This window comes from Halomonas sp. 707B3, from assembly GCF_024158645.1.
GTDB classification, from domain to species: Bacteria; Pseudomonadota; Gammaproteobacteria; order Pseudomonadales; family Halomonadaceae; genus Vreelandella; species Vreelandella lionensis.
This window is the reverse complement of record NZ_JAMZBE010000014.1, coordinates 1-41277: the sequence shown is the minus strand read 5'-3', so window position 1 is coordinate 41277 and position 41277 is coordinate 1. Positions and strand designations below refer to the sequence as shown.

At 56.7% G+C, this 41277-nt stretch carries 47 protein-coding genes; 15 read left to right on the top strand and 32 right to left on the bottom strand.

The window, feature by feature from the left end:
- Positions 1 to 71: 71 nt before the first annotated feature.
- Positions 72 to 851, top strand: coding sequence for a SapC family protein (locus BIS10_RS03680; protein WP_253502609.1), 780 nt, complete (start codon positions 72 to 74; stop codon positions 849 to 851).
- A 210-nt stretch (positions 852 to 1061) separates the two neighbouring features.
- Here the strand turns inward: BIS10_RS03680 and BIS10_RS03675 are convergent, their stop codons facing one another.
- The 27 genes from BIS10_RS03675 to BIS10_RS03545 form a co-directional block, all read right to left on the bottom strand.
- Complete coding sequence (locus BIS10_RS03675; protein WP_253502606.1) at positions 1062 to 1721, bottom strand: LexA family transcriptional regulator; 660 nt, start codon at positions 1719 to 1721, stop codon at positions 1062 to 1064.
- Positions 1722 to 1731: 10 nt separating this feature from the next.
- Complete coding sequence (locus tag BIS10_RS03670; RefSeq protein ID WP_253502603.1) at positions 1732 to 2133, bottom strand: hypothetical protein; 402 nt, start codon at positions 2131 to 2133, stop codon at positions 1732 to 1734.
- Between the two features lie 122 nt (positions 2134 to 2255).
- On the bottom strand, positions 2256 to 2981 hold the full coding sequence (locus tag BIS10_RS03665) for a hypothetical protein (RefSeq protein ID WP_253502600.1): 726 nt from the start codon (positions 2979 to 2981) through the stop codon (positions 2256 to 2258).
- Between the two features lie 81 nt (positions 2982 to 3062).
- A complete protein-coding gene (locus tag BIS10_RS03660; RefSeq protein WP_253502597.1) occupies positions 3063 to 3428 on the bottom strand; it encodes a hypothetical protein in 366 nt (121 codons plus the stop codon).
- A complete protein-coding gene (locus BIS10_RS03655; RefSeq protein WP_253502595.1) occupies positions 3428 to 3784 on the bottom strand; it encodes a DUF1922 domain-containing protein in 357 nt (118 codons plus the stop codon). Before BIS10_RS03655 ends, BIS10_RS03660 begins: the two co-directional genes overlap by 1 nt.
- A 10-nt stretch (positions 3785 to 3794) precedes the next feature.
- Positions 3795 to 5204 (bottom strand): DEAD/DEAH box helicase, encoded by a 1410-nt coding sequence (locus BIS10_RS03650; RefSeq protein ID WP_253502592.1) that lies wholly within the window; start codon positions 5202 to 5204, stop codon positions 3795 to 3797.
- Positions 5176 to 5739 carry a 3'-5' exonuclease gene (locus BIS10_RS03645; protein WP_253502589.1) on the bottom strand — a complete coding sequence of 188 codons (564 nt, stop codon included), beginning with the start codon at positions 5737 to 5739 and terminating at the stop codon, positions 5176 to 5178. The genes BIS10_RS03650 and BIS10_RS03645 overlap by 29 nt, the downstream gene beginning before the upstream one ends.
- Positions 5736 to 6068 carry a hypothetical protein gene (locus tag BIS10_RS03640; RefSeq protein WP_253502586.1) on the bottom strand — a complete coding sequence of 111 codons (333 nt, stop codon included), beginning with the start codon at positions 6066 to 6068 and terminating at the stop codon, positions 5736 to 5738. The genes BIS10_RS03645 and BIS10_RS03640 overlap by 4 nt, the downstream gene beginning before the upstream one ends.
- Before the next feature lie 3 nt (positions 6069 to 6071).
- Positions 6072 to 6989 (bottom strand): PD-(D/E)XK nuclease family protein, encoded by a 918-nt coding sequence (locus tag BIS10_RS03635; protein WP_253502583.1) that lies wholly within the window; start codon positions 6987 to 6989, stop codon positions 6072 to 6074.
- Between the two features lie 55 nt (positions 6990 to 7044).
- A complete protein-coding gene (locus BIS10_RS03630; protein ID WP_253502580.1) occupies positions 7045 to 9558 on the bottom strand; it encodes a primase-helicase family protein in 2514 nt (837 codons plus the stop codon).
- A 119-nt stretch (positions 9559 to 9677) separates the two neighbouring features.
- On the bottom strand, positions 9678 to 11546 hold the full coding sequence (locus BIS10_RS03625; RefSeq protein WP_253502577.1) for a DNA polymerase: 1869 nt from the start codon (positions 11544 to 11546) through the stop codon (positions 9678 to 9680).
- Positions 11547 to 11553: 7 nt separating this feature from the next.
- Positions 11554 to 11829, bottom strand: coding sequence for a hypothetical protein (locus BIS10_RS03620; protein WP_253502574.1), 276 nt, complete (start codon positions 11827 to 11829; stop codon positions 11554 to 11556).
- Positions 11826 to 12068: a hypothetical protein gene (locus BIS10_RS03615; RefSeq protein WP_253502571.1), complete on the bottom strand. Its 243-nt coding sequence runs from the start codon at positions 12066 to 12068 to the stop codon at positions 11826 to 11828. The genes BIS10_RS03620 and BIS10_RS03615 overlap by 4 nt, the downstream gene beginning before the upstream one ends.
- Positions 12069 to 12092: 24 nt before the next feature.
- Complete coding sequence (locus BIS10_RS03610; RefSeq protein WP_253502568.1) at positions 12093 to 12374, bottom strand: DUF6378 domain-containing protein; 282 nt, start codon at positions 12372 to 12374, stop codon at positions 12093 to 12095.
- Between the two features lie 5 nt (positions 12375 to 12379).
- On the bottom strand, positions 12380 to 13186 hold the full coding sequence (gene thyX, locus BIS10_RS03605; protein WP_253502566.1) for an FAD-dependent thymidylate synthase: 807 nt from the start codon (positions 13184 to 13186) through the stop codon (positions 12380 to 12382).
- On the bottom strand, positions 13164 to 13571 hold the full coding sequence (locus BIS10_RS03600) for a hypothetical protein (RefSeq protein WP_253502563.1): 408 nt from the start codon (positions 13569 to 13571) through the stop codon (positions 13164 to 13166). The genes thyX and BIS10_RS03600 overlap by 23 nt, the downstream gene beginning before the upstream one ends.
- On the bottom strand, positions 13552 to 13803 hold the full coding sequence (locus BIS10_RS03595; protein WP_253502560.1) for a helix-turn-helix transcriptional regulator: 252 nt from the start codon (positions 13801 to 13803) through the stop codon (positions 13552 to 13554). Before BIS10_RS03595 ends, BIS10_RS03600 begins: the two co-directional genes overlap by 20 nt.
- 4 nt (positions 13804 to 13807) lie before the next feature.
- Positions 13808 to 14239, bottom strand: a complete 432-nt coding sequence (gene dut, locus BIS10_RS03590; RefSeq protein ID WP_253502557.1) for a dUTP diphosphatase — start codon at positions 14237 to 14239, stop codon at positions 13808 to 13810.
- Positions 14214 to 14423, bottom strand: coding sequence for a carbon storage regulator (locus BIS10_RS03585; RefSeq protein ID WP_253502554.1), 210 nt, complete (start codon positions 14421 to 14423; stop codon positions 14214 to 14216). Before BIS10_RS03585 ends, dut begins: the two co-directional genes overlap by 26 nt.
- Positions 14420 to 15547 (bottom strand): hypothetical protein, encoded by a 1128-nt coding sequence (locus BIS10_RS03580; protein ID WP_253502550.1) that lies wholly within the window; start codon positions 15545 to 15547, stop codon positions 14420 to 14422. The genes BIS10_RS03585 and BIS10_RS03580 overlap by 4 nt, the downstream gene beginning before the upstream one ends.
- A 61-nt stretch (positions 15548 to 15608) precedes the next feature.
- Positions 15609 to 17552: a hypothetical protein gene (locus tag BIS10_RS03575; RefSeq protein ID WP_253502547.1), complete on the bottom strand. Its 1944-nt coding sequence runs from the start codon at positions 17550 to 17552 to the stop codon at positions 15609 to 15611.
- Between the two features lie 79 nt (positions 17553 to 17631).
- The gene (locus tag BIS10_RS03570) at positions 17632 to 17811 is read right to left on the bottom strand and encodes a hypothetical protein (RefSeq protein ID WP_253502544.1); all 180 of its coding nucleotides are present in this window, start codon (positions 17809 to 17811) and stop codon (positions 17632 to 17634) included.
- A gap of 17 nt (positions 17812 to 17828) precedes the next feature.
- Positions 17829 to 18182 carry a DUF3846 domain-containing protein gene (locus tag BIS10_RS03565; protein ID WP_253502541.1) on the bottom strand — a complete coding sequence of 118 codons (354 nt, stop codon included), beginning with the start codon at positions 18180 to 18182 and terminating at the stop codon, positions 17829 to 17831.
- Positions 18179 to 18781 carry a hypothetical protein gene (locus BIS10_RS03560; RefSeq protein ID WP_253502538.1) on the bottom strand — a complete coding sequence of 201 codons (603 nt, stop codon included), beginning with the start codon at positions 18779 to 18781 and terminating at the stop codon, positions 18179 to 18181. The genes BIS10_RS03565 and BIS10_RS03560 overlap by 4 nt, the downstream gene beginning before the upstream one ends.
- Positions 18778 to 19101, bottom strand: a complete 324-nt coding sequence (locus BIS10_RS03555) for a hypothetical protein (RefSeq protein ID WP_253502535.1) — start codon at positions 19099 to 19101, stop codon at positions 18778 to 18780. Before BIS10_RS03555 ends, BIS10_RS03560 begins: the two co-directional genes overlap by 4 nt.
- The gene (locus tag BIS10_RS03550; protein WP_253502532.1) at positions 19101 to 19508 is read right to left on the bottom strand and encodes a hypothetical protein; all 408 of its coding nucleotides are present in this window, start codon (positions 19506 to 19508) and stop codon (positions 19101 to 19103) included. Before BIS10_RS03550 ends, BIS10_RS03555 begins: the two co-directional genes overlap by 1 nt.
- Positions 19509 to 19522: 14 nt before the next feature.
- Entirely contained in the window at positions 19523 to 20257 is a 735-nt protein-coding gene (locus BIS10_RS03545) for a hypothetical protein (protein ID WP_253502529.1), read from the bottom strand.
- A gap of 1085 nt (positions 20258 to 21342) precedes the next feature.
- Here BIS10_RS03545 and BIS10_RS03540 point away from each other — a divergent pair.
- Positions 21343 to 22077 carry an antA/AntB antirepressor family protein gene (locus BIS10_RS03540; protein WP_253502527.1) on the top strand — a complete coding sequence of 245 codons (735 nt, stop codon included), beginning with the start codon at positions 21343 to 21345 and terminating at the stop codon, positions 22075 to 22077.
- 513 nt (positions 22078 to 22590) lie between these two features.
- Here BIS10_RS03540 and BIS10_RS03535 read toward each other — a convergent pair.
- On the bottom strand, positions 22591 to 22977 hold the full coding sequence (locus BIS10_RS03535; RefSeq protein ID WP_253502524.1) for a hypothetical protein: 387 nt from the start codon (positions 22975 to 22977) through the stop codon (positions 22591 to 22593).
- Between the two features lie 49 nt (positions 22978 to 23026).
- Positions 23027 to 24871, bottom strand: a complete 1845-nt coding sequence (locus BIS10_RS03530) for a hypothetical protein (RefSeq protein WP_253502521.1) — start codon at positions 24869 to 24871, stop codon at positions 23027 to 23029.
- 356 nt (positions 24872 to 25227) lie between these two features.
- Between BIS10_RS03530 and BIS10_RS03525 the strand changes: the two genes are divergently transcribed.
- Genes BIS10_RS03525 through BIS10_RS03510 form a run of 4 tightly spaced genes read left to right on the top strand, consistent with a single transcriptional unit; the run spans position 25228 to position 30823 of the window.
- Positions 25228 to 25770: a hypothetical protein gene (locus BIS10_RS03525; RefSeq protein ID WP_253502518.1), complete on the top strand. Its 543-nt coding sequence runs from the start codon at positions 25228 to 25230 to the stop codon at positions 25768 to 25770.
- Entirely contained in the window at positions 25767 to 27581 is a 1815-nt protein-coding gene (terL, locus tag BIS10_RS03520; protein ID WP_253502515.1) for a phage terminase large subunit, read from the top strand. Before BIS10_RS03525 ends, terL begins: the two co-directional genes overlap by 4 nt.
- A gap of 12 nt (positions 27582 to 27593) precedes the next feature.
- Complete coding sequence (locus BIS10_RS03515) at positions 27594 to 29750, top strand: hypothetical protein (protein ID WP_253502511.1); 2157 nt, start codon at positions 27594 to 27596, stop codon at positions 29748 to 29750.
- On the top strand, positions 29750 to 30823 hold the full coding sequence (locus tag BIS10_RS03510; RefSeq protein ID WP_253502508.1) for a hypothetical protein: 1074 nt from the start codon (positions 29750 to 29752) through the stop codon (positions 30821 to 30823). The genes BIS10_RS03515 and BIS10_RS03510 overlap by 1 nt, the downstream gene beginning before the upstream one ends.
- 193 nt (positions 30824 to 31016) lie before the next feature.
- Here BIS10_RS03510 and BIS10_RS03505 read toward each other — a convergent pair whose 3' ends face one another.
- On the bottom strand, positions 31017 to 31517 hold the full coding sequence (locus BIS10_RS03505) for a hypothetical protein (protein WP_253502504.1): 501 nt from the start codon (positions 31515 to 31517) through the stop codon (positions 31017 to 31019).
- Between the two features lie 328 nt (positions 31518 to 31845).
- On the opposite strand from BIS10_RS03505, the gene BIS10_RS03500 reads away from it, so the two are divergent.
- The 8 genes from BIS10_RS03500 to BIS10_RS03465 all read left to right on the top strand — a co-directional run bounded on the left by BIS10_RS03500 (position 31846) and on the right by BIS10_RS03465 (position 38342).
- Positions 31846 to 32979 carry a N4-gp56 family major capsid protein gene (locus tag BIS10_RS03500; RefSeq protein WP_253502501.1) on the top strand — a complete coding sequence of 378 codons (1134 nt, stop codon included), beginning with the start codon at positions 31846 to 31848 and terminating at the stop codon, positions 32977 to 32979.
- A gap of 60 nt (positions 32980 to 33039) precedes the next feature.
- Complete coding sequence (locus BIS10_RS03495) at positions 33040 to 33381, top strand: hypothetical protein (protein ID WP_253502498.1); 342 nt, start codon at positions 33040 to 33042, stop codon at positions 33379 to 33381.
- Between the two features lie 3 nt (positions 33382 to 33384).
- Entirely contained in the window at positions 33385 to 34095 is a 711-nt protein-coding gene (locus BIS10_RS03490) for a DUF6682 family protein (protein WP_253502495.1), read from the top strand.
- Positions 34088 to 34702 carry a hypothetical protein gene (locus BIS10_RS03485; protein ID WP_253502492.1) on the top strand — a complete coding sequence of 205 codons (615 nt, stop codon included), beginning with the start codon at positions 34088 to 34090 and terminating at the stop codon, positions 34700 to 34702. Before BIS10_RS03490 ends, BIS10_RS03485 begins: the two co-directional genes overlap by 8 nt.
- Positions 34689 to 35135 carry a hypothetical protein gene (locus BIS10_RS03480; protein WP_253502489.1) on the top strand — a complete coding sequence of 149 codons (447 nt, stop codon included), beginning with the start codon at positions 34689 to 34691 and terminating at the stop codon, positions 35133 to 35135. Before BIS10_RS03485 ends, BIS10_RS03480 begins: the two co-directional genes overlap by 14 nt.
- A gap of 1 nt (position 35136) precedes the next feature.
- Positions 35137 to 35712 (top strand): hypothetical protein, encoded by a 576-nt coding sequence (locus BIS10_RS03475; protein WP_253502486.1) that lies wholly within the window; start codon positions 35137 to 35139, stop codon positions 35710 to 35712.
- Between the two features lie 72 nt (positions 35713 to 35784).
- Entirely contained in the window at positions 35785 to 36471 is a 687-nt protein-coding gene (locus BIS10_RS03470) for a hypothetical protein (protein WP_253502483.1), read from the top strand.
- A gap of 11 nt (positions 36472 to 36482) precedes the next feature.
- A complete protein-coding gene (locus tag BIS10_RS03465; protein ID WP_253502480.1) occupies positions 36483 to 38342 on the top strand; it encodes a hypothetical protein in 1860 nt (619 codons plus the stop codon).
- Here the strand turns inward: BIS10_RS03465 and BIS10_RS03460 are convergent.
- Positions 38339 to 38767, bottom strand: coding sequence for a hypothetical protein (locus BIS10_RS03460; protein WP_253502477.1), 429 nt, complete (start codon positions 38765 to 38767; stop codon positions 38339 to 38341). The two genes, BIS10_RS03465 and BIS10_RS03460, sit on opposite strands and share 4 nt — an antisense overlap.
- The gene (locus BIS10_RS03455) at positions 38757 to 39089 is read right to left on the bottom strand and encodes a DUF6036 family nucleotidyltransferase (RefSeq protein ID WP_253502474.1); all 333 of its coding nucleotides are present in this window, start codon (positions 39087 to 39089) and stop codon (positions 38757 to 38759) included. Before BIS10_RS03455 ends, BIS10_RS03460 begins: the two co-directional genes overlap by 11 nt.
- A 425-nt stretch (positions 39090 to 39514) precedes the next feature.
- Between BIS10_RS03455 and BIS10_RS03450 the strand changes: the two genes are divergently transcribed.
- Positions 39515 to 41277, top strand: a 1763-nt coding sequence (locus tag BIS10_RS03450) for a hypothetical protein (protein ID WP_253502471.1), incomplete at its 3' end; no start/stop codon positions are given.

The following is a 41277-nucleotide window of genomic DNA, read 5'->3' as shown; positions in this document are numbered from 1 at the left end:
GCAAGACCGTGTTTGACAACGTATTTTGCCCTGACCTTGTCGGGGCTTTTTTATTCAAAAGCGGAGGGTCTATGCCTCAGTGGATCGCACTTTCACGCAGCCAACACGCCGACCATTCCTACCTTCCCCGCCAAGGTTATACCTTTGCTGTGAATCAGGCCGTAGCACCGGTGCTATTGGCGGAATTACCCAAGCTGTTGCCGCACTACGCGCTGGGTTTTATCCAGCAGGAAACCGGCTATCAAGCGGTTGCTTTATTGAGCCTGGATGGTGAAAACAACCTCTACCTGCATAGCGATGGTCGTTGGCTGGGCAGCTATGTCCCTGCCTCACTACGCGGTTATCCCTTTACCCTCGCCAATACCGAGGAGGGGCAAAAAGCCCTGTGTGTGGAACAAGCGCACCTGAGCGAGGAGCAGGGCGAGCCGCTGTTTGATGAAGCGGGCAACTTGGCACCGACCGTTCAGCGCACGGTGGAATTTCTCAAGCAATGCGAACAAAACCGCGAGCTGACGCAGCGATCGGTCAACGCCTTGGCAGAGGCCGGTGTGATGGAACAATGGCCCTTGAAGCTCGAACGCGGCGAAGGTCAAGAGCCGATCAGCGTGAACGGCTTGTTCCGTGTCGATGAAAAAGCCTTAAACGCCCTGGAAGGGGAGGCGTATGCTCAGTTACGCGGTGGCCCGATGGCACTGGCTCACGCCCAGCTGTTTTCGATGAGCCAGCTTAGCCAATTAAGCGAGCGCGCTAAGTTCCATGCCCAGCACGCGACCCAAGAAGTACCGGAAAACCTGGATAGCGTGCTCGATGGTGTGGATGATGACGAGCTAACGTTTGATTTTGACTCGTGAGAATGGGCATTTTGGCCAGAAAAATGCCGCTGTCGAACATTTGGCAGCGGTTTTTTGTTATTTGCCTATTGAATCAGGTAGTTAGGTGAATATCGAATCGAATTTAGGTGCAGTTACATTCTGTTACCGTTCGACTATTTAGTGACAGCAAAAAGCGTCAATTTGCATCATTTGGAGGGGCGCACGTCCTTGTGCGAAGAAAATGGGGCGTTAGGCCCGTTTCAATCGGCGGGCGCGGTTCTTCTGGGAACGCTTGGTTTCGACGATTACATCGTAATTGGCCACGTCGCTGACGGGCTTGGTGCGTTCTTCACCGCTGGCGTAGCTTTTTACCGTGATCTCTTTTGCCGATTGCCAAACTAATTCACCGACGGTTAATTGGCCATTGGCAAACTCTACCACGACATCATCACCCACTTCGGGTTGTAATGCGCGGTCAATAACAGCGACATCTCCAGGTTTTAAGAACGGGCTGTACGTATCACTGTCTGCTTCAAATCCTAACAACTGGTCGGGCATTCCATCATACCTAATCGTAATGGCTTTTTGATGCGGCTTCCCTGAGCCAGATAGCGTTTGTTTAATATCAACCGCTACTTCCCGAGAGGTGACTTCGCCCTTGGCACTTAATACATTAAGTTCCGGGTCTATATCCCACGGATCAACTTGAAGCGCTTTGGCAAAACGAATCACGGCTTCGTAATTAAGAGCGATATGGCCGTTAATATACTGAGCCGCTGCACCTTGTTTCATACCGATCTGTGTGGCTAAGTCGGTTTGGGTAATACCCAGTTGTTTCTTTTTGGCGTTATAAATCGCCTTTAGGCGCTGCGCGTTCGCTTTGTCTTGTTCAGTGATGACACGGGACATAGGGGCATACCTAAGTTGTCGAGGTGGTGGTTTCGACAATATAGGATACTAGCCGCTGTTTATCAATCGCTGTGCGTATAAAGTCGGCGCATGTCAAGGGCGTGTTCCATTCATCGGGGGAGGTGAGTAGTACGATCCCGCTAGGTGAGCCAATGACAACGGCGACGGTACGCCCTTCGTTATGTCGCTCGGTGAGCCAACACGCTTGTTGGGCAGACAGGGTGGTTTTGATCTCGGTGGTGGGTCGCTTGGGCAACGCCTTGAGGTACTTGTACTCGATCCATAAATCTCCTCCTTTGTCTGAGTAATAAGCGTCGGCCACACCGCCCTGGAAGTTGTCGTTGATTTTCCAACGATAAATCGACGCGGGGAGCTGGCGATGGACGCTTCTGATGAAAGAATGTTCGTTCATAGATTAGCCAGTTGGTACTGTACGCGCAACCAGTATTGTTAAAAAAGCCGGTGCTAATACACCGGCTTTCGTTGTAGGAAAAGGCTTACATACAGAAGTCGTTTCGACTTCTGTATCAACGCTTACGCGTCTTCCTTTTCCTTGGCTAAGGAATCTGTGCCACCGGACACAAGACCTTCGTACAGACGCTTGGCCTCGTTGTAGAGGTCTTCACCGGCCCAGCCCGCGAAGTCTACCTTGAAGTTGTGATACGGCTGACCTTGCTTGTTCTTCTCTGGTACGGATTGCAGCGTCCAGACACCGGCGAAGCGGGCGGCTTGCGGGTTCTTCAACTGGATCGCGGAGTTCCAGTTCTTGGACACCTTCTGCTTCGAGCCGCTCATGTAGATCAGCACGGGGCAGTCGGGGTTGCCGTTTTCGTCCAGCTTGAGGCACTTGTGGATGGCCGTTTCTACCACGTCGTACTGCTCACGGGGCAGGGATTGGGCGTCCAGGTGCGCGAAGGCTTGTGCTTCGTCATCGAAGCTGCCTTCAAAGCCACCGCCGAACTTACGCTTCTTGAAAATCTGCCACTTGCTTTCGTATTGCAGGTTGATCACGAAGCAGTAGTCGTAGACCTCGCCAGTCAGCGTGTTGAAGATGTGACCCGTCTCGGCACCCTCGATGAACTTGGGTGAGGACTTGTCAATCTGCGGGGAGAGCTGCTGGATCAGATCAAGGCGCGGGATGGCCAGATCGTCAGTACCAACGTTCTCGTTACCGAGGCCAGCGTCTTGGGCAAGGTGCGCGGGCAGTTGGTCTTGGTCTTTCAGGAAAGCGGCGACGGACTTAGAAGTTGAGTTGGCCATTTGGCATTCTCCAATCGTTCAGTTAGGCGAGGCCCAATCGACCTCGCAGGGTTATATTATACGCTGAGCGTATATTTTTATCTAGGCGGAACGCATGTTGACTTTTCGTTGAATGTACGGCTCGACGCCAGGAACCTCTTGTTCCATTTGCAGCATTTCACGGTACGGGCCAGTGGACACGCGACGTTGCAGCATGTAGAACGCGTCGTTCGACTTAATGAAGTCGTAGAGGGCGTCCCAATTCGTCACGTTGGGCATGGTTTGCTCGCTGATCGACACGGAAACGCCGTCGATCTTGGCGTGTTCGAGGCCAGCGGCGTCGAGGGCACCGAGTAGCTCGGCTTCGTTTTCATTTAGCTCAGCGTCGATCGCTTTGAGTTCGTCGTTGAGCGCACGTTTTTGGTCGCGAAGCTGCTCGCGACGGGCAATCAGTTCGCCGAGGGTCATTAGGCGGCCTCCTGCGCTTGGTTGCCTTCCAGGAACGTGGTCAGTTCGTCGAGGGCTTCTTGCATCGCGGCCTTGTCCTCGTGGGCTTTTTCGATGGCCTTGTCCAGACGGTTATTGGCGGCTTTCAGGTCGCGCTGGATGTCGGCCAGATCGCGGCAGTCGGACATATCGTGGTTATTGACCATCTTGCCGGTGACCGCGTGGGCTTCTTCCTGCAACTTGCGTACTTCTTCGCGGGCTTCGAGTTCTTTGTCGCCTTTATTGCCCAGGCGGGTCTTGGCCGCTTTGAGGCGCTTGGCGGCTTCGAAGATCAGGTCGGCGTTGTTGGCAGCGGTGGTGAGGTTGTAAGTCGTCATGGTGGTTCTCCTATCGGGTTGAGGTACTTTCAGCGAACACGTGGAGCAGGTTGCCCATGCGTTCGAGTTTGCCGCTGAGCTTTTCGTAGACAGCGGTTTCGCGAGTGCCGCGTGCGGCAATCATTATGGTTTCCGTGCGCTGGGTCTGACCGGCACGGTCGATACGGGCGTTGAACTGCTGGAACCACTCGGCGTTGTACGTCGGGCTTGTCCAGATGGTGCGGGTGCCACGGGTCAGCGTTAGGCCGTGGCCCGCGGCTTGCGGGTGGGCGAAGATGTAGTGAACCTTGCCCGCCTGGAACTCGTTGACGATCTCCACCCGCTTGGCCACCGGCACGTCGCCGTCGATCACGGCGAAGTTCATACCGCGCTTGGCTGCTTCGCGCATTAGCTGGTCACGCTGGTGTCGCCAGTTGAAACCGACCAAGGCTTGCGGGGCTTCTTGGGCGAGGTCGAGGGCTAGCTTTACACGGGCGTCATCCAGGACGTGGTACTGGTCGCCGTCGTAGATCGCGCCGCTGCATATTTGCAAGAGCTTATTGATCTTAGCCCCTGCGTGAACGGCGTTGACGTACTCGCCGGACTCCAACAGCAGCATGGCTTCGTTTTGCATTTCCTGGTACTGCGCCATGAGTTTCTTGGGCAGCGTCGTCTCGACGGTGTAGGCCACGTTCTCTGGCATATCAATACAGTCACGGAGCTTGTGGCGAACGGTTATCTCGTGGATTTTATCGGCGACAATAAGCTCGGCGTCTTCTTTATCGACCCAGTCCACATGATTTCCTCCTGGGACGTTGTGGTTGGGGATGGGGGTACATACTTGCGCTCGAAAGCCCCAAAAGGCGCGTCCCAGGCGTTCTCCGTCGTCGATGATGTAGACAGGATGCCAAATATCGCAAATTCCATTGCTGTTCGGGGTACCGGACAAGGCCCAACGGACGGGGAAATGATGTCGGATAGCGGACGCAGCTTTGCTACGCTGGCTGGTACGGTGCTTAAAGGCCGTGAATTCGTCGATACACAGTACGTCGCAGTGATCGGCCAGGAGCTTTCCTTCATCGGTCAGTTTCCCTTTGCTATCGACCATCCACTTCACGGCGTCGTGGTTGAGGATGATCACGTCGGCTTCGATGGCACGGGGCAAGTCACGTTTGCGCTTTGCTGAGTACACCACGGCAGCGGTCAAGTGGGGCGTCCACTTGGCCACGTCAGCCGCCCAGGCCGGTTCGAGGATCGACAGGGTGCCCAGGACGACCATCTTGTGGGCTGTGCCCGCCGCTTTTCGGCGGGAGAAGGCTTCCAGGTGCGATCGCGTTTTGCCGGTACCAGCGTCGGACAGGTCGAGCGACCGGTCGTTGGCGATAAGGTGTTCGACGGTTTTGGCTTGGTGGTCAAACAAGGGCGGGAGCGGGACACCCATATAACACCTCCATGCAGTTTTCGATTTCGAGTAGCTGAGTGATGGCGTCATCGCGGGCGTCGTGATGCACACCGTAGCGGGTGACGGGTTCATAGCCACCGGCACGCTTGGCGAGGTCTTTGAGCGTGCGCAGGTCGCGGGTCGTCCAGTATTGCCACGCGGGCTTCATGCCACATTCGTTGAACGCGTGTTCGAGGAACGCGATGTCGAAATTGGCTCCGTTACCCCAGGGGTAAAGGGTGTCTTTGTCGGTGCCGAGTGACGCGTACCATGTATTGAGGTCACGCAGCACTTGTTCGAGGGGCGGGGCTTCGGCACACGCGGCGCAGGTTTTTGTCCACGTCTCGCCCTGGGTTTTCCACCACGCGATAGTGTCTTCGCTAATGAAGCGGTCGGGCTGGGACGTTATATCGCAGTGCGAATAAAACGTGACAATCGAGCCATCGACACGGGCAGCGGCAGCGATGGAGAGGATCACACCATCGGCGCGAGTGTGGAGTGTTTCGAGGTCGAAACTGACAAATATTTCGCTCATGCGGCGGTTCCTCCTGCGATGCAGCGTTCGGCAATAGCGATGTCGTTTTTGTGGGCGGCACCTACATCGCTAATAAGGTCGGCGGGTGGCACGCCGTCTTCGATATTGAGTAGTAGGCCGATCTTGCGGCCACGGTTGCCCGTGTGAGTGACACCTATATGCACAGCGTTGTTGGCAAATGCCACTTCGATGGCACGGTCAATGGTGAGGCCATGAATGGCTTCGGTGTGGTACACGGAGCGGTAGTTGAAACCGTACTCGGTGAGGTTACTCAGCACGGATTTCAGGTACCGCTTTTGGGCGTCTTGGGTAATGGTTAGGGTGGTCACGGTTTACTCCTGATAAGCGAAGGAACAGCGCGGGGCGTCCTCGCCTTCCTGAACCTTGGCGTGGGCGCACCATTTGCAGGCGTGCATGGAGGGTTTGGGTGGGAACTCGGTGGCCGTGGTGAGCTTATTGGCTCGCTTGTCCCACATCGGCTTGAGCAACATGGCCCGTGAGCGGGTGTACTTGTTGCCCATACGATCGTTCTGATCGAGGTACTCGAAGCTGGTTTCGACGAACTCCAGGTTGGGGTAGCGCATGAACGCGGCGATGGCGTACACCATGCCTTGCTGGTTGTGCTTGAGTTCGTTGCCGAAGCGCCTTCCCGTTTTATGATCTACGGCTAGTGCGGAGGTGGCCGTAGCGGGATCATTGCCCTGGAATTCGATGGCATCGAGTTTGACCCGTGCCCACACGTCATCGGCGAAGAAGCCGGTTTGCTGCCAATCGCGGGTAAAGCCCCAGTCGCCTTCCACTTCGACGCGGCCCTCTTGGTAGCCTTCACGTAGCCGGTTGTAGAGGGGCATAAAGGGCGTGAGATCAACGCCTTTCATCCCGCGACCAAGCTCAGGACGAATGACATCTGTTTCACATTGGATGTAGTTCTCGATGGCCTCGTGGATAATCGTCCCGCGCTCAGCGGCGGGGCCGGAGGGATCGGGTGCCTTCTCCACGGACTTGAGGTAGACCGAATAGGGGCAGTTTTCGAAGGCCATTAGGCGAGAAAACGACCACGTTTTGACCTGGCCTAATGGGCGGCTGGCAAGGTCGATCTCCTCTTGTTTATCGGCTTCGGCTTTTGCGGCAATGCGACCGGCCACGGCCTTCGGGTTGAAGGTTTCGTTATCCGGTGCAGGGGCTGGTTCGTTGGGCGTCAAGCGCATCGGCTTTTTAAACGCCTTTGGATCAAAGGTGTCGTCGGTCATGGTGGCCTCTGTATTATTCGCTCAGCGTATATTAGGGGGCGTCAGCCCCCGTTGTCTAGTGCATCAGGGCACTGGGTTCATCGCCTGGGTCGCGTTGTTGGTGTGACGCGTTGGTGATGTCGGTGTGAAGGTGGGCAGCTTCTTCCGCCGACACGCTCCAGTTGATGCTAACGGCATTCTTGCGTTTGCCGCTGCCGCTAAGGATGCGGCGGAACACCACATCGCGCTTAACGAGCGCCGATTGGAGCCGAATGGCGGCGATCTTGTCCTCAAAGATGATCTCGAAGCACACATGCAGCGAGTCGAGGGTTACGTCAACAGGCACGCCGCGCAGTGCCGCTTTGCGCCATGCGGTGAGGCACGAGTTGGCCACCTTGAGACGCATGGCCTTTTCAGGCGTGGCGGCTGACTCGGTATCTTCGATGCGGTAGAAGAACTCCAGGTCACCTTGGTTGATGGCGTTGGCGAACTGATCCATCGGCGACATTGCCGCGAGGCGCATCTGCTCCTTGGCTTCGTTGTTGCGCTCGGTGCGTGCCACTTGCTCGTCGACGTTGAAGGCCAGCATGAAGCCCGCGAAGCTACCTAGCTCATTCTCGATATTGCCGTTGTTGATACGGTCGCGGATGTCTTTGTGGACGTGTTCGAGACGACGCATCTGGGGTGGGGCAATGTTAAAGCGCCGATCGCCTTTCTCAATGGGAATCACGTCCGTGTGGTTGGAGAAGAAGATGTAGTTGGTGTAGCTGCGTGCCGGTCGAACGTTTTCACGCATACCGCGAATGTTCACCTCGTCGGCGGTAATATCGTCCTTCATCTTGTTGAGCAGCTTGCCCGACTGCTGCGAGTCTTTGAGCCTGAACTCCTCCCAGATCAGGAACAGCGCTTTCTCTTGATAGGCGTTGAACTGTTCTTCCAGGTGGTCAAGGCGCTTACGCACCGCATACTGGTCGCCGATCAGCGGGCGCAGGATGCGTTCGTAGAACACGCCTTTGCCGGTACCAGGAACACCGCTGAATACCCAGGCGGTGTGCGCCTTGTCGCGTTTTTGCATGGCGTAGGCCAGCCAGTTGAGAAAGTAGCCAAGTTCAAGCTCGCTGGAACCCGCGATATGAAGCAGCACGTCGTGGATCGTGGGGCACAGGTCGCGTAGCTTCGCGACACTGTTTTCTCGTGTTGCGCCGCTGTACTGCGGCATGACCATCGGGGGGTTCTTTAGGTACTCCGTGGCTTTGTAGGTGTTGATCTTAGACTTTTCCCAGTCGATCTCGCGGAGGTCGTGGGGGTCGAACTCGATATCCCAGGTCGGGATGTTGTCGGGCATCGGTTTGCCGTAACCGGCCAGCCAATCCTCGGCGTTCTGGCGGATGATTTCGTTGATCGCCACGATTTCGTTGTGAGCGGGTATATACTCAACGGCAAAGATGGCCTTTCGTTTGAGGTTGTGAATGAGCAGCGGTCGCGATTCAGTAACCTCGCGGATCGTTTCGCCGAAGTCTCGGATGTATTGATCGTAGGCTTCCTGGTTGGCAACCTTGAGCAGAAAAGGTGGCTCGCCCTTGAAGTTGTAGATGACCTCTGGGTTGGAGATAGGGTTGTAGTAAGCGTTGGAGTCACCACCGTTGACGTTCCAGTAAACGAAGTGGTCGCCGTCTTTGACAGGGTTGCGCTCCATCTCTAGCTTGTCGGGGTTGGTCAGCACGCTCTTCCGCTCGCCCATCACGGTCAAGGTGCGGGTGCGCGGTTTGAATTTACCCAGGCCGCGCTCGTTGCGCAGCTTATTGAGTAACTTGGTCGCTTGACCGTCCACATCGGCTTGGTTGACGGTCATTACGTCATCGTACAAGTCGCAGGTGTGGCGGTCTTTGGTCTGTAGCGCCCAGCGATCTTCGGGTGTGGCGAAGGGGTCTTCACGGTTGACGAACTCTGGGTTGGCGATGTAGATGATCTGTGCGTTGCGAGCCACGACAGGATCAACGATCCACTTTAGGCTCATGTGGCTCGCTTGCAGTGAGAGTTTGTCGCGGATGGTGTCGTTGCTAAAGTTCAGCGACTTGAAGTACGCCTCAAGGTTCGAGGGGTGCAGCGACGTATCCATGAGGAAGAAAAAGTGCAGACCGATCTCGCCGCTGGGCTTGGTGCCCGTGGAGCTTGACGCGTTGACAATGTAGCTGGTCGAACAGAGCGGTTCGGGTAGCAGGTTGATAACGGACTCAGCGACGCGGATTAAATCGGTCTGTTTTATAGGGGCTTCGAGTTTGTTTTCGGGTACCCATCCATCAATGTCCAGCACAAGCAGCGGGGTACTTGCCCTGGTGTCTGTTTTACCGGCACGCGACTCGTTGACGATCGGCTCTTTGATGGGGCCTTTGAGTAGGGCGTTACCCGCTTTGGCGTTGTCGACCAGCAATCCATGTAGCTCGGTCAATCCGCTTAGGCTGCACTCGACATGGTGGCTGATTGACGATAGCTTTTTAACGCGGGGGTAGGGTACAACGCCGGTGCTGGTGATGGTTTTGGATAACCGGACGTTCTGTGTGGGCGATATAAAATTGATCGGTGCTGACATAGCCCTCTCCGGTTGGTGTTCACAAAAGCGTATCTTTAATACGCAAAGCGTATAATTCTAGGCCATCGGCATCCGTGCCGATAGCCCAGCAGGTGATTTTAGGTATCTCCTAATTTGATTTATTTCGAATACTCAGCGGCCACGCCACCCTCGGCATCGAGGGGTAGGTCGCTGCACCATTCAGGTGGCTTGGACATAATCTCGATCATCTTGGCGAAGTCCTCCTCGGCGCGGGCTTCGGGGACAATGGCGATGATCTCGTCGTGTACGTTGAGTACCACGCGACCATCGAACTGCGTCACATGGCGGTTGATGTTGAGCATCTGGTCGAATAGCACGATGCGCGATAATGCCTGAGTGATGTTCTCGCAGAGTTTCCCCGCATATAACTTAGTCCAGAACTTCCCGTTGTGGTATTCGAACCCGTTGCCGTCGTCATCGGGTCGCAGGCCAGGGTACTGGAGGGCCATGCCGTTGGGCATAACCAGCGCGTTACGCACCACACGCAGTGGCCCGAAGTCGTACTCGTTGCCCATGTACATATCGACGATAGCCTGTTGGCACTGTGCCCAATAAGCGGGGATGGCGTAGTTGGTGGTTCGGTAAGTGTTGACGACGTTCTGCGCTTCGGCATCTGTGAACACCACTGGTGGCCCGCCGAGCATTCCTGCGGCCATGCCGTCTTGGAATCGTCGCCAGCCTTGTTGATATCCAAGCCCGAGAACCGACACCTTCCCGATAAAACGCTCATGAGGGTCTTTCTTCTTGTCGATGGGTCGGCCATAAAGCTCAGTGGCAAAGTGCGAATACACATCGCCGCCTGACCGGAATACATCGAGTAGTTCCTGCTGCCCTGCGAGCCACGCCAACATGCGCGCTTCGATATTCGAGGAGTCCGCGACGGCTACCAAGTAGCCTGGGGGCGAGCAGAGTGCCCTCCTCAACGCAGAACCCCTATTTAAATTTTGGACGTTGATCCCTTCACCCCCAGAATACCTTCCTGTCGCCGCGCCGTAGTAGCCAAGCGGCATGGGCATCTGGCCTCCGCAAATCTCGGCGGTTTCTAGGAAGCGATCGGCGCGGCGAATCTGACCGACGGACTTGGCGGCAACGCGGCCTTCGAACAGGTGTTCCAGTTCGGGGTGCGCGGCTTTCATCTGCTGGAAGCCCAGGTCGGCTTTGCCGAAGGCGGGTTTCATCTTGCCGGTGCGCAAGTCGGCTTTGTGGATAATGCTGACACCGCGAGAGGTCAGTACCTTCTCGAACTTGGGATTCGATACCAGGGTCGATTCGGCAATGCCCGCTGCGTCGATGACCGCTTGGCGTTCGGCGATCCACTGGTCGCGTGCTTCGGTGATTAGTTGTTTGTTGAGGACGAACATGGGTTCACACATCATCTGCGTGGTGAGGTGGATCAGTTCAAGTTCGTCGCTGGGGTAGTACGGCAGCATTCTGAGAAAAGCCGCATGGGTTAGGTCAACGTCCTGGATGCAGTAGCGGATCATGGCGTCGAGTTTCGCGGGATCGGCGTACAGTTGCTCCGTGGTGATGTTGCGGAAGTTTTCTAGCTCCTCGCCTTTACGCATGGTCGGGTCATTTGGCCAGAGACGCTCGGATAGTTCCTTTAGCCCGTGCTTGCGGCCTGGGAACATGCCACGGCTCATGGCCAGGGTGTCGAGGTAGAGCGACGGGTGGATATCCCAGAAGTGGTGCAGGATGAAGCTGTCGAAGGGGGCGTTGTGAGCCAGCAACGCCACGGGGCGACCGCCTTCGTCGAACACGTCGTGTTGGAACTCGACCAGATGCTCAGGGCGCACCCACTCGGTGTCCGCGTTATTGATCTTGATACCCACGCCGTGGATCGAAAAGTCGGGGTGGGCGAGGTAGGTGAACGTGTTCATCGACTGCAAGCTAAGCGAGCAGCCGGTGCCAAAATACGTCTCGTAGTCTAAGGTAACTAAGTCGTAATCAGTGCCGAGGATTTCCATAGTTTACTCAGTGAACAGTGGGTGCGGGTTCTTGTTCGGCGATGCGTTCTATGACATCGAGCAGGGCGTCTTTGAACAAGGGCATAACTTCGGCGGCACTATCTGCATCGCCACCGGCCATCATCATCGAAATGGCGACCATCGCGATGAATCTTGCCCTATGCTCTGGGTCGGAGAACGTCTCATGGGTGTAGGCGATGAGCGGGCCAATGAGGTGCTTGTTAGTGTCGAAGTCTTCGCAGGCGACTTTGTTGACGTGGTGGGTGGCGGCTCGGTTAATCATGGCTCTTCGTCCTCTCTGATTTTGATTTTGGCAAACTCGGCGAGGTACTTGCTGGCCTCGGCGGTGTCGATGAGCAACTGGGCAACGGCCTGGGGCCGTTGCTTTATCATCCAGTCAATGTATTGCTGGGTGAGTAGGTCGCTTTCACCGTCGCTGAGCGCCTGCACGATCTTGTCTTCGGGACTCAGACAGGCGTCGTAGTAGTCCCAGTCGGAGTCGAAGTGCATTGGGTTAGGCATAAGGGTTACTCGCTGTGCGTATATTTAATGGCGCGTTTTAGACGCAGCTTCGGCGGCGAGGGCGAAGTAGGCCGCACCGTCTTCGTAGTTGTCGAGCTTGAAGTCGCCTTGCTGGCTACGCACCATCTTGAGGAGGGCCATCAGCATCCAGCCTTCTTCTTCGGTGAGGTAGTTGTCAGTCAGCACGTTGAACATGGCGACGGTCTTGGCCATGGAGCGCTCGCCTTCGGGTTTGTCGTAGGTGGCAGCGCGATCTTCCATGTGGTGTGCGGCATTTTTGACGACGTTAGCAGCTTTGACTTGCATAGGGGTTACTCCGTTAACGCGGCCCAGGACACAGGGAAAAGGGCGCTGATGATGGTGGCCACTTCACGGGCCAAGTCTTGGATTTCGCCTTGGGCGTGTGAGTCGGCGCGTTTGTTGTAGAACTCGGCGAAGGCGTACAACGAACCTGTCCACACCCAGTTGACGTAGACGCCTTGAGGTAGGATGAAGCGGGCCTGTTCAGGAGCTACGCCGCCAGCAATCATGCTTTCGTAGGTTGAGATAGCTTGATTACAGTGAGCAATGTACTGGTTTTGCCATTCACCATTTAAAGGATGAATACCTCCTGACCCCTGTTTGATATCTCCTTCCGGTGCAGAGCGGAAGTCAGGAATGAATAACTCAGGAGTAGATTTGATATAACGCCGTGATTCCTCGTTTTCCACAAAGCCGATCTTGTGCTTAAACGCCTGCGTCCTGATATTTGTAGGAGCTTTCATCCGTAGCTTGATGGTTTGTTGACCAAAGGGTGTCCAGTGCGGTGGTAGCCGCTTGGCCCAGGTCAATAGTTTTTCCGCCTTTATCTCATCGTTGGCGAGTATGGTGTCTAGGATGGCTTCATTCCACTCTCCTGAACGACAGCCACGGGCCAGGAAACCAATCAGGTTCTGGTCTGCTTTACTTAGCACTGGTACCCATGTTGTCGCTTTGTCGCTTTGCACCGTGTTGCACACGTTGGGAATGACTATATGTTCCCAATCCATTGCGTCAGCCGTCGCAGCGAAAGAAATACGGGCATCGTTGACCACTTCCAGGTCATCGCCCATGTGGTTACGGTAAAGAACGTTCGGCATTTTCTCTGTCCTCTTTCAGAAATTGGCGGTGGCGTTTGACGGTGGGCCATGAGAGCTTCCACTTGTAAGCGATGCGGCTGTTGGTTTTGTCGCTGTCGAGGTCGGCAATGTACTCAGGGGGCACTTGCTCCATGATCGGTTTGCCTCGGTACACGAGCTTGACCCGTGAGCTGTGACGCTTGAAGTTGGGTATGGTGCAAGCGTCATGCAGCGACATATCGGGGTAGCGGTACAGGCGAGCGTAAGCCGTGGGGATCGACACGGTGCGGGGTTCATAGTCCCGCACCTTTGCGTATAGCGTTTCGCCGCGTAGCTTACGATTGCCGGATGGCTCTTTTTCCTTGTCGGAGAGTTTTACGCTCAGGTCACGCTGGGTTAGCTTCACTGTATTGCTCCTTCCACTTAGCCTCCATGAACTCGGTTTCACCGATCAGGGCACCTACCGTGGTATCCAGCGCCCAGGCAAGCTCCAGCAGGTTCTTGTGGCCGATCTGCTCGATGGAGCCGCTTTCCCAGTAATGAATGGATACGTCGGTGACGCCTACTTTCCTGGCAAGGGCCGCTTTGTTCAGGCCGAGGGCTTCACGACGGGCTTTTAGGTTGTTGGCGAAGGTCATTTGGTTATCGTCCTGTGCTGCCGAGGCCGTTATTGCCTCGCGAGGTTTCGGGTAGGTGCTCGACTTCAATCAATGCGCCAGTCGAACAGCGTTCCAGGATGGCTTGGGCGATGCGATCGCCTTTGCGGAACTCGATGGTGTCGTCGCCGTGGTTAATCAGCGCGACCTTAATCTCGCCTCGATAGTCCGCGTCGATCACACCGGCGTGGACGTTATACCCTTGCTTGGCGGCAAGGCCCGAGCGGGGTGCGATACGCAGATACCACCCTGGCTCTATCGCCACGGCGAGGCCGGTGGGTAGCACGGCACGGCGACCTGGGGGAATGTCGACGGACTCGCGGCAGTAGATATCCCAGCCTGCCGATAGCGGCGTGCCACGGGTCGGTAGCTCTACGTCTTTGTCCAGGCGTTTAATAAGGAGAGGCGGGTTTGTCATGCTTCTTTAGCTCCGTCCGAAGAATGTGTACGTGTTTCGGTGCTTCGATGGCGAGTTTGATGCCGTCCTTGTCTTGGATAAGGGTGACGCGGGTGCTGCCGATATCCACGGACTGCATGTGCTTTCGGGTAATGACCAAGCGCCCACGGCGCTTGGATTTCAGTCGAAGGGTTTCTCGTGTCATTTCGCCCAATCCTCGTAGATAGGGAACATTTGGTTTCCTTTTTCCACCAGCCTCTCTACGTCGTCGGTGGTGCAGAAGTTCAGCTCGGCGATCATCGTGGCGAGTTCCAGGGTGGTTAGCCCCAGGTGGGTTTCGAGAATCTCGGCCACGTCGTCGGGGAACTCGGTAACCAGATCAACGATGGCTAGATGCTCGTTGTTGAGCTTCCCTGGTTCGCGTGCTACCGGCACGATGTTCCAGTCGATGGCGATGAGCCGGTTCACGAGATACGCGGCCCAGGTCAAATCCTGCTCCTCGAAGGCCGTGTGTTGGCGGTAATAGCCCACGCAGATGTTGGTGCACTCGGGGATCATGTCGATAAATGAGAAGCTGTCGGTGAAGGAGCCACCGTCGTCCGGCGCGACGTGGCCATCGGGGTCAATGGCCTTTGAAATATGCTCTGCGAATAATTCTGAGCAGCAGCGGGCACCCATTTGGTGGGTGATCACATCCGTTGTGCCTTTGCGGTCGAAGCTGAGCATCATGTCTATGCCAGCGTACCGCTCTTTGTCGTGCTGCGCCGACCATTCCGACCCCACGCGACCGGATTCTTCGTCGCGGTAGAAGCAATACAGCCCAGGCACTTTGGCCTTGATTAAGTTGAGCATGATCCAGACACCGGTGCCGTCGTCAGCGCCCAGGCAATCGTTCTCGCTATCGAGGTAGGCGACGTTGTTGCGGATACCGATAGCTTGGCGCTCAAGGTTGTTCGCCACGTCGCGGGGCGTGGGTACTTTTTTGTTACCTTTTTTGCCAACATAGTACCGGTTGAAGTCGTAGGCGCTATGCACCGTGTCGGTGTGCGCGGTGAACGCGACACTGGGGTTCTCGCCAACGGTCACGAACAGGTTGCCGTAGGTGTCCTGCTCTGGGTTATGGGGCACGATGTAGTGGTCGATCAGGTACTCTTCCGCCGCGCTATTGGACACACGCACCAGGGAGAGAATGTCGAGCAACGCGTCGATCTTGACGGGGGTTTCTTCGATGTCGTCAAACGCCGGATCATTGTGCATGGGCGTTTTGTACGTGGTGCGGTTGAACTTGGTGTTGGATTTGGTCGTGGCCTGAATCATGGACTTTGTCATGGGTGAGCTTCCCTGGGTGGTGGTGTCTAAGTATACGCTGTGCGAATTGTTTGGGGCAAGGTTAGGCCGCTTCATCTTCATCGACCTCGATGCGTTCTGCGATGCTGAACCAGTTGCGCCGATAGATGTAGTAGGTGTCGGTATCAACATCATCGCCGTGTTCCCAACGGCCATCTTCTTCGACCCAGACGCACTGTTCCACGTCATATACATCGAAGTCGATACGCACGTAGCTTATGTTGCGGAAGCTGGTTTCAGGTGCGTCCGTATCGTCGCTGATTTCATCGTCTGGTACCCACTCACCATCTACTTCGGTGCAGTCGTTCATCGGGCGAATGTCATCGTTGATGTCCTCACACAGCCCTGCGTCGTTCAGCGTGGACTGGCTGATGCCGCATTCGATGCGATTGAAGAACCTCCTTGTTTGCGCGTGACGGTGCTCGAAACCTAAGTCGATGCTGTTGTCCTCGTCCATGCGTTCGATAGTGCCGTGTTCACTGAGGGCGTAGGGGTAACAATCAAGGCAGCCATCGCAGACGTGGATATCCTCATGATCGATGTACGTAGACGCATCTTCCGGTACTTGCTCATCGCAACGGTCGCAGGTGCATTGCGGCTCAAGGAACACGTAGCCTTTCTCATAGGGCGCTTGGAGTTCGCCACCGATGATGAACACGCTGCCATCGTCGAACGATTCGCGGACACCTTGGTTGCCGTGGTCGATGTAGGGACAAAGGTACGCGCCGTTACGTAGCTCGATGCGTGGGATTTGGCACCCTCGTAGCGCATCTTCGTCGCAGTCGAACTTCTCTAGGTAGTCCAGGAACCATGTTTTGCCGTTCTCACCGGCCCAGTCTGCAATGTAGGACGACGGGTACGCTTCGTCGGCCATGTTGACCAGGGCGCGGGCCGCGATGCGACCGTTGAGGAGCATGTAGTGAAGCTCGATGTCACCGGAGCCGTCCTCGAAGAACAAGGCTTCGATGGGATGCCGCCATTCGCCTTCGGTGTCGATCGTTTCGTGGAACCGCTCATCGCCGTGTGACATGCAGCTACTCGGCCCTTCCATGTAGACCTCGGCAGCTTCTTTAGGGAATCGTGTGGTGCGGAACTCAGGGGTGATCGAGCCGATCATCTCCGCCACCATCTCCTTGAGGTGCTGGTCGTTTTCGATCTTGTCCTTCAACACACGGCGAAGGTACTTACCCGGCTTCATCACCGACTGGATATCGTTGGCACCTTTCTTGTCGTTCTCGGTGTAGGCGATCTTGCCCGCGTTGCTACCTTTGACTGGCAGGTGGGGCGTCTCTCTAAGGTACGTACCCAGCGGGATCAGACTGGCGATGCGCTCCGGCAACGCTGTGTATTCGTCGCGCCGCAGACGCGATAGCTCCCGTAGCGAGTAGACCTTGATACTGGATGCGGGGACGCCGGTGTTAACGCTGGTCAAGATACGTTCGATACATGCCCCGTTGCGTGGATACGAATCAAAGGAGTTGTAGCGGGGCGTTTCGTACCGTGCTAACTCGCTGACGTAGAGCTTGTTACAAGGTTCCATTGTATCGAGTCGGCGCAATACGTCATCGAACATCGGCCAGCCGGTTTTGGACAAGCAGTGCTTGACGGTGTTGATCATCTCCTTGGTGCGGGGCAAATGATCCAGACGCAGGCTAACGCTGTCGGTGCGTAGGATGTAAGACGGCGAGGTTTCGTACTCGCTGTGGTGCATAGTCGACAACGGGTGACCGGCAGGCAACGAGTGTATTAGGCGGCGACGGATTGGTATGGTATTTGCGGTTGGCTCCATTGTGATGTTTAGGGCGAAGGCCACCCCGTCGCCGGAGCAGTGCCGCATCAGTATTGCGCTCGACATATATTCGTTGATCTCGTCCGCGTATTCGCTCGCGATCAACAGGAACGTATCGAGCCAGTTTTTAACTTCCGCCGGTGACGGAGCGTGGGCCAAGTACACTTCTTCTAGGGTTAGGTTGTCGATAGATACCATGTTGTTCTCTCCTTTGCTCGGTGGATTGCCCCAGGACGGTGATTTATTAGCTCTGCGGCGATTGGCTCTATAACTAGCGTTATAGGCTCTGCATATAAATTAAGACGAACTCAAGCACGTCGGTGAAGTTAGCCAGTGCTAGGCTGGCTAGGACGATGACCGTGGCGAGCCGTGACGGTCGGTACTTGCCCCGTGCCGCTTGTACGGCGAAGATGGCAAATGCGACCCCGATTACTAATTGCACGAAAGCTAGTAGCAATGTGATTCTCCTTATGGTTAGTCGTAGTCACGTACTAGGAATGACGTTCCTGTGATGTGTTGCCGAGCTTCTTCGACGGCCATCATGGCGGGGGTTGTGTCGCCGGTGTCTGGGTCAAAACCGGTGATTAGAATGGCACCAGCCAACGGTTGCGGGTACCAACGCACCTCGGTGAGTGGCACCACCGCTGCGCCGCTGACTAGCCCTTCGTCGTCGACCCAGGCAGCATGGTGTTCGTCGGGGTAGCCTGCGCCGGTTACGATGTCGCAGTTGATAACCTTGCGCATATCAGCGAGGGTATCTTTGGTGTCGAGCGTTGTTACGGCTACCGTGCTGCCGATGATGAGCAGCGCGCGGATTTGTTGACTCATTGCTTGGCCTCTGGGATTGGTAACTTGCCGTCGATCATGGCGTCGTAGAGTTTGCCAAGCCTGTGGGCGTGTGCCTTCGATGTAGCACCGCCTATTTTTAATGCGGCATCAACCCATTCCTCGCGAGGCGAGTTGAGCGGGCGGAAGTCATAGGCCGTGCCATAGAACAGCTCGCCACCACCGTCGCTGCCGCACCAAATTGCTTGCTCGCCATCCATGTGGTGAGCGACGATATGCGCCGTTTTACCTGTCGGTTTGTACAGGCATACGCTACCCACCGCAGGCAGCTTTTGATCTTCTTCAAAGATTGGGCGATAGGCGATGATGTCTGAGTCGTCGCTCATGTGTGTCCAGCGGACAAACTGTGGGTTGTCGGTCGTGCCCTGCCACCCGTTTCTGAGTAGGATTCGGGCGGTGTGCATGGCCGGTAGTGGGCATTCCTCGGCACCGTGCCATGGGAGCCAACCGTCGTGGTTGGCTTTTACTACCCGCCATGTGTCGCCTGATGGCATCCCCATGAGGATTTTGCCAGCATCGGCGTCGGTGGCGTTTTTCATTACTTTGTGTTCTTTGGTGCGTGTGTTAACGGTGTAGATCATAGCTGGTGTACCTCGTTTTCCTCGTCGATGAGGTAGAAGTCTGTGTCGGCAGGGTGATGGTCGGCGGTGGTGGCTGCTAAGCGACGGGCGTGATCCACGTCGCGTGCGTAGAAGGTGGCCTGCGACTCGTCACCGGCCATGAGTTCCCAGCGGTAGTAGTCCAGCCCCGTGGCGTTGTTCAGCACGAACTCGTTCTCGCCGTCGAAGTAGATAGCCACTTCGTTGGGGGCGTGGTCGGCAATCGCCTCGGCTTTATAGAAGGTGAGGTTATTGACGACGCGGTATAGGTTCCCAGCGGTTAGATGTAAGGATGTGTTCATTAGGCGACCTGTGAGCTGATGTCGTTATGGGGTTCGATATGTACGATTTCTGAGTAGTGGAACTCGCCAAAGCTGCGGTAACCGAGCGGGATACCTCGCCAGTTGCCGTTGGGTTCTAGCTCTGGGTGCGTGCAGAACACTTTGCGGTTGTTGCGTATCGTGACGATGGCTCCCCAGCGCAGCGGTGGATCGTCAAGGGACGAGGGTTCCTGGGGCTGGTCACGCAGGATAATCAGACTGGCCTTGGTCACTAGCTGCTGGTGGGTGGTGCCGCTGGCGTCGGTGTAGCGGATCACCGCGAGCTTTTTGGCTGGGTCGGGGATGCTGACGAGAAACAGATCGTGGCCGCGTGCATTGGGCCAGATTTTCTCGTCCTTTAGGGCGACACGGATGTTGAGGTCTTTCATGGTGGTGGTAACTCCTAAAGGTCGATTCCAAGGTCAGCGGCCAAGGATTCCAAATCGAGGTCTGAAACGTCGTCGGAGTAATCCTCATCGTCTGGGTCGAGGGTTGATTGCTCTGTGTCATCGGCCCACTGGACGGGGTTGCACACGTCCTGGTAGCCGAGCCATAACTGGGGTGCGTAGTCGTCACAGGGCACCGTTAGCTCGCCGCTGTACGAGGTGAACGTGTCGAGTTCGATCTCGTTGTAGGGCGTGGGGCTATCGAGCATCCAGATCACCGGCACGTCGGGTGCCACACGCTTGTGGTAGAGCGGCGGGATGGCATGGAGCGGGATGCCGTGGGGCTTCTGCGTCAGGGCAATGACCGCATCGTTGGGGTCGTCATAGCGGCTGTAGAAGGCATCCCACCACCGTTGGCTGGCCGCTCGGCCTGTGTCGACGAGCTTGCGTTTATATTCCCGTGCCCAGCGGTACACGGCCTGGGGCGTGACGCTGTATTTCGCGGCCAAATAGTCCACGGGGCAGCGCAAGGTGCGTTGCTCTTTGAGGACTGCCGTGGGGCGCACGTCGTGGTTGATCTTCAAGGGCAGGTTGACTTCGGCAAAAGCCCTGCGAAGCGTGTTGGGGGACACTTCGAAGGCCGCTGCCACGTTCAACAGCGTCCAGTGCGGGCGCATATACATCTCATACGCGCTCTGAATTGCTTGTCGCCCCTCGACTGTGGACAAGTCGAAGGTCTTTGGTCGAGCCATAGTGAGTCTCCTGGGGTTAGTACACGCGGTGCGAATAATAAGCATAGCGTATAGTTTTGCTAAGGGAAATATCGAGATTTGACTGTTTTGAGTAACCCGACACCTTTTGCTTTGAGTTGTAGAGGGCAACGAACCGCACAACCATGCGGCTTTCAGCCGATAAGTAGCGTGTCACCTAGAACTGAACTACCTGAATCTCAAATGCTTAACAAAAAGGGAACTGTAAACGGATGCAATTAAACCGCTTGCAGTTTGAATGGAATGAGTGGACGGGTTACTCTCATTGGTGAGGGCACCGCCCGTGACGCCTCGGTGTTTTCCGGCGAAAGTGTGCGGAAACCCACACACCATGCACTGTTCGACAGATTCGAACGATTAGCCCAAGAAACAGGACAATCGTTGCAAAAAATAGAACAAAGCCGATTAGCCCTGCTACTGGGGCCTCAAACATGGGTAAATAGTCGATTGCCACGTGAGCTGCGGCCTGTGGCGGGTTGGCCCAGAACCCTTGACTCATGCTCATAGACGCCTCCCCAAGTCCCGTGCCACGCGCTCATGGCGAGCGGCGAGTGTCTCAAGAGCCTGACGCGAGCCTGCTGCGGCATATCGGCTCTTGTCCCTGTACAAACGTGCTACGTCGATGTGACGCTGTATCAGTTCTGCTAGACGCATGACCTCCTCCCAGGGCCGATTGACCCGAGACAAAAAATTCTCAACGGAGTGTTGCTACCTTTGTAGGTGACGCGCTAATTAACGGCTGAAACCCGCGTGGTTATGGGCTTCGTTACCCTCAACAATCGAAATCAAAAGGTGTCGGGTTACTCAAATATGGCCATTTGTTGAGAGTCGTTATCAACGCCAAAAAAGTTATCCACAAAACGCTGGTCAAAAAATAACCAACACGGGGGCGAGGGATGTTGTACAAAGGGCTAGAGACAAAGATTATTCGCTGTGCTAATATTGTTGTACGGCGTCAGACCCGTTAAACAACAACCCGGCTTAGGCCAGTACGTCTTCGGTGGTGTGGTTGCACCAGTCTGACCCGATACGCGTACTGGCCTAAGTCGTCTCTGGAGAAAGGCTTTATGAAACAAGCACTTGCCATGATGGATACCATCAACCGTACCTGCGACGCCCGTGAGCTGCACGAGGCGCTGGACAACAAAACCCCGTTCCGTGACTGGATTCGCCGTCGCATTGAGGAATATGGTTTTGTAGAGGGTCAGGACTTCACTAAACTTGATCGCGCAAATCTGCGCGATCAAGATTCCACACACGGTGGTGATCGTCGCAGTGTCGACTACACAATATCCTTAGACATGGCCAAGCAACTCGCGATGCTTGAACGCACCCAGCTTGGCCGTGACGTTCGCCAATATTTTATTGACGCTGAGAAAGAGCTAAAGCGCAGGATTGACCAAGAGCGCCAGGAGATGATTAAGCGCCACGGCGACGAGGTAGCCATGCTCCACCACAAGAATGCCAAGATGGGCAACACCAACGCCTTGCTTCGGAACGCTGTTGAGGGCTACCGTAACGGCAACCGCTGGCGTGCTATGGCGTTCTTTGTCGAAGAAACCCGTGAGTATGTCACCCAACACAAGGCGGTTCTCACAGGCCACTTGGCGAATGATGAGTCCCATCGTGCTACGGTCATGGCTGTAGGCGGCTTGGTGTACATGGACGGTCTATCGCTTGCCCGCCTTCTAGGGCTTACGATACCGCAGGTTGCTAAGTTGACAACAACCGAGCAACGTCGTAGTTTTGAGGGCACTACTCTTTATTCGCTCGTCGAGATGCCTGAACCCCTTATGCTGTAACCCCCAACAAGGCTCCCATGACACGGAGCCTTTGTTTTGCTCCTACGCACTAATACATTTGTTGTAGGTGACGCGCTAATTAACGGCTGAAACCCGCATGGTTACTGGCCTCGTCACCCTCTACAACTCAAATCAAAAGGTGTCGGGTTACTCAACCCGAGGCCAAAGGGCCAAATGAAACAGGCCACGAGCCAATCGACCCGTGACCCTCGCTAATGGCCATTCATCCCAGATTCTTCTACAACGTTCCTTCGTCTCCAGGGCTTTGCTGAATGGCATATGGTTAGGGGCAAATGCCAAGTGACACATGACAAAAGCCAAGTGACACAAGACACATGATCCGAGTCCTGTGATATATGTCAGCTTGCAGCCAACAGACACATATCAAAAGACACACAACACACAACACAACGACAAAGAACAAGACGCTGACGCCGACGCAACGACGCGCAGTTCGGGGTTGACGCTGACGCTTAGTAGGTGGGTGGAAGGTGGGTGATCAGGTCAGGCGGATCAGGCCGTCACGATGTGGCAGATGGGTTCTTTGTTGACCTCTCTGCGCTTGAGGAACGCCAGGTCTTTGGCGTCCAGTAGACCCTTGCCATCACACCGGAAGCACTTCTCGTTGTGGAAGTGACCGAGGTGAGCGCTATAACGACCGCGCCCCTGGCAGTGTGGGCACACGCCGTTCTCGACGTGTTCACCCACTTCACGGGGCAGTGCGTCGAGGATGGCACGCACTGGATTGATCTTCTTGAAGATGGCGTACACGATGTACACCGGCTTGCCGCGTGTTATGCGACCGGTGGCTGTCCAGTTGTCGGGTACTGACTCTGGCTCTGGTTCTACGACTGTCTGTAGCTGGGCAGTTAGCTCAGCCATACGCTTTAGCATGTCCATAATGAACTCCTTGGTGATGGAAGGGGGGCCGAAGCCCCCTGGTTGGTGGTTATTTGTCGAACTTGGTGCCTACGAGCATGGCTTGTAGACGTGCGCGGGCACGGTCGCCACAGGCTTCGAGCAGCATGACGTTATCGCTGCCGCCTTCTGCCTTCATCGCTTTGACCGCTTCTTCTTGCGTGCCGTAATGGCCGCGCATGTTCCAGTACACCGGCGGCTGCTCAGGCATGAGCGGTTCACCTTCCTTTAGCTCCTCCTTCGGTGTGTGTAGTGCTTTCCATACCGGCGCGAGTGCTTTGTCCAGCGCACGCATTTCCTTGTACAGAGAGCGCAGGTTGATGAGCGTCTCGTCACACCGTTCCAACACACGGCGCAGGATAGCGACCTCTTTCTGACCCGCTGTGTCGAACTGTGCGCTGATGGTGCGGCGCGACACTCGCTTCTTGCCGTCTGGCCCTGTGTATGTCTCGAACCAGGACGTGTCGCGTACCACGTCTTCCTTGATCCACTTGGTGCCGCCAATTCGTGTTGCTTCCACGTCACCCACACTCCAGTCCTGGGTAGTGATAACCGCGCCGAAGGCTTGGTTACGACTCGCGTCGCACACGTCGACCAGACACTCTTCCTCTGTTACCTCACCCCATCCTGCGAGGTACCACGTCCGCTCTTGGCCTTGGTCTTCACCTTGGCCTTCATCGTTGGCCAGTGACCGTGCCCAGGTGGGATTGGGACGACCAGAGCGTTCTTCGTCGAACTCCTGAGCCACCACCTTGTCGATCTGTTCTTCGATACGATCCTTGAGACGCGACAGCGACCCCATATCACGCCAGATGCGACGGGTGGCGTGGTTGACTGCCCAGCGCTCGTAGGTGCCGACGCTCATCTCCATGTCCTCTGGCGGTTGAGCCAGCAGCCCTTGCGTGAGGATCAGTGCGCGCTTGGCGCACTTCTTCTCATGCTCGGCGTTCAGTTCCTTGATGCGGGCGTCGATCTTCTTCCGTAACCGCTTGTTGGCAGCTTCGTCGTCCTTGGAGAACCGAAGTCCTTGCTCACGGGCTTCGACCAGCGCTTGGTTGGGGAAGTAGGACGCTGTTGCTGCCCATGCTTCCGTCAAGCGTTCCAGTAGCGGCTCCCACATCGGGTGATCGGTTGGCAGCTTGAGGTCATGCACGCGCACCAACACTTGGGTCAGCAGCCCTTGCATCCCTTGAATGTCGCGTGGGTTGTACTCGAACAACTGACGCGGTTCGTGTAATGCTACGTCGAGCCAGCCTTCGTCCGGGGCAGGCTTGCCTGAGTTGTTACGAACTCCATTGCTTTGTGCCTCCCGCTCGTAGCGGGCCATCGTCTGCTCCTCAGACACGTCGTAGGCCAGTCCCGATGCCTCGTACTCAGCGTCCGCGTGCTGATCCTCAATCAGCGCGGCAAGTTCACCGCTGTGGTTGAAGCCGCTTGACTCGGGGTTGCGGTGCAGTGAGCGGATGCGAGTGTGAACTGCCAGGGTAGGCGGTACCTCCAAGCGCTTGTTGTTGGAGGTGGCCGACTCCATCTCGGAGTGGATGACACCCTGCACGATAGTGAGCAACTCATTCAGCTCATTAAGCTTGCCAACCGTTTGTGCGTAGCCGGTGATACCCAGCAGGTGCGCTGCCCACATCTCCTTGGTCAGCGTGGTCAGTGCCCAGGGCGCTTGCCACATGGCCGACATACCAAGGCGCTTGTACTTCAACACCTCGCCCTGGCGGTTGTACTCAGGGATAGTGGTGCTGATGATGTGGTGAATCCAATCCCCAGGTGATTGATCACCTGTGATGAGTGGAGCGAAGGTCTGCACCGCACGCTTGGTTGAGGTGCTTGCCAGCTTGTTCATAGTGGTGTTAACGTTGAGTTTCATCATTGATGTCCTTCGATAATGTTGATGATGTAGGTCACTGACTGTTCCAGCAGCCAGTGACCACCTCGACCCCCCCAGTGGGGGTCGAAACAAGGTTCCTTGAGTTTGAAACCGAAAACGGCTGGAACCGGAAGCCGAATCCGGGTCGGTGCCCCCGCTGCGCAGGGACTCCACACCACACCACGCGACTCTCGACAAAAATCTCGGCACATTTTTCTCGGCACATTTTTCTCGTGCCCTAAACCCCTCACCAAAAATTTTCTACAAAATTTTCCCATAAGGTCTTGACACCTTGGCCTTATCTGCTCCGTCGCTGTACAATATACGCACAGCTTATATTCAACGCCGGATAACCCATGCCCTACGACCCGAAAGAAATGGCCAAGCAGCAGTTGGTCAATATGGAGACTGACGCCGATCTCGGCGCGGTTTCTTTGCCTCGGATTACTGCCCAGCAGCGGTACTACGTGGCCGCTCGCGTTGGGGGGATGAACCCTGCCCAAGCATCACGGGAGGCGGGGGCGGAAATCCACATGGGGTACCGGTGGGAGAAGACACCGGAAATCCAGGCGCACATCCGGCATTACGAGGAGGAGTTCACCAAACAGGTACTCCCTCGCGTGCGTTTCACGCTGGAGAACGCGCACCAGATGTACATGAACGCGTACCACTCGGCAGGCACCAGTGCCGAAATGACGCGGGCCACGGATTCGTTGGTGAAGCTCCACGGGCTGCTTGAACGGCCTGAGAGTGAAAAGACCCTGCCGACCAACGCCAAGCAGCTTGAAGGGTTATCCACCCAGGAGCTTCTCAAGTACGCGGCGATCGGCATGGACACCTTGCGTCCTGGTGAGGTGTATGACGCTGATGAGTTTGCCGATGAGGACGACGATCAGTGAGCATCAAGGAACCCAGGCCAAAGCGTAAGGTGGCCAAAGGCAAGGATCGCAAGGTACATACCCGCAACTGTGAGCGGTGTGGTAATGACACGCCGCTGACGCTGCTGGATAAGAATGTGTGCGTTTACTGTCGCGCCGAAGAAGCGGCACCGGACATAGAGCGCACGGCGCAGGAAGAGACGGCGGAGAAAGAACGCCAGCGCCGATTGGCCAGGGAGAAGGCCAAGCGTCAGGAAATGTACCGCCAGACCCAGCAGGCGGAGAAGGAGCGGGCGCAGAAGGAAGCACAGCGCCGTGCCCAAGAGCAGGCGATCTTTGACCAGCAGGAGGAGGCCAGGAAAGAGTTGGCCCGCCGCGAGTTGGCCAAAACCCACCTCCTGCCGATGGTGCTTCGGGCGAACCCTGACTATCTACCTGGGTGGGTACATAAGGACATCTGCGAACACCTGGAGTGGTTCAGTAATGCGGTGGCAGCAGGGCAGTCGCCACGGTTGATAATCAACATGCCGCCCAGGTCAGGCAAATCAGAATTAGCCTCTCGCATCTTCCCCGCGTGGCACTTGGGTCGTAACCCAGGCCACGAGATCATCGCTTGTTCGTATGCAGGCTCCTTGGCGAATGACTTTAGCCGCAAGGTGCGCGGCCTGCTACGCGAGCAGAGCTTCCAGTCGGTATTCCCTGACGTGGCACTGGCCAAGGATAGTCAGTCGGTGGAGGTGTGGAATACGAACCACGGCGGTGGTTATGTGGCGGCGGGTGTAGGTGGCCCGATCACGGGTCGCGGTGCCCACATCTTAATACTGGATGACGCAGTTAAAAATCGTGAGGACGCGGAGTCGGAATCCACCCGCCAATCTGTCTGGGACTGGTACACCTCGACAGCTTACACTCGTCTGGCTCCGGGCGGCGGCGTCATTTGTATGGCTACCCGCTGGCACGACGATGACTTGCCTGGGCGTTTGATCAAGCAGATGGAGGACGGCGAGGGCGACCAGTGGAAGGTGGTGCGCTACCCAGCGATTGCGGAGCACGACGAACTGTTCCGCCGTCAGGGTGAAGCGCTGCACCCTGACCGTTATCCGGTGGACGCCCTGGAGCGGATCAAGCGGACGATTGGCCCGCGTGACTGGTCGGCGCTCTATCAGCAGAACCCCGTGGCGGATGACGGGGATTACTTCACGAAGGACGATTTTCTCTGGTACCGGCAGCAAGACTTGCCGCCGCTGGAGGAGATGAACTTCTACACCGCCTGGGACTTGGCGATCGGGCAGAAGGAGCAGAACGACTTCACCGTGGGTATCACGGTGGGGGTGGATCGCAAGGACAACATCTACGTGGTGGATATCCAGCGGGGCCGGTGGCGAACGCTGGAGATCATCGAGAAGATGCTCCAGGTGCAGCGGGTCTGGCAGAGCCGACTGGTGGGCATTGAGCGTGGCCACATACTGATGACGATGGGGCCGATCCTCGAGAAGCGCATCCGCGAGACGCGGATTATGATGCCGATTGAGGAGCTAAAGCCAGGTCGCCAGGACAAGATTGCCAGGGCGCGGCCTATCCAGGCACGGATGCAGCAGCGTCGGGTCTACTTCCGCCAGCACTGCGACGCGACACTTGCGCTCTATGCCGAGATGCTCCGCTTCCCCAACGGTACCCACGATGACGGCGTAGACAGCATGGCCTGGATAGGTCAGCTTTTAATGCAGTTCACGTCGACACGCGAGAAAAAGCAACCGCCAAAACGCTCTTGGCGTGATAAACTATCCAAAACTATTCGCAGTGCTAATAAACGCACAGCGATGACTTCTTGAGGTTTTCACTGAATGGCGAAGGCGACCAACAAGCCCGATGACACTCTCGTTGCCCAGCGGCAATGGGCGCACTACGTTCGTGCCCGTGACAATGGGCACGATGAATACGTGGCGATGGCCAAAAAGTGCGACGCGTTTTATCGCGGCGATCAGTGGTCAGAAGCCGATCGCAAGAAGTTGGAGGACGAGGGGCGTCCGGCGATGACGTTCAACCTTATCCTCTCGACGATCAACACGGCGCTAGGTGAGCAGTCGAGCCGCGAGGTGCAGATTGGCTTCCTACCCAAGCGCGGTGCCAACCGCGAGGGGTCACTGGTTCTGTCTAAGGTGGCCCAGTCCATCATGCAGGCCAACGACTACCACTTCGTTGAGAACTTCGTCTTCGCCGACGGTATGATCCAGGATCGCGGGTACTTCGACGTGCGGATCAGTTTCGAGGAGAACTTGATGGGCGACGTGTCTATTAAGCACCTCGACCCGTTGACCGTGATCCCTGACCCCGAAGCCAAGGACTACGACCCGTCTACCTGGAACGAGGTGATGGTCACGTCCTGGGCGAGCCTGGATGAGATCGCCACCAAGTATGGCAAGGACAAGGCCGACGCGGTGCAGTCGCTTGTTGATAGCGGCGAGTATTACAGCTACGACTCTATTCGCTTCGGCACCAATCGCTTCGGTGGCGAGAGCTTTATGTCGCCTGACAACCACCACGGGTATGAGGACGTGGACGACCGCGTGGTGAAAAGCGTGCGGATTGTCGAGCGTCAGCATTACCAGTGGGTGGATGAATTTGTGCTGGTCGACCCTGATACGGGCGATATGCGCGAAGCGCCTGCCGGTATGGACGAGGAGCAGGCCAACGCCCTGGCTCAGAAATACGGCATCCAGGTGATGAAGCGCCCAGGCCGCAAGGTACGCTGGACGGTCACCGCTGACCATGTGGTGCTTTACGATGACTGGTCGCTCTACCGCACGTTTACCATCGTGCCGTATTTTCCCTATTTCCGTCGCGGCAAGCCGTTCGGCATGACGCGCAACCTGCTCAACCCGCAGGAGTTCTACAACAAGGCGCGCAGCCAAGAGTTGCACATTGTTAACACCACGGCCAACTCTGGCTGGATCACGGAAGATGGCTCCCTAGTCAACATGACTGAGGATGAGCTTTCTGAGAAAGGGGCTGAAACCGGCCTGCATCTGGTGTACGCCCGTGGTTCCACGCCACCGCAGAAGATCACCCCCAACCATGTGCCTACCGGCCTGGATCGTATCTCCGATAAGACGGGGATGGCGATTCAGCAGATCAGCGGCATGAACGACGGCATGATGGGGCAAGCCAGCGCCGAGGTATCGGGCGTGGCCATGGATCGCAAGACCCAGCGCGGCCAGATTCAGATGGGCCAGCCGTTTAAGCACCTCGCCTATTCGCGCAAATTGGTCGGCAAGAAGATGTTGGAGCTGATCCAGGACTTTTACACCGAGGAGCGCTCGGTGCATATCCTGCACCCAGATGACCCAGAGCAGCGCGAAGAAGAACTGATCATCAACCAAATCGACGCCACCGGTCGCGTGCTGAATAACGTGAGTGCGGGGCGTTACGACATCTCGATCACGACGCTGCCGACCCGCGACAACGTGGACGAGGACGAGTTTGCCCAGATGATGCAGATGCGTCACGAAGGCGGGGTGATGATCCCAGACGACGCGATCATCCGTCGCTCGAACCTGACTGACCGCGAGGAGTTGGCTGACCGTATCCAACGGATGCTGGGTCAGGCCGAACCGACCGATGAAGAGATTCAGATTCAGCAGAAGCTACAGCAGCTTGAAATTGCCAAGCTGGAAGGCGAACTCAGCAAGCTACAGGCACAGGCTGAGCAGCTTAAAGCGTCCGCCGCGAAGGATATGGCGACGGCTGAGAAGACCGCTGGTGGTATGAACTCGCCGGAAATGCAGCACAGCCAGGACAAGCTGGAAGCGGAAATCTCGCTCAAGCGCGAGGAGCTAGCGACCCGCCTACGTCTCGCCGGTATGACCCACATGGCCCGTGGCCAGGGCGAGCAGCTACGCACCGCTGCCCAGCTTGCTACCACACGATTCCAGGGCGAAACACAAATGGCCATCGCCCAGGCCAACCGTAACCGCAACCCTGCCAGCAAGGAGCCCAAATAATGGCTAAAGATACCGCCGACCAACAAACCGCAGAGTTTGACTACAGCGGTCTATATAACGAGGACAACCCGACGGAAAGCCTGTCGGGCCTTGACCTGGGTGATGAGCTAGAGCCGACCGATACCACGACAGAGGAGCCGGAGGAAGAAGCGCCTGTCGAGGAGCCGGAAAGCGAGGACACGGAGGAGGAAGATGATGCGGCTTCCGATGATGCTGAGGAAGGTGGTGAGGAACCTGACGATTCGGCTGCTGATGATGAAGCTGAATCGACTGAGGAAGAAGCGCCTCAAGAAGAAACACCCAAACCAAAACAACCCTTCATTCCTAAGTCGCGTTTCGACCAGCGTACTGCGCAGCTACGAGCGGCGGAACGGGAACTAGAAGAGACACGTCGCAAGCTCCTTGAGCTTGAGACAGCGAAGCAGAAGGCCGAACGCGAAGCCAATACGCTGTCCGAGGAGCAGATTCAGCAGAAGATGACCGAGGCAAACACCGCGCTGCTGGAGGGGGACACTGAGAAGGCGTCCAAGCTCCAAAGCGAGGTGTTTGCGGCGCTGCGCCAAGGCACTCAGGCGGTAGAGCAGACCACCGGCGAAAAGATCGACCCCAACAAGATTGTGGCCGACGTTCGTGACCAGATGACCTTTGAGCAGACGCTTGAGCGCATCTACTCGGAGTATCCGGCGCTGAACGAGAACTCTGACCAGTTCGACGAGGCGATCAGCCAGGAAGCGGTAGAGCTACAGTCGTTCTATTTCAAGCAGGGGTACACCCGCGCCGAGGCTACCGAGCGAGCGGTACTGGCCGTTTCCCGTCTGCATGGGTTGGAGTCCACTGCCCCCCAGGCCGACGCGCCGAAGGTGAACAAGCAGGCGGAAATGGCCAAGCGTGCCCAGACCGAAGCGAAGAAAAGCAAGGTCGAAAAGGCACGCAAAGCACCGCCGAGTAGCATTGGTGCCGGAGGCCACAGCGAGAGCAGCACCGACCACATGGACGTGGATAGCCTGACGGTGGAGGATTGGGCAGCGCTGCCGGATTCCGTGCGAGCGCGATTGCTCGGCGATACGCTGTAAGTGTTGCAAATATAATACGCATGGCTTATATTTGTAGTCGTTGAGACGGGTGGTGGCCCTGACCTCCCCAGGGATGGGGAACCCTCAACATACTTCTCACGCCATGGGGAAGAGTCCTCCTTCGACACCTGAACAACCCCCAGTCTTTAAAAGGCTGGGGGTTTTTCTTTTACGAGTCACATGCGGCTTGGCCCTATGACATAGCAGCAGTCATGCTATCCGCAACGGCGGCCAAAGCTTCGCCGGAAGTTTTCCCTTCGTGTGTTGCCGGGGTGGCTGTTTTCTGAAAGGCAAGTCGTTGGGCTATTACCGCCTTGCTTCTCGCTGCGGCAAGATTGTGGCGCAGTTCGAGCAGACCAATATCACTGGCAGTGTCCTTACCTACCTCGGAGAGCATTTGGCGCACGTCCCCCTCAACATAACGGAGAGCATCTGCTAAGGCGCTATAGGACGCTGCGTTGGCATCGACTCCGGCAGGCATACCATCCAGGCGTTCAATATCCACTTCGAGCAACTGTGCCAGTCGCTTGGCCTTAGTGGCTGCACGCCGGAGTGCTTGTCGCGGTTCGCTTCTTCGAGGGTGTTGGGGCTGGACATGGGGTGCAGAAGCAGAATGCGCAAGAGCCTCAACTACTGCGGAGGCGGAACCTACGCCGCTGGCGAGTCCCGCCAAGAAGCCGATCGCAATGCTCACACCTGTCTTTTTTGTTCCAACGGCCATCTTCGGCTCCCTCTCTAACTCCTGCTTTTAGTTTAGAGTAGGAGTCACTATTCTGCTGCAATGTTTGCAGAGCTGGGGATTATAGACCCCCGTTATGTCTACGGCAAACACGCAACTTGCTCTTATACACGCATTGCGTATAATGTAACTGCGGGTTAGCTCACGATACGAGCCAGGGTCGCTTCCTTAACAGCGCACTTGCTACGGCAGTCCACGAGACGGACAGAGGTTCACAACATGACTGACTTTGATGCCTAGCGAGTGGCTATTACCTCGCGGGCGATAATATGCGAGGCCGATAATGGCGAAGACGAATTTTGCTGCCCTGACCGACGAACAAAAAACGGCGTGGGGCATGGATTTCTGGGCACACGCCCGTAACCGTTCTTTTATCAACAAGTTCCTGGGCAAGTCCGCGAACTCAATGATTCACCACGTCACCGAACTCCGTAAGGATAAGAAAGGTGCCCGTGCGGTGATGACGTTGGTTGCCGACCTGACCGGCGACGGTGTAGTAGGCGATAACCGCCTGGAAGATAACGAAGAGGCGCTGAAATCCTTCGACACCGTTATCCAGATCGACCAACTGCGTAACGCCAACCGTATTGAAGGTCGCATGGCGGATCAGAAGTCGATCGTGAACTTCCGCCGCGAATCCCGCGACAAGCTGGCCTACTGGCTCGGCGATCGCATGGATCAGCTTGCGTTCCTGTCGCTGTCCAGCCTGCCGTTTAGCCTACACACCAACGGTGCGCCCCGTACAGGCTCTACGCTACCCAACCTGGAGTTTGCCGAAGCTACTCCGGCCCCGACCACTAACCGCCAGTTCTATCTGGGCGCGAACGGTGATCTGGTACAGGGTACTGGCTTCGACGCACCGGACGGCTCGCTGACCCCGCTAACCTACAAGTCGCTGGTTCGCATGAAGGCTAACGCCAAAGATGCTTACCTGAAACCGCTGCGCAGTAACGGCGGCGAAGACCTGTACATGGTGTTCGTAACGCCCCAGGGCATGGCTGACCTGCGCCTTGACCCCGACTTTATCCAGAACGTCCGCCACGCTGGCGTCCGTGGTAAGTCCAACGACCTGTTCTCTGGTGCTTCCAGCGTGATGGTCGATGGCATGATTATCCACGAGTACCGCCACGTGTTCTCCAACGAGAAGGCGGCTACGGGTGATCGCTTCGGTGCAACCACCGGTGCCGATATCGGCCAGCGCGTACTGTTCTGTGGCGCGCAAGCCCTGGGCATGGCCGACATTGGTACCGCTGAGTGGGTCGAAGATGTGTTCGACTACGAGAACGAGCTGGGTATCTCCGTCGCCAAAATCTTTGGCTTCCTGAACCCGCAGTTCAAGGGCAACCTCGCCAGCTTCGACTCGAAGGAGAACTTCGGTGTGATGGTGCTGGATACCGCGCTGTCTATCTACGCGTAATACCTCGGCAGGGTAGGCGATTGGGCGGTTTAACCACCGCCCCTTTTTGGAGAAGTAGCAATGACTCAGTACGTTTCTGACAAAGACCTCCAGGTTGTCAAAAACGGTGTCACTGCCCGATTCAAAGCCGGTATCCCGCGCCCACTCCGCGAGTCGCTAATCGAAGCGGCAATCGGCATGGGCGTCCGACCAGCAGACGGCAAGGCACCAGAACTACCGAAAAGCGATGCGAAACCGTCGCTTGAGCATATCGCCGAGGCGATCAAGACCATCAAAGCCCGTGGCCGCAAAGAAGATGTGACGACCACCGGCGAAGTCCGCATGAAGGCGCTGGAAGCGGAAGTGGGCCACGATGTGACCACCGAAGATCGCGACGCCGCAGCGGCACTGATCGAGGGCTGATAGATGCCGGTACAAGTGAGCGATGTTCTATCGCGGGCGCAGAAACTTATCCAGGACGACACCGGTATCCGGTGGCCGTTGCCTGAACTGGCGTGCTGGTTCAACGACGGTGCCCGGGAGGTGGCGATCCACAAACCTTCCGCGTCGGCTAAGAGCGTCGTTCTTCCACTTGTACGTGGCACTCGGCAAGTGATCCCTGCGGGGGCACTGATGCTTCTTCGGGTGATCCGTAACTTGAAATCGGGCAGCACTGACAGTAACCGCATTGGCGGGCGTTCAGTGCGCGTGGTCAACCGCGATGTGCTGGATACCCAGCACCCCGATTGGCACGACGAAGATGTGGCGGCGTTCTCGCCCCAGGTGAAGCACTTCGTGTTCGATGAGTCTGACCCTACCGCTTTCTATGTCTACCCAGGTAACGACGGCCAGGGCAGGGTAGAGGCGCTGGTATCGCACTCGCCGGAACCGGTCAACACATCGGGCACTACGCTCAGCGCCTACAACGTGCCGATGCCCTTACCCGATGTGTACGCCAACGCGGTGCTGGACTATGTGCTGTATCGCGCATACTCCAAGGACGCATCGTTTGCGGAGAACATGCAGCGGGCGGGTGCCCACTACAACGCGTTTACCACGTCGCTGGGGATCAAACTCACCAACGAAACGGGGGCTGGCCCAACCACGGCTGGCTATCGGGTAACACGCGATGCTTGATCTGTACGAAGAACTGCTCCCCGACGTACTGATCTCGGTACCTGGGTGTCCTGATCTGACCGCCGAGCGTGCCATTTCCCGTGCTGCTCGCCAGTTCTGCATGGACACCCACGCGTGGCGATACACCACGGAGTCTCAGCCGGTGATCAAAGGGCTACGCGACGTAGAACTGGGTGTACCGGCTGAGGCGATGATTATCCGCCCATTTTGGGTAACACTCGGCAGTCGGCAGTTGTTGGGTATCTCTGCGTCAAAGATCACAACGGAGGAGGCCAACCCAACGGGCTACATTATCGCGCCCTCCGGCACACTGATGTTGGACTGCCTGCCAAAAGAGACAGTGGTACAGGATGCGCTGGTCGCCCACTTGGCCCTTGCGCCCAAGCGGGGCGAAGCGGTGCTGGCCGATGAGCTAGCACCGTTTCTCGATATGATCCAGACCCTTGCCACGGCGTACCTACTCACCATGCCCTCTGTTGAGTGGCGCGATCGCCAAGCGGCCAGCGATATGTTCTCGCTGTACCAAGGCGGGGTGCCGGAGGCCAAGCGGTTTGGGCAGCAGCGCAACCAATCCATCCACCGGACGGTGAAGTATGGCGGCATCTGAGGTCGATTTTGTCCTGGTGGATAGTCGCCCGCTGCTTCGGTCGGCGTCCCCGTTACTGGAAGAAGGGCTAGCTGCCATCCAGGCGCGGGGCATGTCTACCGATATGTGCTTCGGCGATCTCTACGCGGAGCTACTGGCTGGCCGACTGGCGTGCCGTTTGATCCGACTCGATACCGAGGTGATCGGGTTTGTTATCACTGAGGTGGTGCCGGAGCATAACGGGGACAAGACGTTGTGCGTTTCCTATATCTACGGCGATCGTCCGACGGTCGATGTAACCGAGGCCGTAGTCGATGAACTGTCATTCTGTGCCCATGAGCAGGGTTGTAGCAATATCCGCTTTAAGACGATTCGTACTGGTTGGGAGCGCAGGTTAGCTCGGTTTGGTTTTCACCCCACGGCGGTAGAACTTACCAAAGCAGTTGGAGGTTAGCATGGGTGGAAGTTCCCCCTCAAAGCCTGAAATGACGCTATCCGAGAAGGCGCAACACGCCGTCGCGGCGGCGGAATGGGATCACTACAAACAAAACTACGCGCCGCTCGAAAACCGATACTTGAGTGATTCACGCAAGGATTACGAGGGGCGTACCCAGGCCCAATCGGCCAGCCAAGTCATGCGAGAGGGCACCGAGGCCATGCGACTCTCGGCGCTCGGCGGCGGTGTGTCCAAAGTGGGTGGCACGGTCGCCGATGCGCTAACGATGTCGAACGTCGAATCGGCCTCTAGTGCCCAGCAGCTACGCGATAACCGCATGACGGGGGCGTTGGGTATTGGTCGTGATATTGCTACCGGAACGACAAGCTCGATGGCGTCATTGGCTCGCACCGGCGCGCAAGGCAGTATCAACAACATGCGTAACAAGCTGACGGTGGATATGGCCAAAGATCGCGGTAGCACAGCTCGCGGCCCAAGCTGCCGAAGCGGCTGCGGGAGGTATGAGCGGCGGTGGCGGCGGCACACCCACGGCAAGCAACAGCCTTTACACCAACGCAGCGCTACAGCGCACTAACACACAGCAGCAGGCGTCGTGGGCACCTCCTCCGAGTGTTCGTAGATGATTAGTGACCCGAAGGAGTAACGTATGGCCCAGACACTTGAAGATTTGCAGGCCAAATTAACACCACGCCCTAGTTTAAAACTCGGCGATGGTGTTAACAGCACCACTATTCGCGACGCGAATGCGATATGGCAACGCGAGAATGCTGATGTGTTAGCCCAAATCAAGTCGTTGCAGTCTAGCGCAACAACGGGCTATCAACCGGATGGTACTTACGAACTCAACCTGGACGTGACGGACGAACAGGCGGAGGAGATGGCGGGGCGCGTGGCACGCGAGCAGTTCGAACGCTACATGCAACGGTTCGCCCCCCAGGAAAAAGCCATCCTCGCTACGCAGGACGACACCCGCGCCCAGGATGCCGCGTCAACGGCCCAGGCGGATGCAGTTCGGAGCCGTGCGGCGTTGGAGCGAATGCGTTCGCGTTATGGGGTGACCAACAACGCAAGTCAGCAGCAGGCGGAAGCGTCGAACTTTCAGCGCTCCACGGCGCTGGGTTCCCTTTCGGCGGTTAACTTTGGTCGCCAGCTTGACGAGGATCGCCGGTTTAACCTCCAAGGTGCGATGTTGAATATCGGCAATAACCTACAGCAGAGCGCCCAGAACGGGCTAACCGTTTCTGCTACCAACGCCGCTGCGCGTGAGCAGGCATACCAGTCGGCCAGAGCGCAGCACAAAGCCAACCAGTGGGGAATCCTCGGCTCTATATAAGGGGGCGGTTAATGTTACAAGCACTAGGTATCCTCGCTGGAGCGTACAAAGGCTATCAGCAAGGGCTAGAGAACCGGCAAATTCGCCAACTGCGCGATTTGCAGGCTGAAAATTATCGGCTGCGTAATGAAAGCGCACGGCTAGATAACGATTTTGCCCGCGACACGTTTGGTTATCGGCTTGACCAAGAACGTGGCAACGCCAACTATGAACTTGGCCGTGGTCGCAAGACGCTTGCCGAGGCTCGCCAGGAAGAAGAAATCGAGCGGCAGGGGCTACGCGTCTCCCAAGAACAGGGCAAAGACCGATACGAACATAATCGTGCTGACTACTGGGGAAGTGCGGCTGTCGAGGCGGCGTCTGACGCTAACGTGGCAGTACAAACCGAACAGTCGCGTATCGAGAAGATTCATTCTGAGGCAGAGAAAGCGTACCAGGATGCGGTCAGGTCGGGCATTTCTACTCGGAGCGAGGCGTCTACTTTCTTCGGCGCTCGTCTTTCAGAAAAACTCGGTGAGCGCTCGTTACCCGAAGCACTTGAAGACCCTTCTGTTATGGGGGACATCAGGGCGCAATTAGAAGTGCAGTTTGACCATCTACTTAGCCCAGGACAGCGTATTGCCCAGTTGGTGTACAACGACGAGGCGGGTGGGTATATGGTCGCTACCCAAATGCCCGACGGCTCTTTTAAGCCTATCACACGGAATCGTTCATCTGATCCAGACGACCCACCTATGGTGTTCAGCCCAGAAGAGGTCGAGGGTGTGCTACTCGGCGAAGCGGCGGGCGACTATCGCACGCTACAGGCGCAGCGGCAGTTGGCTACGGGCGCGGTATCTAGTCAGGCAGAGGGTATTCGCCGACAGCACGCGGAAGATACAACGACCGCTGCCCAGCGACGGATGCAAGCGGGCGAACAGGCCATTCAATCCGAAAAGCTTCGCCAAACGCTTGCTGATCTACGCGCCCGCCGCGAAGAATTGGTGGCACAAAACGGTCGCGTCTCTGTACCCAACGGCGTTGGCACTATTCGTGGCGGCGTAGCCTCTGGCGTCCAAATGGTAGATAACAGCTCGCAGATCGAAGCGGTGGATACAGCGATCGAAGAAATAGAGTCTAGTTATCAGCAACCTTTGTCACGCACCCCAGACGAATGGCGTTCTGAACAAGCCGCGATGACTGATTACCTCGCGTCGGGCGATGAGCGCCTGACTAACACGCTACGCAACTTGGGCGGCGCAGCCAACGAAGCGCGTCTGGTATCGCAGGCATCCGGTGGAGAAATCCCCGTCAACCAAGCGGTCGACAACACATTGGGTCGTGGCCCAAGTCTTGCGTCGCTCACGCCTACTGAGCGTGTTCAGAATCAGGCGGATGTGGCTCAGGCTAACGATACGATTATGGCTTCTGTCGAGGACACCTTCGACCGCGCCCTTGAGACGCTTCAAGACAGTGTGGATGCACGGGAGCTAGCGGAGCGCGGAATGAAGCAAGACGATCTTAGCCGTGTGGCACGTAGCGCTTGGGCGTCGATGTTTAACAGCGAAGGGCACACTGATCTTATCTCTGCGGCCTCCGGCTCACCCCGTGACCGTATTGGGGTACAGGTGTTGCTTGCCGCTGCGGCCAACGATGCCATGTACCAGGGTGGCGACGCAGGGCGTTTCATCAAAGAGACGCTTCGTGGCGCTTCCCCAGCGGTCATCCGCATGGCCTCGGAGTTTACCAACGATGACGCATTTGCAGGTGTACCGGATGGCGAACGTCTAAGAGCTGTCGACCGCGCCGTACAGCTTATGGAGGATTACAACCTCAACGCGACCCAGGCTAAGACACGGGCGTTGCAGGAAATGAGAGAGGGGCGCGGTTAATGAACCGTTAACCCGTGCTCTTTACCGGTGCTGTCGGCGTAGGTACGTGTTTGCAAGGGTAGCAAAGCCTGTCTAACGGGCACGGTGTCATCTGGCAACCCCCATCGCTTACTTGGGGAAGAGCGTCCGGGAGTGCGTGTTTCCCCCATCATCCCGAGTGTTTCCAGGTAGGCCGCTGCCGTTGATTGCAAGCGGCTTGAAGTTTCTGGCTTACACACTGGAAACTTGCTTAGCATTTCCAGAACACATAGCACGCGCCGGAAGCCTACATCGTCAAGCTGAACGCGTAGATTCTTCAGTTCGTCGTCTGATGGCTTATAGCCCCGATACCAAACCGCTCTCGCTAGGTGTGTAACACCCTCGACGTTTTTGTCGAGCGGTGTTGCCCCGACCATATAGAGTCTTTTGTTGGCTTCACGGCTCATGGTCACCTCCGTACTCTTCAAGCACTGTGCTTAGATTTCCCAACAGGCGCATTGGTTCACCGACAGCGTAACCTATTGCCTCTTCCGCCAGCAGCTTAAACTCGTCAACGTCGACATGGCTTAAACTCAGAAGCGCCTGTATGTCCTCTCGATCGCGTTCCCCAAAACGCCCGAGTTTGGTGATTGCAACATCGACTGGGCTGGCGACATACACCTCAACGTTATTGGCGTTGCCCTGCACCGCGAGCCTGACAACGCGATCCACATAGTCATAGTGTAGTGGTGCTAACGTCGAGCTGTATCGAGCGTCATATTCCAACACCTTTCACTCGTTGTCTTCGTCAATGTACTCATAGGGTTCTTCGAGTAGCATTGCGATTATCTCGTCTTTATTTGCACTGCCGTGTGAAGCTAGTTCCGCATCTATGTCTGCGCTACCACGCGCACGTGTGTGTATGTGTACTGCACACCCACCAAATATGATCGCTTTGAATACGCCACTTTTTCCATCAGCATAAGTAGGGCCAAGAACCCCAAAGAAGTCTACTAGTGCTTTGCCGAGCGGCGAAGTTGGCTCTATGCAAGGTGGGTTTTGCGGAAGGTCATCCATAGTTTAACCAAGAGCTGGATAATTCTCTTAGGATAGCATTTAGGGATAGCCGAAGCACTTTCAGTGTCATGTTTATATAAATACGCATAGCGTATAATAGATGGCAATAGCCGCCCATTTTCGTTTCTGGAGCCTGTATGTCCGACAATAATGATTTCTACACCACTGATGGCGATACGTTTAACGACCCCGAACATGGGGCGGTGCGCGTTCGTGGTGTGGACACCCCTGAAAACACTCCCAAGTCGGGGATGCACCCAGGCGGTTGGCAGGCGACAGAGGCCACACGGTACGCGCTTCGCAATGGTTATGAACTTGGCCCACAGGAAGGCACTACCTACACTCGCGGTGTTCACGACGTAACGCTAGCCAACGGCGAGCGGTTATCAGACACCTTGATTCGCAACGGCCTTGGCTCGCCTACCGGTTTTTCTGATCCACAAAACAATGCAGCGTTCGCCGCTGGTGTTGCGGATGATTTGTTCAACCGCCCCGCGAGTGACCCCTATTACCGTGAGCTGAGAGACTCTGCCCGCCGCCAGCAGGCGGATCGTCTGGCGATCTACCTCAACGGTGGTATGTCTGATCGTATAGAGGCAAGCAACTATAAATACTTGGGTGAGGAAGAAGGCACTGCCAGCCGAGCCTGGGATCGCGGTAAGGCGGAGTTGCGTGCGTCGGGTAACGCGTTTCTTAATGCGGTCGGTAGTATCATCGGCTCCGAGCGTATGGAGCAGATGGGCAAGCAGGGGATGGAGGAAGCGCTGCTCGACGCTGCTCGTAACCCAGCCAATGTCGCGTCGTGGGAAGAAGTCGAGGACTACGCCGACTTCGGTATGTACGGCATTGAGCAGGTTATTTCCGAAGGCCCATCGCTGATCGTCGATGCCCTTGCCGGTTTGGCAACGGGCGGCGGTGCCGTGGCATTGCGCCGGTCGGCGGCTGGTATCGGTAAAGCGCTCCTTCGCAACCTGGGCGGGCCGGATGCCGCATCTCGCGTTAGCGAGGTCGCTGACCAAACGTTCCGCCGTGCGGCGGCAGGGGGTGCCTTCGGCTCGATGTATGTGCAGGAGTCGGGCGGCACTCACATGGAGCAGTTGGGTGTTGGCGTCGATGACCCTGACCGCGCACTGATGGTTGGCCTGGGCAAAACGACCCTCGAATACGCCTCGTTGCGCGGTATCCTCGGCGATGTAGTTAAGCGCTTCGACGAAGGCGAGAACGTCGACTCCATTGCGTCTTGGTTTGGTTCCACCCTGGCCACGACAGCAACCGGAGTTGGTCGCGAAGGTGTCACTGAACTCACTCAGGCGCTTATCGGCGAACTCAACAAGGTCGATGTGACCGATGGCGAGTACGAGCTTGACCCCGATCGTCTGATCGAAGGTCTAGTGGCCGGTGGCTTTGTGGGTGGCACCCTTAGCGGTGCCGGTGCGGCGGTTGGCAATACCTACCAGCTTGCGCGAAGCGGTGACAGGGTGGCAGGCAACGGGCCGGTGCAGGAGGATACGAAGCCCGATGCGCCCCAGGATTTAGAAGCGACCATCGAGGCGTTTCCTGACGGTATCGCGTATGCGTCACCTAGCAATGTCCGCGACGGCATTACCGAGGCGTATCTTCGCGAGCGCTTCCCTGACCTGCACGTTAAACAAACCGACAACGGCGGTCTTAAAATGTCGTTGTCTGCGGAGGCCATTGCCAACGCTTCTACATCGGTGGACGAGGAAACCCAAGCGCGTGAGCTTGGGTTCCGTAATACAAAAACCGAGGTCATGGAGGCGGCTGCACGCGGCGAAGAAGTGGCAGTTGAGCGCCGCCGCGACAACAATGGCCGCATCGTCCGCGAAGAGTTGGTTATTGTTGAGCCTGGGTCTACGCCTGCTCCTGGTGTAGAGCGCGT

Coding starts and splice junctions, on each gene's coding strand:
- BIS10_RS03680 (WP_253502609.1), top strand. CDS start 72: ATGCCTCAGTGGATCGCACTTTCACGCAGCCAACACGCCGACCATTCC.
- BIS10_RS03675 (WP_253502606.1), bottom strand. CDS start 1,721: ATGTCCCGTGTCATCACTGAACAAGACAAAGCGAACGCGCAGCGCCTA.
- BIS10_RS03670 (WP_253502603.1), bottom strand. CDS start 2,133: ATGAACGAACATTCTTTCATCAGAAGCGTCCATCGCCAGCTCCCCGCG.
- BIS10_RS03665 (WP_253502600.1), bottom strand. CDS start 2,981: ATGGCCAACTCAACTTCTAAGTCCGTCGCCGCTTTCCTGAAAGACCAA.
- BIS10_RS03660 (WP_253502597.1), bottom strand. CDS start 3,428: ATGACCCTCGGCGAACTGATTGCCCGTCGCGAGCAGCTTCGCGACCAA.
- BIS10_RS03655 (WP_253502595.1), bottom strand. CDS start 3,784: ATGACGACTTACAACCTCACCACCGCTGCCAACAACGCCGACCTGATC.
- BIS10_RS03650 (WP_253502592.1), bottom strand. CDS start 5,204: ATGGGTGTCCCGCTCCCGCCCTTGTTTGACCACCAAGCCAAAACCGTC.
- BIS10_RS03645 (WP_253502589.1), bottom strand. CDS start 5,739: ATGAGCGAAATATTTGTCAGTTTCGACCTCGAAACACTCCACACTCGC.
- BIS10_RS03635 (WP_253502583.1), bottom strand. CDS start 6,989: ATGACCGACGACACCTTTGATCCAAAGGCGTTTAAAAAGCCGATGCGC.
- BIS10_RS03630 (WP_253502580.1), bottom strand. CDS start 9,558: ATGTCAGCACCGATCAATTTTATATCGCCCACACAGAACGTCCGGTTA.
- BIS10_RS03625 (WP_253502577.1), bottom strand. CDS start 11,546: ATGGAAATCCTCGGCACTGATTACGACTTAGTTACCTTAGACTACGAG.
- BIS10_RS03620 (WP_253502574.1), bottom strand. CDS start 11,829: ATGATTAACCGAGCCGCCACCCACCACGTCAACAAAGTCGCCTGCGAA.
- BIS10_RS03615 (WP_253502571.1), bottom strand. CDS start 12,068: ATGCCTAACCCAATGCACTTCGACTCCGACTGGGACTACTACGACGCC.
- BIS10_RS03610 (WP_253502568.1), bottom strand. CDS start 12,374: ATGCAAGTCAAAGCTGCTAACGTCGTCAAAAATGCCGCACACCACATG.
- thyX (WP_253502566.1), bottom strand. CDS start 13,186: ATGCCGAACGTTCTTTACCGTAACCACATGGGCGATGACCTGGAAGTG.
- BIS10_RS03595 (WP_253502560.1), bottom strand. CDS start 13,803: ATGACCTTCGCCAACAACCTAAAAGCCCGTCGTGAAGCCCTCGGCCTG.
- dut (WP_253502557.1), bottom strand. CDS start 14,239: ATGACAAACCCGCCTCTCCTTATTAAACGCCTGGACAAAGACGTAGAG.
- BIS10_RS03585 (WP_253502554.1), bottom strand. CDS start 14,423: ATGACACGAGAAACCCTTCGACTGAAATCCAAGCGCCGTGGGCGCTTG.
- BIS10_RS03580 (WP_253502550.1), bottom strand. CDS start 15,547: ATGACAAAGTCCATGATTCAGGCCACGACCAAATCCAACACCAAGTTC.
- BIS10_RS03575 (WP_253502547.1), bottom strand. CDS start 17,552: ATGGTATCTATCGACAACCTAACCCTAGAAGAAGTGTACTTGGCCCAC.
- BIS10_RS03565 (WP_253502541.1), bottom strand. CDS start 18,182: ATGAGTCAACAAATCCGCGCGCTGCTCATCATCGGCAGCACGGTAGCC.
- BIS10_RS03560 (WP_253502538.1), bottom strand. CDS start 18,781: ATGATCTACACCGTTAACACACGCACCAAAGAACACAAAGTAATGAAA.
- BIS10_RS03555 (WP_253502535.1), bottom strand. CDS start 19,101: ATGAACACATCCTTACATCTAACCGCTGGGAACCTATACCGCGTCGTC.
- BIS10_RS03550 (WP_253502532.1), bottom strand. CDS start 19,508: ATGAAAGACCTCAACATCCGTGTCGCCCTAAAGGACGAGAAAATCTGG.
- BIS10_RS03545 (WP_253502529.1), bottom strand. CDS start 20,257: ATGGCTCGACCAAAGACCTTCGACTTGTCCACAGTCGAGGGGCGACAA.
- BIS10_RS03540 (WP_253502527.1), top strand. CDS start 21,343: ATGAAACAAGCACTTGCCATGATGGATACCATCAACCGTACCTGCGAC.
- BIS10_RS03535 (WP_253502524.1), bottom strand. CDS start 22,977: ATGGACATGCTAAAGCGTATGGCTGAGCTAACTGCCCAGCTACAGACA.
- BIS10_RS03530 (WP_253502521.1), bottom strand. CDS start 24,871: ATGAAACTCAACGTTAACACCACTATGAACAAGCTGGCAAGCACCTCA.
- BIS10_RS03525 (WP_253502518.1), top strand. CDS start 25,228: ATGCCCTACGACCCGAAAGAAATGGCCAAGCAGCAGTTGGTCAATATG.
- BIS10_RS03515 (WP_253502511.1), top strand. CDS start 27,594: ATGGCGAAGGCGACCAACAAGCCCGATGACACTCTCGTTGCCCAGCGG.
- BIS10_RS03510 (WP_253502508.1), top strand. CDS start 29,750: ATGGCTAAAGATACCGCCGACCAACAAACCGCAGAGTTTGACTACAGC.
- BIS10_RS03500 (WP_253502501.1), top strand. CDS start 31,846: ATGGCGAAGACGAATTTTGCTGCCCTGACCGACGAACAAAAAACGGCG.
- BIS10_RS03495 (WP_253502498.1), top strand. CDS start 33,040: ATGACTCAGTACGTTTCTGACAAAGACCTCCAGGTTGTCAAAAACGGT.
- BIS10_RS03490 (WP_253502495.1), top strand. CDS start 33,385: ATGCCGGTACAAGTGAGCGATGTTCTATCGCGGGCGCAGAAACTTATC.
- BIS10_RS03485 (WP_253502492.1), top strand. CDS start 34,088: ATGCTTGATCTGTACGAAGAACTGCTCCCCGACGTACTGATCTCGGTA.
- BIS10_RS03480 (WP_253502489.1), top strand. CDS start 34,689: ATGGCGGCATCTGAGGTCGATTTTGTCCTGGTGGATAGTCGCCCGCTG.
- BIS10_RS03475 (WP_253502486.1), top strand. CDS start 35,137: ATGGGTGGAAGTTCCCCCTCAAAGCCTGAAATGACGCTATCCGAGAAG.
- BIS10_RS03470 (WP_253502483.1), top strand. CDS start 35,785: ATGGCCCAGACACTTGAAGATTTGCAGGCCAAATTAACACCACGCCCT.
- BIS10_RS03465 (WP_253502480.1), top strand. CDS start 36,483: ATGTTACAAGCACTAGGTATCCTCGCTGGAGCGTACAAAGGCTATCAG.
- BIS10_RS03460 (WP_253502477.1), bottom strand. CDS start 38,767: ATGAGCCGTGAAGCCAACAAAAGACTCTATATGGTCGGGGCAACACCG.